The organism is Draconibacterium mangrovi (assembly GCF_010586825.1).
GTDB classification, from domain to species: domain Bacteria; phylum Bacteroidota; class Bacteroidia; order Bacteroidales; family Prolixibacteraceae; genus Draconibacterium; species Draconibacterium mangrovi.
Genome location: NZ_JAAAGB010000005.1, coordinates 230,687 through 288,357, shown reverse-complemented (window position 1 = coordinate 288,357; position 57,671 = coordinate 230,687). Strand labels below are relative to the sequence as shown.

Genomic DNA, 57,671 nt, shown 5'->3' with positions numbered 1-57,671 from the left:
TGTATCAATTCCCTGCTGAGCATACAGAACAGTACCCCTTGCATCAATAATCCTAACTTCTTTTTTATCAAATATTTGATCTCCAAACTCAATCTTTAACACATCACTGCTATCTATCGGATTTGGATAAACAATTGATGAACTTTCTTTTTCACCAACAGAAAAATCTATTGCGCCGGTAGTTACATTTGAACCATAAAGCGGGCCTTCAGTTGGAAATGGTTCTACTGGATCAGGAACGTTTATAATAGAAGTAGAGTAATCGTACCATTTTTGATACACACTGGCTTTCCCTTCAATTCCGTCTACCAATTGTAAACGATAATCAAAATGCGCCTTACGTGTTTCTTCGCCTTCGTAAACATAGTCGGTGTTACAAATTACAGCAATTACAACACCATTTGCAGGTGCTTTGTCTAACTTTAATTTACACGATCCGCTTGATACCGGCTTACTGTAAACAGGCGTACCATCGGTGGCACGATAAGCTAACTGGCAGGTCATATTTTTACCCTTTGGTATAAAGTTCACTTCAACTTCGGCTCCCGAAACCAAAAGTGGAATCTGGTTGGCTCCCGACCATCCCGGCGTGGTTCGAGGTTCAGGAGTTAATATTCTATTTTCAGTATCCAACATCCATGTTTTTGTGTATGGACTAACTTTCCATGGGGTGCAATCAATCCAGTTTGGTTCCCACTCTGCACCAATTGTCCCGTTGAAATTATCATCAATCAGTTTCTTAACCGCTCCACTCCATTCTTTCATATCCAGCAATGCTTGTTTGGCACGGTATTCCATAATCAGTCGTCGGATTTGAGTTTCACCGAGACCTGCTTCCATTCCTTCCAAAACACGTTCCGGACAGTTTTGCCATATCCATGCTATACTACCCGTACCTAAAACTTGGCCAAGAAAGGTTGGGAATGTATTTCCGTATTGAGTTCCGCCCAGCAAATTTCTCCAAGTACAAATCTGCTGTCCATCTTTACTCATGTTTACTCCTTCGGCGCTTGGACCGCCAAAACTTCCGTCCTGCAACCAACCTGTGTAGCATTCAATAGGCATAAAAGGAGCGATATATGGTCCGGCATTCAGAAATCCCATAGAGTTATAGCTTTGAGATTTCCGGGCTTCCATTTCCTGCTGCAGCCAGGTATTTCCTCCTTCATGAAACCATGCAGCTTGTTTACAACCGGGCAAATCGGCAAGAATTGCATGTATTCCTTCATGAATCATTGCACCTGTCTGGAACCCTTTTTCAGGATAAGGACAATCAGGATCGAAAGAATAAACAGGAAAATAAGATGCAAGCACCATTGGCCAGTTTTCATTCTGATAGTTTATGCTTCCCATCCAACCACCAAGAGCTGTGGTACCTGCATCGTCAGTACATAATCCTGATCCAAAAAGATAAATGGCACTGCGATATCCATTTCGTGCTCTTTTATCGGGAGGCCATCCCATTTCATCCCTGAAATAAGCAAAATCCTCATTGAAACGTTCCAACATAGGCGTGATAGCTGCCTCAGTTATTTCGCTGCGGGCATTAGGTCCCCATTTAAATGTCCACCATCCTGAAGACTGTGTTCCCACAACCTCCGGGCAGTCATCCAAATCTTTGGTTGGCATCTCCAAATCCGGATATTCATCTCTGAAGTTGTAATCCAGCGTAGGATCATAAGCAGGCCAGTTATATGGTTCAGCAGCAAACTGATCATCACCAACAAAGGTCCATATACCGCTGCTATTTCTCGAAATGTTGCCTGCAGCATCGGCAGCCTGAATAGTTACAAAGAAGTGAGTATTTGGGCTTAAATTATCTAAGGTTACCGTATTATCGGAGACAATTTTATAAACCGAATCGTTAACCAATACATTATATGCGGAAACAGCAAGATCGTCAGCCGATGGATCCCATTCGATACTAACCGACGATTCCGTTCTTTGAACTATTTGCGGAGTTCCCGGTGCTTCAGGAGCAATAATGTCCGTACTTCCCGAAAGATTTGTTCCCCACACGCGAAACTCAAGAATACCTGTCGACTCCGAATAGTTTTTCATCCTCACACGAATTCCTGAAGTAGTTATTTTACCTAAGTTTGCTTTATTAAATTGATCTTTTTCACAAGGCACATCAACAACTTTCTCCCATGTTGAATTTTCGGTATTATAATTTTCGGTGTAAGCTTCGTCGGGAATTAAAATGCCACCACCATCATCCAACCAATAGATTTCAACCGAATTAGCAATAAAAGACTGATCCCAGCTATACTGCACCCATTGGTATGAATCAGGGTTATTCCAGTTTCCGTATGCTGTGTTTGTCTTATCACCCGAGTTTGCAGGTGTAAATCCATCGTTTATTGCTCCAAGGTTTTCCCAACCCGAAACATATGATGTACTTGGTGTAGCTATTAATGCAATATTTATGCTATCGTCCTCCGATTCATTATTAGCACCAAAGGCGAAAGTATGAAGCTGAAAAACGCTTATTAGAAGCAACAGAAGGGGGAGTCTTAAACGGTTGATTCTTTTCATAATGATTGTTTATTTTTCAATAGAGAAGAAATTTTTGTGCTTCCGTCTCACTTACCATCTGATGAAATACCAACAGAAAGGTTATCTGCATCCCGGTATTCCATCAAATGGTTTTGTTTTAATTACTTCGTTTGTTCGATCAAGATTGTGGTTACCAATGATAACTACATCTTATCGTTTTATTCATCTTCAATAAATATTAATTCATCACCAATTTTACCACTTCATTTTTAAGTGGAATTACATACTGTCCACGCTCATTTTTCTCAAGGCCGTCAACTGTGCTTACCATCGCTTCCTCGTCGAATGATTTGATTCGCAAATAAGCTATAGGTGTATATTCGTTGGCTTCTTCTAATTCAACTTCAACTTTTCCTGTATTCTGATTGTAAGAAAAGGCTTTAAATTTCCCAGCATCAAGAGTTAACCACATTTTTAAGGGAGCTACATAAACACGTGACTTGGCAGCTGTTGTTAAATCAACTTTAATCACATCGCCATCTTCTGTAACATTCCCACCAAAAGCTAACCAACCAAATTCATCGTTGTGCATTAAATAAGTCGAAGTATTTACTGCATATCCATAGTAACCAGTTCCATAGTCACCCGAAATACCATCGTTTTTTAAAGTTGACGGGAACGAGTGAAATGCTGCAGGAGCGAAACCATCATGAGTAATATTAGCGATCGATCCCATTAAACCACCGTAACCAACACGTAGTAAGTACAGATCATCGGGATGTTCTTTGTATTCGTATAAAACAGGAATGGCATTGAGTGCCGAACCGTAGTGGTGAATCTGACGCTCAACACGCGACAGTTTACCTCCGTATAGGAAATCCCAATAACGACGCGCATTACCGTTGTATGCCCAGTGAGGGATAGTTGGCATGTAAGCCAAAATTGCTTTCAATGTAGTTTCAGCTTTTTCTCCGTAACCAAAGTATCGCGACCACATGTAAACTTCTTCCTGCCCGGTTGAATCCCATGGCATTTCACTTCCGAACGGATAATTTAACGAAGCCCAGTGATCGGCACGGCGTTTCATCATTCCTTCCAGTTTACGGGCGTATTCCCATAATCCTTCTGCTTTCAAATCATCCAAAATGTGCACGAAAACGCTACCTTCCATTTGGCCGAATTGAGCGTAATATGGAGCTAACTCCATCATTGCCATTGAAGTCTGGTAAGCACTCATCAGGTACCAATCCCAGGTTTGTTGCGATACCAGCCCTTCATAATTTCGGGCCAAACGATACATTACCCAGTGTGCAGCAGCAACGTGCGGATAATTGTACGAACGTTCAACAGTTTCGGCGTGTTTTTTATCCCAGGCAGCCCAGGTGTTGTAATTTACATCTTTGCTATATGTTCCGGCAGGCATTGAATCCGGCTCGTAGTAGTACATACTTTTACGAACACCATATTTTTCATGTCCTTCGTTGTATTGAATCCCACCCCAGATTGTTTTCTGTACGAAGTCTTCCAACATCGCCACCTCTCTTTTATCGGGTTGGATCAATTGTTTCATAATGGCATTTAACCAGGCTCCGGCACCCCCTTCGTCGCTTAGGCCACAAATCCAGGCACGGCTGTCTTCTGTTACCAGCTTTTGCTCTTCGTAATCATAAGTAATTACCGACGGACCGCGATCGAAAAGATCATTTTCGTCATCAAACCACTGTTTCGTCATCAGAAAGTTTCCGTTGTCGGCAACTACCTGCTCTTCAGGTTTAATAACTTTGTAGTTAATGGTTTGAGTCAAACCGTCTTTGTATGTGATGGTTAAACGTGCTCTTCCCCACTCTTTTGCGGCAACTGCATATTTTACCCAACCATTTTCTGTTGTTTCCAGTTTTTTCAGTTCCAGCGCACCTTCAGGTTCAACCTGTATGCTTTTAATTTTTTGGCTGTACTTTACAAACAAGTCGGCATTTACATCTTCCGGCACAACGTATCCCGGTACACCAAATGCAACCGGACGATCGTTTTCGATCAGTGCAGGTTCAATGTTTTTAATTGCATCAGTAAGTACAAACTGTACACCGTAACTAACCGATTTTCCTGGTTTTAATATTTTTGATGATGGGGTGTTCCATGGAGTAGCTTCTTTCCACTCGTTTTCAGCGTATGCTTTTGTTAACGGCATCCACTCGTGGAAACCTTCGAATGTAATTCCTCGTCGTGTTGGATCGTCCAACAGTGGATTCCACGCTTCAAAAGGAGTATTCTCCAAAGGCAATACCAGTAAAACCGGGCCACTACCTTTTAAACGAATTACCTGCAAATAACCGGCATCCATACCAATGTAAGGATCGTAGAAAACGTTTTCGGCATGTGCTTCGTCCAATGTTTTTCTGTCGTGGTTATTATTGAAAATCAACGGAATTCCCAGCGCACCAATCTCCACAGCTTCTGATGAAGTGTTTTTGATTTCGAAACGCAAGGCAAGATGTCCGTCTTTCTTTTCCCAGTAACGAAGCACTTGTACAGGGCTGTTTTCCAGAACTCCGCTAAGATCAGAAACAGCCAGTTGGCTATCGTCTTTTGGTTCTACGGTTGTAACACTTTTGCGTGATGCAGCAGATGAGAACGAAGTCCAGTCGCTGTCACCTTCCGATTTTACACGGAAGTTAATATCGCCTAGGTGATAAAAACCTGCTTTATTTCTTTTAGCTAAAAGTTCGCCCGGAGTAAAATCAAACTCAGGCTCCGATAACGGGTGTAAACCGGCAACAGTATGCGATGATTTTAATATTTCGATATTGAAATCGGGTGTAGAAAATTCGAGTGAACCTTCCTTTATGTCTATCGAATCAGAGGAAGCAACTAAAGATGATGCAAATGCTCCCGCATTCATCGTAAGGCTCCAACACAGCAGAAAGAAAAGAATATTCTTTGGTTTCATTTAATGTCTTTTTAATTAATTTTATAATCAACCTCAGGAAATTATTAATTGCATTTTTTGTTTGATTCCTTCGGTTTTTGAAAAAGCTTTATTTCTATCGGTTACAAACCATTCGCTTTTTCTACTCTAATATATTTACATTTTTACAATCAATGGGCTACAATAGCCTTATTATCTTTAGCTTGTACCAGCAGCGTAATTATTAATTAACTTACTAACTGATTCACTTTATCGCCTGTTCAAAACGTCATTTATTGAATCGTGGCTTATACTAATGCTTGTGCGATTTTTCAAAAAGTTCCCTGACGAATATTTCTCTATTACAATAATTCAAGGCTCTCTTAATATCTCCCCACACTTTTGATTATGCAATAATCGTTTTTCTTTTGATCTAAAAAAAATAACAGAGAGTAAGCAAGAAACTTACTCTCCGTCTTATTGTTCTAAATTATCTTCTCCATTCGTTTACACCATCACGCACTCTGTTTCTCCATACCAATTTTGAAGAAACATTTGTGTAATGCTCTTTACCTACATAATTTACACGGTAGTTGAGAGAAACTGTGCTGGTTTCAGGATCATAGCCGCTACCTTCCGTTATAGTAAGTGTTTCAATTGGTTCCTGTTCATATCCAGCCAGTTTACCTTTTGTACCCCAAACTTTCCATTCATGAATACCCTGTGATTCCACAGCAATAAAGTGTAAACGGATTTTGTTTGTAATTACAGTGGTAAATGTTGTTTCGTTGAATTGATCTTTTTCATTTCCGAAGCCAGGATTATCTCCTGAAAATAAGGTCCTGTTCCCGTAATCTGAGGCAGAAATACTTTCGCCGTTAACAACCGGATCAGGAAGCAAAGTCCATTCACCAGTTTCTGGATCCATATACTCAATGTATGAGTTATAAGGAATCAAGATACCACCATTATCAGTCCACCAGTACACTTCTGACTTTGTAATGTTGTAATACTGTGGAAAATCATACTGAACCCAGTTCCAGGTTTCGGCATTTGGCCAGTTACCATATGCACCGCCTTCACTTTTTGTTTCAGAATTTGCAGGATCCTGTCCATCGTTAATACCATTCAAATTCTCCCACGATGAAACAGAAGATGTTGATGGAGTACTTGCCAAAGCAACATTCTCTTCAACAACCTCTTCTTCCTCTTTTGGAAGGTACTCGATGTACAACGAGTTATCAGGATTGATTAACAATTTGGCCATGTAATCTTCTCCAACTCCATCAATAAGACCATTAATTACAATAGTATCAAGATTAAAGGTTGTGCCTGTAATTACATTCTCAACCTCACCAGAGTTCAACTCTTCGCCAGTTTCACCGGACGTAACAAATGTTCCGGTATTATCATAATACCCCTCGTAGTGATTTATATATTTTATCGCAACAATTTTGGTACTCTGAGTTTGCAGAATTGAATCTTCAGAAGTCTGAAGCAACCGGATTGGTAAAGCTAATTTATAATCCGTTGTTCTCGAATCGTTCAAAAAAGCAACAGAATCAAGCGTAATTGTAACTCTTCCTGTAAATTCGCCAGGTTTAATTACGAATTTGCTATTATCGCTTAACTGATAATACGAAGAAGGCAAAAGTTCGTAAGAGGTACCTTCTAAAAGGCTCTCATCTATTTCGTATTCTACCCATCTTTCCTGATCATTTTCAAGAACTCCGGCCAAATACACTCCCATTTCAAGACTTAATCCTTCGCCTTTTACAACAGTACGACCCAATACTCCGGGAACATCCACTCCTCCAGTAGCATCAGAAAAAGCAACCGTTGAATATGGATAATCAAGTCTGTAGTCGTCATAACATCCAGACAAGAGACCGACCAACATTAATATTAAAATTATATTTCTCATAGTAACTGATTTTACGTTATTAGATATAAAGCTAACTGCTACCATCCACTGTTTTGTTTAAGATTACTCATAATAAGCGTTTGAGTGTATGGCACAGGAATATACCTCATATAATCCTGGTAAGTGTGATTCTCAACAGTTCGGTATTCGTAATTGAAATTTGCAGGACTTGTTTGAACACCCAAAACCTGCCATTCGATTATACCACATGATTCGACATTATTTTTAAAGTTAATTCGAATACTACTTGTTGACACAGGATCGAAAGTGGTTTCGTTCCACTGGTCGAGTGCGTTCCCGTAAGCATCTACATTCTCAACTTCTTCCCAGGTTGATGTATTATCATCCCAGTACTGAATGTATATACTGTCAGGAGCCAAAAGACCACCTCCATCAGCAAACCAATAAATATTGGATTGATCGACGGTATGATTAGTGCTGGTTCCAGTTGCTGTAAGATATTCCGGGAAATTGTACTGTACATATCTCCATTCTCCTCCACTGTACCAGTTACCGTAAATACCACGGTCATGGTCAGTTGAAGAAGCCGGATTATCATATCCGTTGTTGATTGAATTTAAATCTTCCCAACCAGAAACATAGTCAGTTGAAGGAACTGAAGCCAAAGCTACATTAAATGGTTCCTGTTCTAACTGCTCGTTAGAAACTGTAATACGAACACCACTTACTGAATGGTTCAATGGTTCGTTCCATCTGCGAATATCCCAGAAACGGTGCCCTTCGAAACATAGTTCTATGCGTCGCTCGTTTTTAATCAACTCTCTAAATGCATCTTTACCAGCTGCCGCTTGTGCCTCAAGGTATGCATCATCATAACTTGCAGAAGACAGATCAGAATCGATTCCGGCACGCTCTCTGATTTTCTGCATTGCTTCCAAAGCAGAGAAACCAAGCGTTGCATCGGTTGGTCCGTAGGCCTCATTAGCTGCTTCAGCAAAGTTCAGATACAATTCAGTTTTGTTAAAGAAAACGTAGAAGTGAACATCAGAAGTAACATCACCTGGTGTAAGGCGAACGTTTCTACTCATTAACTTTTTCATGTAATAACCGGTGCGTGTACCATCCTGGCTTAATCCACCCGGAGCATCGGCACCACCTTCTACAGTTTTAATGTAGGTTGAGTTATACAGATCCTGATTAAAGAATATAAATCTTTCGAACCTACCGTCGCGATTCTTGTATGGAATCCCACTTTTGTATACACTACTTTCAGCAATCGGGTAACCGTCTTTTGCCGGAAAGGCATCAACAAGCTCCTGCGATGGATTACAAAGTCCTGTACCATAAAGCGATGGTGGATAAAAAGGACTTTCCCAAATACCATTAGCCGTTGGGGAAATCCAGATATTGTCGAAACTGGTGGCATTGTTAAAGTTACCATACTGAATCAAATCAGTTAATCCCCCTGCTGCTTCAATGGCTTCGGCAGCCGCATTTGCAGCGCGTTCCCATTTTGATTGTTCAGCGCCTGAATAAGCCGGACTAGCTGCATATAAAAACATGCGGGCTTTTAAAGCCTTTGCTGCTAATGCTGAAGCTCTTCCCCTGTTTACCAAACCTGTTAACTCATCATCTCCATTTAAATAATCATTAGGTAAAAGCGCTATCGCCTCATCGCAATCGCTCGTAATTTGTTCAACACATTCTTCGTAGGTATTACGAGGAATATCGAGTTCTTCGTCCTGCCCAAGGACATGAGTTACAATAGGAAAACCAAGTGCCTCGGTTTCACCATTTGCATAACCGCCATAGTCCCGTAATAATTTCCACTGGTACCATGCACGAAGGAAGTAAGCTTCTCCGGTACGTTGTATCGCAATAAGCGAATCCTTCTGTGGGTCAGAAATTTTATAAGGCATACCCTCAGCATTCTCGAGGAATAAATTCAGGTAACGAATGTTTTCGTAACATTCATCCCATTCACCAATCTGATTATTCTGTACCGTCCACGAACCAAGAGCCAGGGTATTCAATCCTGTTCTGTTGGGCACCGCATTATCGGTATAGAAATCATTTGCTATGGGATAACCCGCTTCCAGATCGTAGTATGCTTTGGTTAAAATACCCTCTCCATAGGTAGCATGGCTCCACAAGTCTTCTGTAGTTTGATCCTGGATTGGTCTTGGATCAAGAAAATCACAAGATGTAAAGCCAAAGACTACAATTAATAATATAATAAATTCTGTTCGTTTCATACGTGAAATTTTAACAATTAAAACTTACATGCTAACCCAAAGGCAATGGTCCTCATCATCGGATAAGTGTATGATCCTGCCAGGGTATTTTCCGGATTAATGCCATATTTACTATACTCTGATAGTGTAAACAGGTTTTTTCCTTGTGCGAACACTTTCAGATTACTCATCAGGAATTTCTGAGAAATTCTACGAGGCAGGGTATAACTTAGCTCTACATTTTTCATGGTGAAATAAGCTCCGTTTCTTAACCAGAAAGATGACATTTGATTGCTGTTATCTGATTGAAATGATAAACGTGGATAGTCATTTGTTTCCGGCCAGCGATCCATCATTGGTTCTGTAAAGTTTGCAGTAGATGAAAGCATCATCTCATAATTGGAAACTGTATACTTTCCATCGGCTCTACCTGTTCCAATTATGCTTACCCCTATTCCTTTGTATTTCAGGTTCAAATTAAGTCCGTAGTAAATGCGTGGAGTATGTTCTCCCAAGTCGTGAACATCTTTCTCGTCAACTACCTTGTCGTTGTTATAATCAACATATCTGATATCTCCCGGTTGAAGAGCTCCCCAACTTTGAGAAATTCCACGTTCTGCAATTTCAGCTTCCGATTGAAACAAACCATCAGCCTGGTAACCAAAAATGTTATCGATTTGTGTTCCGGCTCTTTTACGGTATTCTTCCAATGCAACAGGTTCATCGATTGTAATAACTTTTCCTCTGTTGTATGTGGCATTAGCACCAATGGAATATTCCAGCTCTCCAACTTTATTGGTATACTGTACAAGTCCGTCCAATCCCCAATATTGATTCTCGCCGTAATTTGTAGCAGGTAAGAAATCATATCCACCGTATAACGAAGGTGTTTCGTATTGTTTCAAAGAGAAAAGATCGCTTTCGTTACGGTTGTAGTAATTTAACTCAACTGCCAGGGAGTTGTTAAACAAGCTACTCTGAACTCCCACATTAATGAATCGTAATGTAGGAAGTTCGAAACTCTCGCTACCGGCCTGCATAATGTTATAAACATTAACCGAACCACCTTTATTACCATCAATACCAGGTTGCCAATCGCTAACGTCCTGCCACAAAGTTTCGAATAAGTAGTACGAGTTAAATCCGGCCAAACCAACATACTCAATTCCAGTGTATCCGGCCGATGCATATAGTTTCAAATAATTTAAAGCTTTACTGTCGGCCATAAAATCTTCGTTACTAATAACCCATCCGGCACCAACTGTAGGATAAAGATTAAAGCGGTCGTTCTTTTGCAGGAACATACTTCCCGAGTAACTCATATCTACTTGAGCAACATATTTATTATCGTAAGCATAATTTGCTCTGAACGACAGATCTTGTCTTTTTAATGGCTGGTAATTTGGATTTACATTCCTTACTTCTTCCATTAATTGCAAGTAAGAAGTATTAACAGTTAAGGCATGTTTATCGAATGTTCTGTCGTAGGTAACAAGCCCATTACCGGTAGTTCTTCGCATGTAACTGTTATCACCACTCCATAAACTCGGAACAACTTCACGCTCAACAATTCTTTCAGTTGCAATTTCATCGCCATTAAAATTAAGACGATAAAGAGCTTCTGTTCCTCCTTTGTTGTTTGTAATTGAGTTATAAACATCAAATGCAGCAGAACCTTTAAATGTTAATCCTTCAAGAACACTACCAAGATCGATAATCAGGTCAGCACCGTTCTGAGTATTTAGCGATACATTTTCGGCATAACCACCGTAAACCAACTCGTTGGTTAAGTTTACCGGATAATTATCGCTGATAATGTATTTGTCATCGTACATAATTGGATGTGCATTCGACGGATAGGTTGCAGTATAACCAATTAAATCAAAAGGATCAGAACCATCATAGGCATTGGCATATTTGTTTTTGCCGTATACAGCCGACAGGTGAACGTTCATTTTCATCCAATCATTCAACTTAATATCAACATTCCCCCTGATTTTGTAGCGGTTGTATTTCATATCCTGACCAACAGCTTCCAATCCATCAGTACCAACATAGTCTAACATCGAGTAGTAGCTTACTTTCTGGTCGCCACCACTAAAGTTAACGTTCGCCTTTCGGTACATTGTTTGTTTTTTAAGGTACTCGTCCTGGTAATCAATGTTTGGATATCTGACAGGATCAGAGTTATTCTGGTATGCATTAAGCGCTTCCTGCGAATAAAGTGGATTTAATCCGTCGTTTTGGCGCGCCTCATTATGCAATGTTGCATAATCGTATGCATCAAGATAATGAGGTAAACTTTCAGGAGAGCTCACACCAAAACTAGCCATGGCATTAATCTCTCTTTTGTAAGACTTACCTGTTTTAGTGGTAATATAAATTACCGGGTTGGTAGCACTTATTCCTAACATGGCACGGCCACTTAAATCGCGAATAATATGCACTTTGTCTACCTCTTCAATTGCCAAATCAGTTGCATCGCGCAAAATACCATCGATATAAGTTACAGCGCTTACTCCGCGGATACTAACTCCCACTGATTCATATCCCGGCATAGAATTGCCAGTCGAAACGATCATTCCGGGAACTCTACCGCTTAAAGCTTCAAGAAAGTTTGCTGTTGGGTATGCTTTCAGTTCTTCGCCGGTAATAACAGTTGTTGCCGATACCGAACGATTGGATAACATGTCCTGATAAGGAAAATTAAGCACCTTATCTCCCGAATAAATATTCTCTTTTGTAAGTACCAAAGAACTATTTTCAAGCTCTCCGTTTTCAATTTCTGTGGTTAATGGTTTATAGCCACTTTCAGTTACAGTCAGATGCTCTTGTGTAGCAGCTGCAATATTGATTGTAAAACTACCATCTTCGTTAGTAACAGCCTTATCCCTTGCAATAAACGAAGACACCACTGCATCGGCAACCGGTACATTATCGCTATCAACAAGAATTGCTGTAATTTCTTTTGTAGGCACCTTTTCCTCCTGTGCATTTGTGTTTAAACCAATCAGGATGATGGTGACCAAGATCAAAAGTCTATTTATATATTTTTCTTTCATATCAAATACTCTTTTTTAACTGAATCCTGTATCTCTTTCGTAATGATTTTGTACACAATTCAGATTGTTTCTACCATCCGGGATTTTGTTTAAACTCATCAAACATTAAAGCATCTTCCAGCGGAATAGGCCACTTATAATGTTTTTGTGCAAAAGTTAAGCTGAAGAATGGTTCTGAAGAACGAGTAATTTTATACCCTGTAGGACTTCCGCCATCTTCTTCAAAATTGTCAGCATACAGGTTGCGGTGTTCTGCTTTATGTGCATCTCCCCATCTTGAAAGATCAAAAAATCTCTTTCCTTCAAGGTAAAGTTCAACAGCACGTTCGTTCTTAATACGTTCGCGGAAGGCTTCCTTGCTTGTTAGGTATTGTGCATTAATAGGAGGCATTCCTACCCTTGCACGAACAATATTTACCGCTTCAACTGCTGAAATATCGGCTCCTGAAATAGAATGGTTTGGACCACCAATTTCGTTAGCTGCCTCAGCATATTGTAAATACATTTCTGCTAAACGGAAATAAATTACGTGAGTAAAAGGAGAAGAAGTTCCCGACCACTGGTCAACGTTTTTAGCCCAGAATTTACGTGCCAGATAACCAGAGAATGAGTTGTGCTCAGCATTTTTACGCTCGGCACCACCGTTAAACAATTCCATGTAACGATCGGTTTGACTTGTCCATCGCTCTCCGTTAAACAAGATAGAATGGTAAAAGCGGGGATCACGTTTTACATAAGGGTCCTGATCGTCGAAATCAGGATCATCTTCAATGGCCAACCCTTTATCGGTTTCAAACTTATCTACAATATTGGCCGACGGGCTGAATCCCTGTATTACACCACCACCACTAAGGCTAGGCACTGTAAATACAGTCCACATTCCGTTACCACTCCAACTTGCACCATAGAATTCCCAAATAATCTCGTCGTTAAAAGGCTGATACATAAAAATGCTATCGAAACCACTTACGTATTCTATAGTTTTAATTCCTGATGGAGTTGTGTATGATACCTGATCTTGTCCGTTGCAAGGCAACAGGTTATAGCGCCCTGTTGATTGTGCCATATTAATTACATCCCATGCACTACTTGCGGCGGCTTCCCATTTTGAATTATCATTTTCAGGATTGTTGCTTGGGCTGGCGTCAAACAAATATGTTGACGCTTTTAATGCCATTGCCGCTCCCACTGTTGGGCGTCCAGTATTGGCATCGTCCCATCTTGATGGTAATAACATTACAGCAGTATCACAATCGGCAGCAATTTCCAAAGCCGTTTCGTGATACGATAAACGCTCCAACGCAAAGTTATCGCTACCACTAAAAACATTCTTAATGTAAGGCATGCCTCCCTGGCGTTTCAAAAACTCGTAATAATACCAGGCTCTCATAAAATGTGCCTGACCTTTTAGTTGATTGATCTGATTCTGAGTAGCATTTCCCTCAAGCATATGAAGGTTTTGCAGTACTATATTTGCAATTCGTACACTTTGCCATGCATTCCAAACACCGTAAAACTGTAGTGCTTGTCCGGTTTTGTACGAGCGAATCCAGTCACCGCTTTGAGCAACCGGCATTGTTTCCCAACCAGGTCCTAAGTGTCCTTCGTCGCACAATGCCGCGATATAGGTGTAATCACCGTCTGACAAATAATTATTCAAATCTTTGTACATACGGTCTTCAAAGTTTCTGAACTTCAAGTAGTCTGTAAAAACATCTTCTTCCTGCAGTCCATCCGAATCTTCAACCTTGTCAAGATATTCCTCGCAGCCAAACAAGGCTATTGCAGTAAATAATATTAATAATATCTTTTTCATATGTTTCTATTTTCACAATTAAAATGTCACATTCAACTCCAGCGTATATCTTCTCGTTTGCGGATATGCACCAAAATCTACTCCGTAGTTATAGCCTTCCGGATCTCCCCCCCAACTTCTTTTCTTCCAGGTTAAAAGGTTTGTTCCGATAAGCGACAGACTCATTCGTTGTACACCGATTTCTTTTAATGCCGGAATATCAAGGTTATAGCCTAAACGGGCATTTCTTAAACGAAGATACTGACCATCAATCATAGAGAAGTTACTGATTTGGTAGTTGTACTGGTCAGCAGCAGCGTAGTGCACTGCAGGGAATTCAGGATTGGTATTCGTAGGTGTCCAGTGATTTTCGTGAGCGGTGTAAGCGTTGCTTTCGTTATCCGAGAAAGGATATAAGTAGAACATACCCCCCTGACGCATTGGACTCTGTACCGGACCAATTCCATATATGGTAGCATCGACATACCATTTTTTAAATGTTGCTCCAAGTTTTACATTAAAGGTCAGGTTTGGAACTGTAGGATCCTTTGCAACAACGTAATCCTGTGCATCAATAGCACCATCTCCATTAAAATCGAGGAACTTGAAGTCCCCAACAATTGGAGAACCTCCTGTTGCTGTTGGAAATAAAAACAATTCGTCGAAATTTTGGTAAAAACCGGCATCAACTAAACCAGATCCCGGAGTATAAGTACCCAGACGACGCGCTATATCAACAGGTTTTCCTTCGGCTTTTATGTTGAATGGGTTTTTATCCGGCTCATCGTAGAATACTACACGGTTTTCAGACATTGCAACATTTGCATCAAGATAAAGCCCCAAACCATTTCCTAACTGTTTGTTAACTGATAGATCGATCTCGATACCGTGGCTCTTTGTTTCACCAAGGTTACCTCTAATTTCAGTTACCCCTACATAGGTTGGAACCGACATACGTTGTTGCAACATATTTTTACGTTGCTCATTAAAGAGGTCTACATTTAATGTGATTTGGCTATTAAACATTCCCAGTTCGAAACCAAGGTTTTGTTTGATTGCCTCTTCCCATGTTGCATTGGTTACAGGAATATTCCCTTCCTGAATGTATGGATAACCCTGCATTGGGTAACCAAATCCAATACTTCCGTCGGCATCAGAATACTCTGAGATATATAACCATCGGCCAATACCGGCATCGCTACCAACTTTACCCCAGGAATACTTCAGCTTTAAGGTATTAAATATATGAGTAATTGGTGTAAAGAATTCTTCTTTCGAAATCATCCAACCTCCTGCAAACGCAGGAAAAGTTCCGAAACGTAAACCCGGTGCAAATTTTTCTGATCCGGTATGAGCAACACTTGCTTCAAAAAAGTATCTTTCGTCGTAGTTATAAGTACCACGACCAACCCAGTTTTCTTCGTAATGCGGGAAGTCGGCAATTCCTCGTGACTGACGGCGGCTAAAAACACCAACTGCACCTACATTATGTTTTTCAAACTGACGGCCATACATCAGCTGAGCTTCATAATAGTGTGCACGCCCAACTTGCCACAAATCATCGTTGTTAGTTACCGTTAAAGGTGGCTGCGGTGTATCGAAATCTTCTGCCCCCCAGGCATCGTAACGTCCCCACTGGGTTGTCTCCGGATCGAGATAATATCCATAATATGGTTCATAAAAGTAGGTCTTACTGTATATCGCCTGACTGTTGTACGAATACATTCCAGAAAACGAAAGTCCTTCAGTAATAAAATCAAGCTTCTGTGTTAATCGAAGATCCGAATTAATTTCGTTTGCTTTTCTACGTAAAAAACCACGTCCACCCAGCCAGTGTAGTTTTACTTCACCTTTTGAAGGATTTATAAAAGGCCTGTCGCCTGTTTGATTGTATGGAATAACATTGTCAGGATACTGATCGAGAATACCATCAGGATAAAATGGCAAGTTGGTAGGGCTCTCATACCAGATCATTTGGGTAAATGTATCTTCTGGTTTATTCCAAACTTTAATGTTACCACCTAAATTAACAGAAAGTTTTGTTGTTCTTGTTATATTAAAATCAAGGTTGTTTCTGAAATTATAACGTCGGTGCCAGTAGTGTGCATTTTTCTTGTCGTAATCGTAAGGGAACTTATTTCCGACTGAGAAAATATCTCCTTCTTCCAGATAACCTAACGATACAAAATACTGGACGAAGTTGTTACCTCCCCTTGCGTTCAGGTTATAGCTTTGGTCGTAACCTGGCTCAAACAAGTAATCCATCCAGTCGAAATCAGGATAAAGGTAAGGTAGGTCCTGATTTTTATAATGTTGAAGTGCTTCATCAGAAATTAACATATCCCACATTCCATCATTTCGGTAGGCTTCATTTCTGAGCATCATCGTTTCGTAAGAGTTCATGTACTCTGGCAAAATTGCTGCCGTTTTCATTGTCCAGTTGGCACTAAAGTCGAGTTCAACTGCACCGGCTCTACCTCTTTTAGTGTTAACAATAATTACTCCGTTAGCTCCTTTTACCCCATAAACAGCGGTTGCCGAAGCATCTTTCAAAATAGAAATCGAAGCAATCTCGTTTGGATCAATATTCGAGAAACTACGCTCAACACCATCCACAATTACCAGAGGATTGTTATTTCCCATTGAGGCAGTACCACGAATCGCCATTTGAATAGGCGATGCAGCGTAATATCCACCAATAGCTTCCTCTCCGGGAGTTGGATCGGTCATAATAACAGTTAAACCAGGTAAGCTTCCCTGCAGCGTATTCTCAATACTACCTCCCATTTTAATAGATTTCAACTTTTCTCCTGAAACCTGGGAGATGGCACCTACTACCGATTCTTTTTTCTGGACACCATAGGCAACTACCATTACCTCATCCAGGCTCTTAACATCGGAACTCAATGCCACTTTTAAAGATTCCTGATCTTCTATTTCAATCTCCTGAGGAGTAAAACCGATAAAAGAAAAACGTAAAACGTCTCCCTTACTTACACTGATGGTGAATTTCCCATCAAAATCGGTAGTAGTTCCTTCAGTTGTTCCTACTTTTAAAATGGTTACGCCGGGAATTGGCTCTCCCTGCTCGTCGTAAACCATTCCTGTTATACCCCTTTCCTGTGCTTCTGCCAGAAAAGGTATGAAAGTCATACATATAACATAAAACAGTAATCGAATTTTCACAATAGATTTGGATTTCATTTACATCACTTTTTAAATTCGTTTTAGTGTTAGAATTAATTTACCTCTCTTTAATCGTCTTATTGAATTTGGAATAAGACTTTGTTTTTTCGAGGAAGTCTTCCAGAGGTCTCGGGATTATCATTATTCTACAGTTTGGTTTTTCCCATAAGCACATATTTTTGGTCTATTTAAGTATTAAATCCGGAACTGATAAATGCCGGATCGGTTGAATTCTGATAATGTTGCTGCGTTCTTTTGGCAATTTGCTCTGTAATTAATTTCTCCGTTGAAACAGATATTAAAAACAGGTCTAAAGAACAATCTGAATTAGAATTAATTTTTTCATAAGCATTTTTATTTAGCGTTTTAGTTTACCCTTTTCCATTTCCTGCACAATAGTACTTTCCGGGAAAAGAGATCATACGCAATTAAACAGCAATTGACAATTATCACCATAACAGATGTCCTCAAAACTATCACAAATGTAAATATCGCCCATACAGCGCTGATTACCTACAACTTACATACACATCTAATGTATTCTGCAAGAATTAATAAGTACAGTTAATGGCTTAAAAAAGACAATAAGAATAGTTACGATTGATTAATCAATCCAAATTGTGTCGGTTTAACCTAAAATAAAAAGTCAAATTGAAATTTTAATGCCGAATATCTTAGCAGTCTTCTATTTATCGAAATAAGCTTTTGGTGTTACACCAAAATATTCTTTAAATCTTCGGCTAAAATAGGCCGGGCTTGAGAAGCCGGTTTTGTAGGCAGCTTCGGAAATGTTACATTTTCCATCAGCAATTAGCTTTACAGCCTCACGCAAACGTATAGAACGGATAAACTCGGTTGCCGAACAATCGGTTAATTTTTTCAGTTTTACATGCAACAACGAACGGCTTATACCAATTTCGTTAACAAGAAACGTTACATCAAGATTTGGCCTGTCGATGTTTTCCTTAATAAGGCTGCTGATCTTCTCAATCAGATCCTTATCCGACTCGGAAAAAGCCACATCTGTAGGCAACATTTGCACATCCGATTTAAACCGTTCGATTAAACTTTTACGTGTTGCCATCACATTTTCTATTAACTTCACAAGAATATGAGGTAAAAATGGTTTCTCAATATAGTAATCAGCTCCGGTTTGTAAACCTTCGTATTCGTTTTCCTCGCCACTTTTTGCCGTTAACAGAATTATTGGAATGTGCGAGGTGCGAATATCTGATTTTAGTTTACGGGTTAATTCAAAACCATCAATCCCCGGCATCATTACATCACTGATAATAAGATCAGGTAGTAACTCTTCAACTTTCTCCATTCCCTGTGTACCATCAATGGCAGTTTTCACCTTGTAATCATTGGTCAGCGTTTCTGAGATAAATTCCAGTAACTCACGATTATCATCAATAACCAAAATTGTTGGATTAGTGCTGAGCCGTTCTACTTCATCACGCAGTACCGGAACCTGTTTCAAATCGTCAGCCAGGGTTACATGCGGAATATACTGATCAGCTCCTATCAAAACTTCATCGTCGTTATAAGCTTTTCGCGACACAGGAAACTCAACGGTAAAAACAGCTCCCTTGCCAACGGAACTCTCCACTCCGATTGTTCCTTTGTGCAGTTTTACCAAACTGTGAACCAATGCCAACCCGATTCCCGATCCGGCAACCTGAGTTTCGTTTACTCCGTCGACATGATAAAACCGATCAAAAATCCTTTTCAACTTCGAAGGGTCAATTCCTATTCCATTATCGGCTACCGTAATTTTCAGTGTTTTATAACTTAGTTCCTCATCCATTAACTCCACCTTTACATTTACTTCCCCTCCTTCTTTCGTAAACTTCAATGCATTCGATATCAGATTGATAAGAACATTTTCCAGTTTTTGGTAATCTACCCAGATACTTGAATCCAGATTAATGGTTTCAAAGGAGAATGCAATGGATTTCGATTCAGCCGACTCAATAAAAGCTTCTTCCATATCCTTTAACATGGTGGTAATATCCTGGTGACTTACCCTGAGTTTCTCCTTTCCGTTCTCAATCTTTCTAAATTCAAGAAGCTGGTTAATAAGCATAAGCAAGCGATGGGCATTATTCATTATGCCTTTCATCTTCTTTTTTAGTGCCGGCGTAAGTTTATCATCATCGAGTATTCGTGTTAGCGGCCCTACGATTAAGGTTAATGGTGTACGAAGCTCGTGTGAAACATTGGTGAAAAACTCCAGTTTAAAGTTATTTAACTCGGTATGATATTCACGTTCCCTTCGTTCCATCTCGGCCAGGGCTTTAGATTTCTGAATACGGCTTGCCACCACAAAAAAACCGACCAACACCAATATCAAGAGTAGAAAGTAAATAAAGAATCCCCATTTTGATAACCACAAGGGAGGCTCGATAATAATTTTCAAGGTATTTGCCTTGTCTCCCCATGCCGTATTATCTGTTGAAGCTTTCACATGAAAAAAGTACTCGCCAGGACCAAGGTTGGTGTAGGTTGCAAAATCACGATTTCCAACATAATTCCATGATGTTTCAAAATTTTCAAGGTAATAGGCATACTCACAGTTTCCCTTATTCCGAAAATGTAATCCGGCATATTCAATGGTAAATACGTTTTGCTTGTACTTTAAATGAATCTCAGGGTGGAGATTGAGCGATTTTTCCAGTGCCTGTTTCTCGCCCGGCACCAGCGGCTGATTAAACAATTGCATGCCCCGGAATACCACATCAAGTTCCTTTTTTACATCCTGCTTATCTTTTTCATTAAAGGAGATCATTCCCCTGTTTGCTCCAAAATAAATTTCACCACCTTTGCTTTTGTATGACGCCCGATAGTTAAATTGCTCAAATGGTAGTCCCGATTCGCGATTATACCAAACAAGCTCTTCGGTTTCGGGTTTAAATTTTACGAGACCTTTATCTCCACTTACCCACAAATAACCGTCACGACCTTCTTCAAGACTAAAGATCCAGGAAAAAGGAAAACCATTCGATTCATTGTACTCGCATACAGAGTCGGTTTTCAGATCGTAACTATACAAACCACGCAAACAGTCGCCAATCCAAAGACGGTTTTTCGAATCGGTTTTTGCAAAGTTTATATTTCTCAGGAAACCGAATTTGTCAATCTTCCCGATCTCGTGTTTCTTTTTATCGAAATAATACGTTCCGCTATACGATGAGAACCAGATACGTTCTTCACTGTCGAACATATATTCTACCTGTACCATATCAAAAATATCGGGCCGATAGCGGGCAAATTTGCGTGTAGTGGTATTGTAAACGGCCACTCCTGCGGATGTTGAAATAAATATACTATCGCCAACATGCAACATACTGTAGATATCGTTCGACGGAAGTTCAGGATGATTTCCTGTATTAATGTATTCAAACCTGTTATTTTGAAGGTTCAAAATATTTACGCCTCCGGTATAGGTTGCAATCCATAAACGATCGGGCGTTTCAAATAGTAGATCATGTACATTATTAAACGACAGGCCATTGTTTTCGTTAATCACACTAATAATCTCATCTTTTTCAAGATCAATCCGGTTGATTCCCATATCTTCCATTCCAACCCAAATTGTACCGGTTTCATCTTCGGTAATACAACTTACTGCACTCCCTGACAGGTGCTGGTCTCCGGTGCCGGCTTGCCACACACGAAAAAACTCGGGTGTGTTGTTCCAAAAGTTTATACCTCCAAAATAAGTTCCCAACCACATGTTACCATCCCGGTCGCACAAAATATCATAAATAGGATTTGTATTAATACCCTGCGGATTTCTAATATCATGCTGATAATAGTCAAAAGACTCGCTATAAGGCGACCAAACACACAAACCATCCTCGGTTCCAATCCAAACACGGCCCTGCTGATCCTCGTTTATAACATGAACAAGATTGTGTAACAAATGCGTGTTTCCCCTATGTGTTGCAGAGAATTTGCGAGACTGACCATTGGTGAGGTTAATTTGATACAAACCATTGGCATAATTTCCAATCCACACATAATTGTTGTTATCAATATAAAAATGCGTAAGAGTAGGAACATAAATATCTTCCGACAGCTGAAAATACCTTTGTTGGTTTCTTTGCAGATCGAAAATTAGTAGCCTGTTTTTGTCGGTTACTGCCATTAACCGGTCATCTTTTTCACGAACATTAAATATTCTTTCTTCTTTTGGCAGATCTGCAAAATCAACTTTATCCCTAAAACTTTTTTCCTGATGATTTTTTGTATCAAAAAAAGAAATCGAATCCGACCTGAATATCCAAAACCCGTCTCGTGATTCTCTTATCTCCGTTACCCCTCCCAAATCATTTATATGGTCGTAGGGTTCAAAAACTTCTTTTTTTAAGTTGAAGGAATAAAAAATATTGTTGGTGTTTTGTACCAACAATATTGAGTCGGTTGTAAAATAATTCCATTTACTCCAGATATCAAATGGATTTCCCTGCTCATCAATTGCTTGAAAAGTTTTAAAGTACCTCCCATCAAAACGACAAACCGAACTACGGGTTGCTGCCCAAATAAAACCAAACTGATCCTGACAAATACTTTTAATGTATGACGAAGGCAATCCATCTTCATTAGTATAATGCGTAAAACTAAGTCTTCCCGCATTTGCACAGGCAATTCCCGAAGAAAACAGAAGTATATAAATCAGAATTATTTTAAGCCGGTTTTTCATACTATTTTAAGTGAACCTCGAATCTACAAAAGTAATAGCAGTACGTACTCTTACTATCACAAATGTCTTAAAAACTTATACAAAAAGAAAAGCTGATCATTATGATCAGCTTCTTAAATGCTTATAAATAAACAATTTTATTATTAAGGCTTTTCTTTCAATTCTTCGATTCGCTTTTTTCTATTTCTCAATTTTTACACGGCATACATAAAATGCATTTCCCTGAACTTTCAGTTTAAATCCACTTTCATTAGCCAATATCGATGAATGTGCAGGCACTAAATTATTTGGTGTCTCGCGTGTATTAATTGCGCCGGGTACGTTACTGTGTAAACAGGTAATTTTCACTTCAGCTTTTTCAATCGAGCGTTTCAGTCCTTTCAAATCAATGTCAATATCCTGGACTTCATCCGAAGCATTTACCACTTTCACGATCACTTCTGAGGTGTTTTCGTCGATTACAGCGCTGGCGTACAGACTGTCCTGCCCGGTAATATTTGCACCGTCGTCAGTAATGCTTAACACATTTGTTCCAGTGTTGTGCGCATACATTTGCTGCACGTAATAATTAGGTGTGCGCACCACCTGCAGGTTGTCGAACCAGATCATATCGGGTTTCCACTGCCATGCATCGTAATGCGCAAACAGCGGCGCGTAAGTTGCCAAATGTACAATATCAGCGTTGCGCTCCAAACCGGTCATAAAAGCAGCTTCAGAGATTGCAGCGCGCAGGTTATTATCGCGTGTTTCGTGGTGGGATGCAAATTCGCCAGCAAATACTTTTGGTCCGTTGCGGTCGTAGCTGTCGTAACGCTCGGCGTTTGCCAAAAACCACTCCGGACTGCGGTAATAATGTTCGTCCACCAAATCAACTTTAAGTTCGGTCATTTTTGGCCACAGGTAATCGAAATTCTCTCCGTCAGGTGTCGGTCCTGAAGTACCTATGATTTTTATCTCCGGATGCTTATCACGCAACACTTCCATAAATGGAATCAAACGTTCCACATAACCTTCACCCCACTGTTCGTTTCCGATGGCGAGGTATTTCAGGTTAAAAGGCTCCGGGTGCCCCATTTCGGCACGTACTTTTCCCCATTTCGAATCAACCGATCCGTTGGCAAATTCTATCAAATCAACAGCATCTTCAATATAAGGTTCCAAATCGTCAACATGCACACATTCTTCGCTTTCGTACTGACATGCCAATCCACAACTAATTACAGGAAGTGGCTCAGCCCCCAAGTCTTCGCTCAGCAAAAAGTACTCGTAAAATCCTAAACCATAAGTTTGGTAGTAATCTGGGAAAAATCGGTGTTTAAAGGTGTAATTCCAGCGGTTTTCGTTCAACGGTCTGTTTTCTACAGGGCCAACACTGTTTTTCCACTGGTAGCGGGTTTCCAGCGTATTTCCTTCGATGATACATCCGCCGGGAAAACGAAATACTCCGGGATTCAGTTCATAAAGTGCTTCAACAAGGTCTTTACGCAAACCATTTTCGCGGTTTTTCCAGGTTTCAGTTGGGAACATCGAAATATGATCCAGGTCAACTTCTCCGGCCGTTTTCAAAAACAAACGTACTTTTCCTTTTGCGTCGGTAGCATTCGATTTGATAATACATTCGTATTTCTCCCAGCTATTGCCCGTTACAAGCAATTCCCCTTTTCCAATCACTTCATCGCCGGAACTAACCAACTCTATTCCGAATTTCTTTTCGTCACCATCCAACGAGCGGGCATAAAACGAAAACCGGTAAGAATCGTTCTTTTTAAAACCAATTCCTCTGAAACCATTATTTTCAAGGCCGGTGCCACGTCGCAAACCAGTTTCATTTAAACGAACGTAATTTGGATTTCGATCGAAACATGGATTTTCACTCTTCACGTCCACATTTCCAAAAGGCAACCACCCCACAAAAGGCTGATCGAACTCGAACGAACGGTTTTTAATTAGCTCGGCATAAAGGCCACCATCGGCACCAAAATTAATATCCTCGAAAAACACACCGTACATATCCGGCTGAACGGTTGCTCCGGTTTTAGCCACATCAACTTCAAAATTCTTTTGGGCAAATAAACTCTGGCTCCAAATGGCCATCAAAAAAATAATCGCTCTAAACTTCATCTATTATTGGTTTTAATATTTCTTTCTACTATTATGACGCAAAAAGGCTTTAAACGGACTACGATAAACCATTCAATTTTTAAGGTCGCAACGAAATTACAAATATTCGATAGTTGGAGCTGATAGTTTTTCAGCAAAAAGGATCACAAATTCAACTGAAACTATTTTTTGTATGATAAAAAAGAGGAAATAGTAAAACACGATAACCCCGCAATAGCCATAAACCGCCATACGTAAACTTTCCCAATCCGTCGATAAAATCGTCCGGTTCTTCTATTCTGTTCTTTTAAGCGATTCATCTCCAGTATCTTTATTCCCGGAAATAATAACGTAAAGCTATGAATAGAATAAAAACAATCTTCTTCGTAATCGCAATAAGTCTACCGACTTTATTGTTTGCACAAAACGATACAGCAACCAAGACGTGGAGCCTTAACGATTGTATCGATTACGCATTAACGCAAAACGTTTCGGTGCGCCAGAGCATTTTGGCCAATGCGTCGAATGAACTCAACAAAAATCAGGCGGAAGCCAACAAACTTCCCTCGTTAAGTGCTTCTGCACGCCAGAATTTTAGCTGGTCGAAATCAGAAGATCTGCTTACCGATGATTCTGATTTTACAGGAAACAACAACACCAGCTATGGTGTGAATTCAAACATTACCATTTACAATGCAAAACGTTTGAACAACCTGATTAAACAGGCCGAACTGGATATGCAAAGTGGAATTTACGACTCGGAAACGATTAAAGAGTCTATCTCGCTGAGCATTTTAAATGCTTTTTTGCAGGTTGTATTTTTAGATGAGAATGTAAAAAATGCACAAAACCAGTTGAATGCCACCACCGAGCAACTCAACCTGTCGGAAGCACGTTTACAGGCCGGTGTTATTTCGCGTTCCGATTATTTGCAGGTAAAATCGCAACTGGCAAACGAGAAACTGAGTTTGGCAAACGCAAAAAGCAACTATGCCATTTCGAAAGTTAGCCTGATGCAATTGATGGAGCTACCTGTTGACGACAACTTTGAGGTACTTCGCCCGAACCTGGAGGAATTAACCAATGAAAATCTTACTCCGGTTGCCTCTGAGGTTTACGCTACGGCACTGACTATTAAACCACAAATTAAAAGTGCCGGATACCAAAAAGAAAGCGCTGCCTTGAATGAAAAAATTGCTGCTGCCGGTTTTTACCCAACCATCAGTGCCGATGCAGGCTTATCGACCGGTTATTCGAGCTACAATACATCTAATTATTTCGGACAATTGGGAGATCAGTTCACTCCTTCGGTTGGCGTTTCAGTGTCCATCCCAATTTTCCAGAAAAAGCAAATTAAAACGAGCGTAGCACTGGCAAAAATTGGTTACAGCAATGCAGAACTAAGGGAAATCGATACCAAAAACCAATTACGTAAAGAGATTGAACAAGCTTGTGTTGATGTGCTTTCGGCACAAATAGAATTTGAAGCCAACAAGGAAAGTTATTCGTCATACCTGGAATCGTACGAACTGGCGCAGGAAAAATTCAATAACGGACTGATCAACTCGGTTGATTTCCTTTTCGAGCGAAACAACCTGATCACCTCTGAAAGTCAGCTGTTACAATCCAAATTCAACCTGATATTCAGCTACAAAATCCTTGATTTCTATCAGGGCAATCCAATCACTTTATAAACCGAAAAAATTAAAACGAAATATCATGAAGAAAAAAACAATTATCATTATCGCATTACTGCTTATCGTTCTGGTATCGGCCGCATTAGTTTTAAAACCTAATAAGGTTGATGTAAGTCAGATCGATATTCAAACCGCAAAAGCAGGACAAGGAAACATTAGCAATGTTGTGGAATCAACCGGAACATTGGAAGCCATTACAACAGTTGAAGTGGGTACACAGGTATCGGGAATTGTAGATGAACTCTATGTCGATTACAACTCGTATGTAAAAAAAGGCCAGTTGCTGGCAAAAATCGACACCACTAACCTGGCAGCACAACTGGAGCAAAGCCAGGCAACTTTAGACAATGCTAAAGCCGAGCTCGATTACCAGCAGGCTACCTACAACCGTATGGCGCCACTGAACGATAAACAATTGATTTCGCAAACTGATTTCGACCAGTTGGTTTATAATTTAAACAAAGCGAAAGCCAGTTACAACAACGCTATGGCGCAGCACAAACGCAACAAGATTAATCTGGATTATGCGTTGATCTACTCACCTATTGATGGAGTTGTTTTGAATAAAGAAGTGGAAGAAGGACAGACTGTTGCTGCAAGTTTTAACACGCCTACCCTTTTCACCATTGCCAACGACCTTACACAAATGCAGGTTGAGGCCGACATTGATGAAGCGGATATAGGCCATATTAAAGAAGGACAACGTGTTGAATTTACTGTGGATGCCTATCCGGAAACCGTGTTTGAAGGAAAAGTTACTCAATTGCGTTGGGAGCCAACAGTTACAAACAATGTGGTTACCTATACCATTATTATTGATGCGCCAAACCCGGATTACAAGCTTATGCCGGGAATGACAGCCACTATTCAGGTTTATGTGTTGGAGAAAAACGATATTCTGGTAGTTCCAAGTAAAGCGCTTCGTTTTAATCCCGACCAAAAATTACTGATGAGCTACATGAGCCAGCAAACCAAACCGGAAATACCGGAAGGACAAGTTCCTCCTGCAATGGGAAGTATGCCACCACAGGCTGCTAACGGAGCAACAATGGTTTGGGTAAAAGAAGGAACCAACATTCATCCTGTTCCGGTAAAAATTGGAATGAACGACGACATTAACGCTGAAATTCTTTCGGGAATAAAAAGCGGACAAGAGGTAATACTCAGCATGGAACAAAAAGGAGCAAATGAAACCGCAGCCAGAGCAGGTGGCAATCCATTTATGCCTGGCCCTCCGGGAAGAAGGTAGGAATCGAGAGTGGAGGAATAGTGGAATCGGGAATGAAGAATAGAAATCCAGGATCAAGTATCCAGAATCCAGTATCCAGAATCAAAAAAAAGAAAAAAATGAGTAAAGCAATTATAAAAGTATCAGATCTGCGAAAAGACTATCATGTTGGTGAAATGACCGTACATGCGCTTCGCGGAGTTGATATGGAAATTCACGAAGGAGACTTTGCCGCCATTATGGGAGCCAGTGGCTCGGGCAAATCCACCATGCTTAACATCCTGGGTTGCCTCGACAAACCAAGTTATGGCGAATATCAGCTCGATGGAGTGAACATGGGAACAATGAACAAAAATCAGCTGGCAGGATTGCGCAACAACAAACTGGGGTTTATATTTCAGTCGTACAACCTGCTGCCTCGCACAACAGCGTTAGAAAATGTAGAACTACCGCTTTTCTATAATTCAAAAGTAAAGACCAAAGAAAGAAAAGAACGTGCCAAACACGCGTTGGAACAGGTAGGATTGGCCGACAGGATGGATCACATGCCCAATCAGTTATCCGGTGGACAACAGCAACGTGTGGCCATTGCCCGCTCGCTGGTGAACGACCCGGTGGTTATTCTGGCCGACGAGGCAACCGGTAACCTCGACACCCGCACTTCTTACGAAATCATGGAACTGTTTCAGCGGTTGAACGACAACGGAAAAACCATTGTATTTGTAACGCACGAACCGGATATTGCCCGTTTTATGAAACGCAACATTGTTTTTAGGGATGGCAGAATACAAAAGGAATCGTTGGTTACCGATCGATTTAATGCAACACAACTGATCGAAGCACTTCCGGTAGAAGAGGATTATGAATCTTAAAAACAACGAGAAATGAACTATATAAATCTCACAAAAATAGCAACCACTGCCCTGAAAAGAAACAAGTTCAGAGCCATACTTACTATGCTTGGTATTATTATCGGTGTTGGTTCGGTAATCGCGATGCTTTCCATTGGTGAATCATCAAAACAAAGTATCCGCGAGGAGATGTCGGACATGGGAACCAACATGATCTTTGTAATGCCTGGTCAGCAACGTCGTGGCGGTGTTATGATGGGTAATTCAAATACAAAAACGCTGACACTAAACGACATTGAAGCACTGCGAAAAGAAGCAAAGAACATTACCGAAGTATCGCCACAGGTAAGCACCAGTGGACAGGCGGTTAACGGCAACAACAACTGGCCAACAACCATTTACGGCGTTGATATCCCGTATCTCGATATCCGCAAATATGAGTTGGAAGACGGCCGTGTTTTTACCGAAAAAGAAATAAAGTCGCTGGCAAAAGTCTGCATTGTTGGACAAACTGTAATCGAAAATGTTTTTAATGAAAATGTTGATCCGATCGGGCAAACCATTCGTTTTGGAGGCATTCCGCTAAAGGTAATTGGCGTTTTGAAAGAAAAAGGCGAAAACGGCATGGGAATGGACCAGGATGATATGATCATTGCACCGTACACATCAGTTCAGCGACGCATGTTGGCGATTACACATATTCAATCGATATATGCCTCCGCAATAAGCGAAGAACAGTCGGATGCAGCCATCGAAGAAATTGAAACGATTTTACGCCAGCAGCACAAATTAAAAGAAGGAGACGAGGATGATTTCCAGGTACGTTCGCAAGCCGAAATGGTGGAAATGGTTTCGTCGGTTACCGATATGCTCACTTTGCTTTTAGGGGCTGTAGCAGGAATATCGTTGTTGGTTGGCGGTATCGGAATTATGAATATCATGTTTGTGTCGGTTACCGAACGCACCAAAGAAATCGGGCTGCGCATGTCGGTTGGCGGACGCGGATTTGACATCATGATGCAATTCCTGTTCGAAGCGGTTATGCTAAGTATACTGGGAGGTATTATCGGAATAATTTTCGGCACAGCGCTCTCCTACCTGGCGTCATTTGCATTAAACATGCCTTTTGTTGTCGACACTCAGGCAGTTGGATTATCGTTCCTTGTTTGTAGCGTAATCGGTATATTTTTCGGATGGTACCCTGCACGCAAAGCAGCGAACCTCGACCCGATTGATGCAGTACGACATGAGTAAACATAAAAGCCAAAATTCGCAAACTACTAGTGGGTTTTGGTTTTAATTATAATACCGATGAAACAACAAAATGTCGCAAAATTTCACTTCGTTCCTTTACTCCTTTGTTGTAATATCGGCATTAACCATTGTAAATATAAAATTTGCTTTCGCGGCATTTTATATAACAATTGATTTAACTTTGTTAAAAACCACTAAGAATGAACAAACTTCAGGCAAAACGACACAGTCTTCCAATTATAATGCATCTGCTGGTGTGGCTGGTCTTGATTATTTTACCCCAAATTATAATAAGCCGTTATTCAGGAAACAACAATTTTATTGCCTGGGGATTTTATTTAAATGCCTTTATTATAGGCGTCATTTTTTACATCAATTATTTCTGGTTGGTTCCAAAGTTTTACATGAACAACAAAAAGGCATTGTTCTTTCTTTTGGCAATTGTAGTTGTTATTTGCTTTTATTTTATTCTCGATTACTCCAACCATATTTTTCATAGTCCGGATCGCGACCGGCGAATAGCAGAGTCAATTGAAGAACAAGCACGCAGCGAGCAACGGTTTCAGCGCCCTCCATTTAAGTTGATGCAAATTTATGGCTACAGCCTGCTATCGATTGTTATTGTAGGTTTTTCGATTGGTTTGCGAGCCATTGAACAATACACGGCCAGCGAAAAACGCCAGAAAGAACTGGAAAAAGAAAAGCTGAACTCAGAGCTTGCATTTCTGAAAAACCAGGTAAGCCCGCATTTCTTTTTTAATACGCTGAATAATATTTATTCGATGGTAGCCATAAATACCGACGATGCGCAGGCCGCCATCTTAAAACTTTCGAAACTGATGCGCTACCTTTTATACGAGTCGGAACACGGAGAAACCATGCTTTCGGCAGAGGTAGAATTTATGCATCACTACATTGATTTAATGCAGCTACGTGTTTCGCAAAAAGTGGACATTCAGATTGATTTGCCCGACAACCAGAACGACCTTAAAATACCACCTTTGCTATTTATTCCGTTTATTGAAAACGCTTTTAAACACGGCATCAGCTACCGCGACAAATCGTTTATAAAGGTGGAAATGAAAACTGAGGCTGAAAAGGTATTTTTCATGTGCAAGAACAGCGTGGCTAAAGAAAAAGTAGAAAAACGCGATGAAAATCATTCGGGCATCGGACTTGAGAATGTGAAAAAAAGACTGAACTTGCTGTTTGCCGGAAAATACGATTTGAACATCGAATCGACACCGGAGATCTTTAGTGTAAATCTTGAAATTGATACTGCCAAATGATACGAACCATTGCCATCGACGACGAACCTCTTGCACTTCAGTTGGTAACTTCATATGTAGAGAAAACGCCAATACTGGAATTTAAAGGTGCTTTTGATAACCCGATCGATGCAATGGAATTTATGGATCAGAACGAGGTGGATCTCATTTTTCTGGATATTGAAATGCCCGACCTAAATGGGCTTGAATTCACACGAATTCTGACCAACAAACCCAAGATTATTTTTACAACAGCCTACGAAAAATATGCACTGCAGGGTTTTAAACTCGATGCCATCGATTACCTGTTAAAACCTTTCAGTTACGAAGAGTTTTACAAAGCCACCGAAAAAGCAAAAAAACAAATTGCATACGAACGTGCAGAGAAAAAAGGCGACGAAGTGGATTCGAATCACGAATTTCTTTTCCTGAAATCGGAGTACAAAATACGCCGCATTAACTTTAACGAAATTATTTACATTGAAGGATTAAAAGATTACGTGAAGGTTTTTCTAAAAGACGAGCCAAAACCGGTCATGTCGTTAAGTTCGCTTAAAGCACTTGAGGCCAAACTACCGGAGGAGAAATTTATGCGTGTCCACCGTTCTTTTATCGTTAACCTCGAAAAAATTGGGACCATCGAACGCAGCCGGATTGTTTTTGGCAAAGTTTACATTCCGGTAAGCGAGCAGTACAAAGACAACTTCAACAATTTTATAAAGAACAATTTCCTTTAGGATTAATAATCATCTCAATTATCAATTTTCTTCGAAAAAAAGACCTGTCAAACCACCTATATTGATTTTGTCTAAATAAAAATTATAATTTTACCCTCAAATTATTTTGCATGGGATCAAAGCAGGAACAAATTCAGAAAAACATAAAAATGTCGAAACTGCTTTTCAGCCACCCACAGTTAATACTTGTGCTTGAGCGGTTTGGAATAAAGTTAGGCGTACGGGAAAAAACAGTTGAGGAGATTTGCTTGGAAAATAATATCAGCCCCAAAGTATTTTTAATGGTGGCCAACCTCAACATCAACAGCTCGTATCATCAGGATTTGAATTTTAGTGCTCATGAAATTAAGCAGATAGTAAATTACCTGATGAAATCTCATGCCTACTACTCCGTCGAGGTTTTCCCTGAAATTATTGAGAACATTCACCTGATGAGTGAATTCAGTCAGAAGCCGGAAATGCAGTTGGTTGAACGTTTTTTTAATGATTATAAACATGAAGTTGACCAGCATTTTGATTACGAAAACAACACGGTTTTCCCGTACATTCTGAAACTGATTGACACCAATGCCGCCGAAAATTATTCGGTGATTGATTACCGGGAGCATCACGACGATATTCAGGAAAAACTCGATGATGTAAAAAAACTACTGATCGAGCATCTTCCGCAAAAGGCAGACAATAACCTGAGGCGCAAAATATTATTTGCGCTTTTCGATTTAGATGCGGATCTGCAAACGCATTCAAAAATTGAAAATGAGATTTTAATTCCACAGGTGGAACAATTTGAAAAACAAGGCTTCGAATAATTGGGAACGCGCTGTAAAATACTGATCATTGAACCTTCCGTGATTATTCGCGAAGGAATTGCTGCCATTTTGCAACAAATGAAAGACAGCGTAGAACTGTCGTTTGCCGAAACGGTTGAAGAGGCCTTCAAGTTTGGACAATCCGATCAGTTTAAGATTGTAATCATTAATCCGGTTACGCTAAACAATTCGAAAAAGAATTTGAACAACCTGCTCACACTTTATAATAAAACCAATATTGTGGGTTTGATTTCCAATCATTACGACCGAACGCTTTACGATAATTTTGCCGATAATATTTTTATTACCGACAGGTACGAAACCATTACGCAGATTATTTCGAAACATTTTAAAACAACACCTGCCGTAAACAACGACATCGATAATACCTTAAGCGAAAGAGAAATTGACGTACTAAAGTTGCTGGCAACCGGAAAATCGAATAAAGAAATAGCCGAGCAACTCTTTATCAGTATCCACACGGTTATTTCGCACCGCAAAAACATCAGTAATAAAATTGGTGTGAAATCTACAGCCGCACTGGTTATTTATGCTGTTGCCAATGGTTTAATTGATGTTGATGGCTTTACGGAATAAATTGATCACCAACTTCCGAGTTTAATCATAAGAAACAGTAAAGGAGCTACAATCATTAAGGTGATTAAGGCTTTGCTAATGAATTTCCCTTTTTCTTTTCGGAACAAAACCCACCCAATCAATCCTGCGATAATGAGATAAAATGAAAAGTCGATAAAAACCGACGACACCAGCTCGTTTTGCGATGAGTTAACCGTGAGTGATGATATAAATGAAAAAATCATACGCTTGTCGTTTAAAAATTACCAGTGTAAAATTCAGTTTTTTTTAGCTGGCTGACAATCGCGTAAAATGATGATTCTGATTGCAGATCATTCCCTTAAAAAGGGGAATTAAGACAAATAAGTCTTAATGTGCGAGCAGTTCAGTATTGTTGTTGCAACAGTCGTAACCGGCCTGCAACGTTATGTGTTCAATACCAAACTTATCGTGAAGTAGTTTCTCCGCTTTTGCGCGAACTTCCATTAACTCCAACATACTAATGTTACCTTCCATATTAATATGTGCCTCCAAATGAATCTGTGTATCATCGAGCTTCCAAACATGAATATGATGAATGTTATCGATCTCCGGAATCTTCTCAACTTCCTCTTTTATACTTCCCAAATCAATATTTGTGGGTGTCGACTGCATTAAAATATCAACCGTTTCTTTTACCACATCCCAGGTATGATAAATAATGTAAATACCCACCAAAACAGTAATCAGCGGATCGATCCAGAAAACCTCGAATTTCCAAATGGCAATACCACCAATAATTACCGCCACCGACGAAAATGTATCGCCCAGTAAATGCAGGTAGGCAGCTCGTACGTTCAGGTTGTGGTTTTTGTCCTTATTCAGCACAAAAACCGAAATCAGATTGGCCAGCAAACCAAATGTAGCCACAATAAACATGATCTTTCCTTTAATCGGCTCCGGATTTACAAAACGTTCGTAGGCTTCAAAAAACAGGTACAAACAAATCCCAATCAGCACCACTCCGTTAAAAAGAGCCGCCAGTATTTCAACGCGTTTATAACCAAAAGTCTTTTGTTCATCCGAAGGTTTCCGGCTTCGTTTACCTGCCAAAAAAGCAATAAAAATAGCCGACGAATCGCCCAGATTATGCAATGCATCAGACAGTAACGACAAACTGTTCGAGATAATTCCACCGATTACCTGTACCACTGTAATAGAAAGATTTAAAACCGTTACCCACAGTAATTTTTTCCCACTTACTTCGTGATGATGATGGTGATGATGCCCATGATCGTGATGATGATCTGCCATTTCTATTCAGTTTTCAATAAATACAAATATGAGCGATTATAGTTTAACCTCAACTATTATTCGCTCGATATTTCCGGGTCCATTTCAAAAGAAAAAAATTCAAACCAATTGCAATATTACCGGAATTTTAGGCAAAGATTAAGACATTAACAAGAAAGCAAAATCCCCACAAATAGGGATATTACAAGAAGTTTTTTAGCAGTACTTTTGCGAACAAATTGGTTTAGTAAGAGTTTATTTTAGAAAAAGGTAAAAGTTTATGGATTTAGAAAACACTTTCAAAACAGGACGATGGTGCAAAGCCATTGAAGTGAAAGATTTTGTAACTTTAAATATCACCCCGTACACCGGCGATCACAAATTTCTGGAAGGCCCCACAGCACGCACCAGCAAATTATGGGACATTTGTAAAGATGCCCTTAAAGAAGAGCGCCAGAACAATGGTTTACGCGATGTGGATGTAAATATAGTTTCGGGATTGACGGCTTTCGAGGCCGGATACATCGACAAAGAAAGCGAAGTAATTGTTGGCCTGCAAACCGACAAATTGCTAAAACGTGCCATGAAACCTTACGGAGGTTACAACGTGGTAAAAAAGGCTTTATCGGAACACGGTTTAAAACCAAATCCTGTCGTTCACGAGAGTTTTAGCAAGTACACCAAAACTCACAACGATGGAGTTTTTGATGCCTACACCGATGAGATCCGGAAATTCCGCTCGCTGGGATTCCTGACAGGTTTACCTGATAATTATGCCCGCGGACGAATTATTGGCGACTACCGCCGTGTTGCGTTATACGGTATCAACCGTTTGATTGAAGGCAAAAAGGAAGACCTGGAAAAAATCACCGGTCCGATGACTGATGCTACCATTCGTTTGCGTGAAGAAGTTTCGGAGCAACTCCGCGCTTTGAGCGACATGATCGAAATGGGTAAAATTTACGGTTTAGATCTTTCGCGCCCGGCACAAAATGGACAGGAAGCCGTTCAGTGGACTTACATGGCTTACCTTGCTGCGGTTAAAGAACAAGACGGTGCTGCCATGTCGTTAGGTAGTGTTTCGTCTTTCCTCGATATTTTTATCGAAAAGGATATCCAAGACGGAAAAATTACCGAAACCGATGCGCAGGAATACATCGACCAGTTTGTAATGAAACTGCGTATGGTTCGTCACCTTCGTATGGAAGCATACGACCAGATCTTTGCCGGCGACCCAACCTGGGTAACCGAAAGTATTGGTGGGTTGCTGATCGACGGACGAAGCAAAGTGACCAAAACTTCGTTCCGTTTCCTGAATACACTTTACAATCTGGGGCCTTCGCCGGAGCCAAATATTACTATTCTTTGGTCGAAAAACCTGCCAAAAGGTTTTAAAGATTATTGCGCCAAAGTATCTATTGAAACCTCATCAATTCAGTACGAAAACGATGATTTGATGCGTACCAGCTCAAATTGCGACGACTACGGAATTGCTTGTTGTGTATCGATGCAGGAGCTTGGTAAACACATTCAGTTTTTTGGCGCACGTACCAACCTGGCAAAAACACTGCTTTTAGCCATAAACAGCGGACGCTGCGAGAATACAGGAACACAAATGGTGGATGGAATTCCATTTATTGAAGAGGAATACCTGGATTATGCCAAAGTAATCGACAACTTTAAAATAGCCATGAAAGAAGTGGCGCGTGTATACAACGAAGCGATGAACATCATCCACTATATGCACGACAAATATTACTACGAAAAAGCTCAAATGGCGCTGATCGATACCAATCCGAAAATTAATATCGCTTACGGTATTGCAGGATTATCGATTGTTGCCGATTCGCTTTCGGCCATTAAACATGCCAAAGTAAAACCAATTCGCGATGAAAACGGCCTAACAGTGGATTTCCAGATCGAAGGCGATTTCCCGAAATATGGTAACGACGACGACCGTGTTGACCACATTGCACGTGATGTGGTGGAGCATTTTAACCTGGAGCTTGAAAAACTTCCGGTTTACAAAAATGCTATGCCAACCATGTCGGTACTAACCATTACATCGAATGTGGTGTACGGAAAGAAAACCGGTGCTACACCTGACGGACGTGCCAAAGGAGTTGCCTTTGCGCCTGGTGCCAACCCAATGCACGGACGCGATACACACGGAGTAATTGCGTCGCTAAATTCGGTGGCTAAAATCGATTATAAAGATTCGAAAGACGGTATTTCAAATACGCTTTCAGTAGTTCCAAAATCGTTGGGATCAACACCTGAAATGCGTATTGAAAACCTGGTTCGCACGCTCGACGGATATTTTGGGTGCAATGCACAGCACTTAAATGTAAATGTGCTCGACCGCGACACGCTGCTTCATGCCATGGAGCATCCTGAAGACCACCCGCAGTTAACGATTCGGGTATCGGGCTACGCTGTAAACTTTGTTCGTTTAACACGCGAACAGCAGCAGGAAGTGCTTACGCGTTCGTTCCACGAAACAATGTAATTATTCATTAAATACTACACAAGCATGCCGACCGGATAAACTGGTTGGCATGTTTTTGTGTTAAATAGTATGTCTCCAACTGAAAATAAATTAATCGTCCATTCCATCGAATCGTTTGGTACACACGATGGCCCGGGAATTCGTTTGGTCGTGTTTCTACAGGGCTGCAACCTGCAGTGTAAATACTGTCAGAATGCAGATACCATTGCCTTAAAAGGCGGAACATCAACCGAAATCGAGAGCCTGGTAAAACGTGCCATAAATATGAAAACTTACTTTGGCGATGATGGCGGAGTTACCGTTTCGGGAGGAGAACCCATGTTGCAGAGTAAGGCACTGATTCCCTTTTTTGAGGGCTTGAAAAAAGAAGGTATCCATACAAATATTGATACCAACGGTTTGATACGAACAGCTGAGGCAAAACATCTGATTTCGGAACTGGCCGACCTCGTAATGTTTGATGTGAAAGCAACCACAGAAGAGGGATTCAAAACGATTACAGGTGCCAAAGGACTTGATCGATTGTTGGAGAACATTCAACTTCGCGAGCAAAGTAAAAAACCATACTGGCTTCGTTATGTGCTGGTTCCGGGTTACACGGATAGCGAGGAATCGTTACGTTGGTTAATCGAAACTTTCTCCGAAAACAATCACCTGGAAAAATTTGAAATACTCCCCTACCACAAACTGGGAATTTACAAATGGGAGTCGTTGGGAATGGACTACCAGTTTAAGGAGGTAGAAGAGAACACGCCCGAACAAATCGAGCGGGCTTTTGAAATGCTAAAACCGCATTTTAAGGATGTAATTGTGAAATAACAAGCTTCGAGTATCGAGCAACGAGTATCTAGAATCAAGTATCTAGCATCAAGTATCTAGCATCAAGTATCTAGCATCAAGTATCTAGCATCAAGTATCAAAAAAGAAAAAACAATGAGTTTATATTCACCAAAAGAAATTATTAATGAGGCCGGGAAACTGGCCATTGCAAAAGACAGCTACTCGGCCAAAAAAATACTGACACTGGCATTTTTAGCCGGCGCCTATATCGCTTTTGGAGGTTTGCTAGCCATTTTGGTTGGCGGCGGAGTGCCCGGTATTGGTGCTGAAAACCCGGGAATCCCGAAGTTTCTTTTGGGAGCCATGTTCCCTGTTGGGCTGATGATTGTAGTTATGGCCGGTGCAGAACTTTTTACCGGTAACAATGCCTATTTTATGCCTAATGTATTGGGTGGCAAACAACGCTGGACGGCTCCGCTTCGCAACTGGTCGTTGGTTTATCTCGGCAATTTTGTTGGGGCTGTGTTCGTAGCTTATTTTTTGGTTCACCTTACCCATTTGGTAAATGCCGAGCCCTGGATAAATATGGTAGAAAAGATTGCAATCGGGAAAATTTCCAATCCTTTTTTCACCACCTTTTTAAAAGGTATCGGTGCCAACTGGCTGGTTTGTCTGGCGCTGTGGATGGGTATGTCGGCACAACATACCAGCGGGAAGATCTTAGGCATCTGGTGGCCCGTTATGGCATTTGTAACTATGGGTTTTGAGCACAGTATTGCCAACATGTTTTTTATTCCTCTGGCAATTTTCGAGGGTGCTGATATTAGCTGGGCAACATTTGTGATAAAAAATCTGATTCCGGCAACACTTGGAAATATTGTCGGAGGCGGCTTTTTTGTAGGTACCTTATACTGGTATGCTTATGCTAAAGAGAAATAGCAAAAGCCAATGCATAATTCACTCGTTATAATACGTATTTTAATTTTCAGAATCTGCAGAATTAGTTGCTGAACAATACGGTTTTACTAGTCACTCAAATTTCCACCCGTTGTAACTCGCTGATTACAGGCTTCCTGCAGCCGTGCAATTAGCCAGCAAACTTGTTGGCTCGCTTGTCGCACAACTGCGGCGAGCAAAAAAACTTGTTGGCTCGCTTGTCGCACGGCTGCGGCAAGTAAAAAAATAGTGTGGCGACCTTCCCGCACTGCTGCAACAAACAAGAAATTTTTGTGGCTTTAGTGTTTCAAAGCTGCGAGAAGGTGGAAATCAAAATTTTCACGAAGAATCATATGAGTGTATCCATAATTCCCCCTTCAGGTTGTTGAAGCATACGCGCCGGAATACTGCTTTTTATTACCTCCTGCAAAGCATTAACCTGCCTTTCTTTCGCAAAACGTTTGGCAGTTATCAGGCTGATTTCGCGAACGGGTTCATTTGGCACAATTTCTTTGATCAGCTCTTCCTGCTCGGCCGGAATATTTATAGTGGCCAACTCGGGAATAAATGTCAGACCGCTTTTGTTCTCCACAATACGCCGTAACGATTCGATAGAATTACTGTGATACACCAATGATTGTTTGTTTTTCTTTTGCGGGTTGATCTGACAAATCGAGTTGACCTGGTTCTGAAAACAGTTCCCCTCTTCAAGGTACCAGATATCTTCCCGGTTGATTGATTTAATATCAATGGAATCCTGTTCAAACAAGGGATGATCTTCGGACAAGTAGGCATAAAAACGTTCGTAAAACAGTGGCGTTATCGAGATATTTGTTGCCGAAACCGGGGTAGAAATAATACCACAATCGATATCACCCATTTTGATATTATCAATAATTTCTTCTGTTTTTAGCTCGTAAATTTCCAGTTGCAAAGCCGGATAATCTTTACCTAATTGATGAATAAAAAGCGGAACCAGGTAAGGAGCCAGTGTTGGAATTATACCAACTTTCAGGTTACCACTTACTTCTTCGCTGATATTAATTGAGATTTGTTTTAACGCCTCGATCTGCTTTAAAATCTCCAGCGACTTCTCGTAAAACACCTTCCCCTCATCGGTAAATTGAAATGGCCGTTTTGTGCGGTCGATCAATTTAAATTCCAGTTCCTCTTCCAGTTTCTGTATTTGCAGACTTAATGCGGGCTGTGTAACTCCCAGCCGGTCGGCGGCCAAAGAAAACGATCCGAACACATATAACTCTTTCAGATACTCAAGTTGTGCAATATTCATAGCATAAGTATTACTAATAATGCCATAAATATAATAAATACTACTAATAGTATCTTTGAAGTGTTGAAAGAAACAAAACAACGAATTAAAACAACAAAGTTTAATAAATTAAAAATTACATATTATGAAAGCAAAAAATCAAATTACAGTAGAGAAATTGAATCAGTTACTAGCAGATTATCAAATTCATTATCAAAACCTTCGCGGATTACACTGGAACATTAAAGGACAATTGTTCTTCGCATTACACGCCCGTTTTGAAGAGTATTACAACCAGGCTTCTGATGTTGTAGATGAAATTGCAGAACGTATTTTAATGTTGGGTGGTCAGCCGTTGCACACTTTCGAAGACTACTTAAAAACCGCGAAACTGGATGTAGTAGCCAACGTTTCGGAAGCAAAACCAGCTGTAAACAGTGTTTTGGAAAGCCAGAAATACTTCCTGAATAGCTTTACCGAAATTCTTGAAGTTGCCGGAGAAAACAACGACGAAGGTACCGCCTCATTGATGAGCGACTGGATCGGACATACTGAAAAAGAAATTTGGATGCTGGAATCATTCCTGGCATAATACATCAAGATAGAAAAAACAAAAAGCCTCGCAGAATTGCGAGGCTTTTTTATTATCAATTGTCATGGTTCTTATTATAATCCTACACAGTAGATCTTTTCTACACCTTTAAAAACATAAGCATCTGAAGTTGGTACTACCGATGCCCAGAATTTATCGTCCAGCTTGTTTTCGCCTAAAACTTCAAACTCGCTTCCGGTTTTTACAACGCGTGTTATTCCGCGTTCATCGTAAAAATATAAATTGTCGTTATTAATCCATGGTGAAGCCCAACACGCACCAACTTTTTCCACTTTTTTCTGGTACAAAACTTCACCGGTTGCTGCATTAACACAACTTATATCACCACCTCTGCTTGATAAAACGTAAATCATTCCGTTATAAAGAACCGGCGATGGATTTGAAATACCGGTGTTCGCATTCGACCAAGCTACCCATTCATTTGATGTTTCTCCATCCTGCAAAGAAATATCGCCTTTTGCTCCGGCCTTAACGGCAAATAAAGATGTTGTTTGTTGTGGTCCTCCGGCATTTCCGAAATAAATAAATTCCTCATCAAAAACGGGAGTAGGAATTGCAAAATTACCACCGGCATTGATCTGCCAGATCAGGTCGCCGGTTTCAGGATTGTACGAACGAGCTGTTTTACCCATTACAACCAGCTCGGTACCAGTTACATTTTTCCAGATCACTGGTGTTGAGTAGTTGGTTGTTTCGTCGCGGTTTATCTTCCATTTTTCTTCGCCGTTTGCCGCATCAAGTGCCACTAAAAACGAGCTTTCTTCGTTATCAACCAAAACATAAAGCAGTCCGTTATAAACTACCGGCGAAGCTCCTGTTCCCCATCCGTTTAAAGTAGGATAAGCTCCAAGATCTTTTGTCCAGATCAGGTTTCCACTTAAATCGTAACAATACACTCCAACCATTCCGTAGTAAGCGTAAACATATTTTCCATTAGTTACCGGCGTTTCGCAGGCATAGGTACTTCCAACATGCTTGTTAATTCGCGGATTGCCTTCAAAAGAAACCTGTTTCCAAAGTTGTTTTCCGGTTTTCGCATCCAAACAACTGAGTTGCCAGCGATAAATGGCTGTCTCGTAGCTCTTATCTACCGGAGCCGGTTGCCCGTCTTGTGGTTGGGCCTCCTCTTTAGGTTCGGGTTTTTCAGCTTCTTTTATCAATACCGATGATGAAATAAAAATTTTATCCCCCAGTACAATTGGCGACGACCAGCCTTCACCTTCCAGATCGGCAGTCCACTTTACGTTTAAACTATCATTCCACTCAGTTGGTAACCCATCCGTTTGGATCACCATATTCGAGTTTGGGCCATATAACTGAGGCCACTCGTTTGTGGAACAGGCCGACAGCATAAAGAAGAATAGAAAGAAAGGAGAAATACCCCTTAAAATTTTGAACATTTGTTTCATAAGGAATTGAATTACAGTTAATTTCGGTTGTTTTGCTTATAAATGTACAAATTTAAATGAACAATATGTACAACGAAAGAAGTGTTAACACGCACTTAACAAGTTGTTTAATAATCGAAAAACGGATGTTATACCCATAAAAAAAGCAGTAAAAAGACCTTTCAAGAGATCTGTTTACTGCTTTTCAAATTTATATTTTCGGCTTTCTTTTAAGCGCTAATCATCAATGGTTTGAAATACCAACTGGCGAAATTTCCAACCGGTAACATCGTTAACCGGACCTTGTGTTTGTTTCATAATTATACCAATTACGTTTTCTTCAGGATCGGCAAAATACTGGGTATTAAAGTAACCACCCCAGTTAAAAGTTCCCATGCTTCCCATACCGCCTTTATGCTGTCCTTTTGCTGTTAACAGCTCAAAAGCCAACCCGAATTTAGTATCGGAATCACCCCAAACTTCACCAATCTGATTCGAAAGAATAAGATCGACTGTGGTCCGGCTCAACAAACGCACTCCGTTATATTCTCCACCGTTTAGGTACATCTGCAGAAAAATGGCATAGTCTTTTGCAGTGCTGGACAAACCGGCTCCTCCCGAGAAAAATGTTTTGGCTCCTTTTACGGGGTAATCGGTATCGTAAAAAGTTACCGGATATTTTTCCCATCCACCGTTAACCGGGTGCTGAACATCAACTACACGATCGATATTGTTTTTGGGCTGGTAAAACCAGGTGTCTTCCATTTCCAGCGGATCGAAAATATGTGTTTTCAGGTACTTATCGAATGGCATTCCCGAAACGATCTCGATGAAATATCCCAACACATCCAATCCTTCGCTGTAAGTAAACTGCGCACCAGGTTCGTGATGCAAAGGCATTTTCGCCAGTTTTTTCACACTCTCTTCAATCGTAATATTTTCCGTGGTAAACAGGTCGGTCACTCCGGCTTTTTTGTATAACATCTGAAAACGTTCATCGCTATCTATTACGCCATAACCAATCCCCGAAGTATGCGATAACAAATGACGAATGGTAATTTCATTTTTTACAGGTACTCCTGTCCAGGTAGTGTCGATGTATCTGAAATTGGTAAGAACCTGCTGACCTTTAAACTCAGGAATGTATTTCGAAATCGGATCATCAAGTTGAAATTTGCCTTCCTCCCACAGCATCATTACTGCTGTTGATGTAATGGCTTTTGTTTGCGAAGCGATACGGAAAATAGCATCGCGTTCCATTTTATCTCCGGCAGCGTTGGCAACTCCGTATGCTTTCCAGTGAACGATCTTTCCGTTACGTGCAACCAACGACACAATTCCCGGGAGATTACCATTGGCAACTTCCTCTTCACACATTTTATCGATTCGTGCTAAACGCTCAACAGAAATACCGGCGCTTTCCGGAGGCATTTGTTCCAGTTTGTGCGACTTTAAGATAGAGCTGGTTTGTGCATTTGACAAACCAAAAATGAATAGTAGTAAAGTAAAAAGTAGTGTGACCTTTTTCATCGGTTTAAATTTTTTATAGCCCGTTTTGCGATTAGGCTCAGGACTCGTATTACCTGGTTTTTATTTTATTCAGCCAAATATACAAATACTTCGAGCAAATGAGACAGCTTATTGTAATAAAAACAAAAAGGAGCTTTAGCTCCTTTCATGTTTTCATTTATGTCATTAAATTCCAGTGAATTTTATTTATTCCAAACAAAAGATGATGTCTTAACATCAGCCGATGATGTTCCAATGAATAGCTTAAATTCGCCAGATTCCCAATCATAATTCAGATCAGAATTATAGAATTTTAAATCTTCTGTGGTAACTTCAAAAGTTACATCTTTTTTCTCACCCGGCTGAAGCATCACTTTCTGAAAGTTTTTCAGTTCTTTTACCGGGCGCGAAATGCTGGCCACCGGATCGCCAATATACAATTGAACAACTTCCTCGCCTGCTTTGTCGCCGGTATTGGTTAACGTTACTGTTGCGAGCAATTTTTCCTCACCATTAAGCGCTGTTTTGTTCAAACGAATATCACCGTACTCAAAGGTTGTATAACTTAAACCATAACCGAAAGGAAAGAGTGGATCATTTGGAATATCGAGGTATTTCGATGTAAACTTATTAACCGCATCGAAAGGGCGGCCTGTATTTAAAGAATTGTAATAAACCGGAATTTGTCCTACACTGCGCGGGAAGGTCATGGTCAGTTTTCCTGCAGGATTGTAGTCGCCAAACAATACATCTGCAATGGCATTTCCGCCCGCTGAGCCCGGTGCCCAGGCTTCCAGAATTGCAGGTACATTTTCGCTTTCCCACTGAATGGTAAGCGGACGACCATTTACCAAAACCAAAACCACCGGCTTTTCTGTTTTTAATAGCGCCTTTAACAAATCGCGCTGACTTTCGGGAATGCTAATATCGGCACGGCTTGAAGCTTCTCCTGACATGGCAGCCGACTCGCCCAAAACCGCAACAATTACATCTGCGTCCGACGAAACTTCCAGTGCCTCATCAATCATTTCCTGCGCAGTGCGGGTTTCTTCTTCCATTTTTACTCCCATGTAAGCTGCGTACGGCGATACCAAACCTTGTTTCAAATAAGGATCATCGGTTATATTAGCTCCTTTTGCGGTAACCACTTCCACGTTCTCGCCACCAACATTTTTAATTCCTTCAACAACTGAAGAGATCACACTTTCTTCGCGAACCATCACCCAGGCGCCCAACAAATCAGCTTTGGCAGTAGCCAGTGGCCCTACAACTGCTATTTTTCCTTCCTTTCTCAGTGGTAAAGTTTGGTTCTCGTTTTTCAACAGAACCATTGAATGAGCTGCAATTTCGCGAGCAGCAGCCAAATGTTCCGGCGCTAACAATTCTTTTGCGGCACGACTTTCATCCAAATAGTTGTAAGGATTATCAAACAATCCCAGTTTGTATTTGGCTTCCAAAACCAATTTACAAGCCCTGTCAATATCAGCCATTGTAACCGAACCATCATTTAATGATTCTTCCAATGTTCCGATAAAGCCATCACCTTGCATATCCATGTCGATTCCGGCTTTTAATGCAAGAGCGGAAACCGCTTTTAAATCTCCCAAACCATGGTTAGTCATTTCGTTTATAGCGGTATAATCAGTAACTACAAAACCATCAAATTCCCACTGATTTCGAAGTACCTCTGTCATTAACCACTTGTTTCCTGTTGCCGGCACATTGTCGATTACATTAAATGACGACATCGCACTACCTGCTCCTTCATCGAAAGCGGCTTTGTAAGGCGGCAAATAATGATTGAACATGGTCAAATGTCCCATGTCAACCGTGTTATAATCGCGACCGGCTTCGGCAGCACCATATAACGCAAAGTGTTTCACACAAGCCATTATCGTATTACTTTTTGAAAGGTCGTCGCCCTGGTAACCACGAATCATGGCTTTTGCTACCTGCGCCCCCCACCATGGATCTTCGCCCGATCCTTCAGAAACGCGTCCCCAACGTGGATCACGTGAAATGTCAACCATTGGCGAGTAGGTCCAGCAAACTCCTGAAGCACTGGCTTCGGTAGCGGCAATACGCGCACTTTTTTCGATCAGCTGTGTATTCCAGGTACACGACAAACCCAGCGGGATTGGAAAAATTGTTGTGTGACCATGAATCACGTCTAAACCAATAAGTAAGGGGATTTTTAAACGCGATTCCTGAGCAGCCTCCTGCGAACCTTTTATGGCTCCAAACGTAAAACCGCCGGTTGCACCGATTTCGCCTTTCTTTATGGATTCCTCCAGACCTCCGCCGCCAGCAAGAATAGCACCGACATTTCCGGATGATAAATTGATCTGTCCCAGTTTTTCCTGCAAGGTCATTTTCGACATCAGGTCGTCAACAAATTTATCCATTTCCGTATCCTGGGCCGCCCCAGTCAGAAACGATAGGAGAAGTACAGAGAAAAGTACTGTTTTTAAAATGTGAGCAACACGCTTTTGTGCTATTTTTCTCATAAGTTTCAGTGTTCTATATTATTTATCGAATTGAAACAACTAGTCCAATTTTCTTTCGCCGGTTGCATCAAACATGCCCAATAAACTTCCTTTCAGGTTATTCTCATCAACCTTTTTCAGGTTTATACTTATATCGTATCCCATCGCGAAATAAGAAACTGTAATTTCCGTTTCTTTTTCCGTAACATCACGAAACTTCGATGGATCAAGACCTTCCACCCGCATTTCGCCAACAAGTTTTCCATCAACCCGCTCCAGATGCATCACCATTTCCGCATCACCGTTTGGAGTACCTTTCACCATAACGTTCCAGTCGCCGGCAAAATAATCAGTAGTTGTATCCTGTGCCATTGTTGCGAATGTAACGGCAAGAAAAAATAAAGACGTCAAAAGAATTTTCATCGTTTTCATAAGTTTAGTTTTAAAATTTATAATTCAATTTGATGTTATCGAACTCTGGTTATTAGCAAAAATTGATTGATTATATTTTTCGAAATCATCAAGACCTTTGGCAGTGCAAATTCCGCGAATAAGAACAGCCAGGGTATTCTGAAAAATGATTTTAGGAGACAATCCAAACTTCCCGAATTGTTCGGTTTTTACAGCAACGGAGTACAGCACAGAAATGGCTTCCAATACCACATCCGGCTGGCTGTTTTTCAGAAATAGATCATTTTCAATTCCCCTGTTTATCAGCTGCCGAAACTCTGTCCAGAAATCCTCTCCCACCTTTCTTTCAACTCTGCTTTCAACTTCAGGATAGTAGTACTGCAAATCGTTGTAGAATTGATAATTCACATTATTCTCGCGCAGAAAAGCCGTCGACCAGATTTGCAATAACAGATGAATCGGATTCTCGGTGTTCGAGTCTTCTTTTAATACCTTAAACTGCTGAATGTAAAGCGATGTCAAAACCTCCTCAAGTAGTTCCTCTTTATTCTTGAAATACTTGTAAAATGTTTTTGTTGAAATTCCGAGTGGCTCCACAAGCTTTTGCACCGACATACATTTTATGCCATTTTTTAAAAACTCTTCTGTTGCCGTTGACAATATTTTTTCTCTTACATCCATTGAGCAGGAAAATATTCTAATGAATATATTTTCCAGTAAAGCAAGTGGAAAATATTTTTATATCCAAATTTTCCAAGCCTTTAATTTATATGTTAGAGAAGATATTTTGAGAATATTCTTTAAATGATAAGTAGCAATATTGATCCACCTATTCCTAATCTGAATTTGAATATCGTTCGGCTGCCTCCTTATTCCATGTAATTGTAGCTGTTCCGTACTTAAAATTAGTATCCAGAAATTTGAGGAATGAAGAAGACATGGGTTCTGTTTTCACCTGTCCTTTTGCCATTTCCTGCATTAGCGTTTGCATATCGTAAATATACTGAGAAGTGAGTTGGCCCAGTTCTGCACTTTGCCAGGCATGTCCTCCGTGAATGCGTAATTTTTCCAGATCGATATGATTAGCCGGATTTTCGATGTAAGCAATCAGTTTATTAATCGCAGCTTTATAAGTATAAAAACTTTCTTCGTTGAAAAGCCAAACTCCGGTTCCGGATCCATTTGCATCTCCCGAAAAAACAAGGTCTTTATCTTTCAGAAAAAATAGCGTTGAATGGGCTGTGTGTCCCGGTACTTCAGTTGTGTTAATCACAAATCCTCCTCCCAGATCAATAGATGCATTTTCAGGGAAAAAAGTAGTTCTGCCTACAGGGAAAATGTCCTTTCCTTTAAATTCTTCTTTTGGTATCCAGAAACTGGCATTCTCATCATCAACAAAAGCCGGTAGCATTCCTAAATGATCACCATGGTTATGCGTAATTGTGATATAAAACTTTTTGTCACCAACTCGCTCATATACCAGCAACCGTAGCGATTCGGTGGCAGTACTGTCCCATTTCACAGTATTGGAAAGATCAATCAGCAGTGCTTTTTCGGTCCCAACAATTAAATACATATCAGAGCAATTGTTCATGCTCTTCATTTGTCCATCGTCATTCAAAACAAGTCCGGGAGGATTACTGTCGTTACCATCTTCAAAGTGGTAAACGCTTTTTGCTATTTCCGTAACCGTGTAAGGCCCTTTTTGAATCGATTGTGCAAATACAGAAGAACTCAACAAAATAAAAATCAAGAGTACAAGTCTGCTCATTGTAAGTTGTTTATAATTAAAATACAGGGAGAAAAATTCCCCCTGCATTAACAGAAATAAAATAATTGGTTAAACTCAATATTCGTTTACAATAATTCTCTTGCTTCGCGATCCGGATCGTTTTTCGCTTCACATACATCATCAAGGATCATAAGCTCCCCGTTTTCAACAGTGAATGTTGGCCACTCCGGCAACGTATTACAATTCGGGTCGCCGGTTTTCATAAATGCAAGCAAGGCATCCGACATTTTTTCTGACAATTTTCTTGGTCGTGCGCCACCGCCTGTGTGCGTTAACATCAGGTCGGTGTTGTAGAACCAGAAACAAATATCGAGACAGTGGAAGGCCCGCATGCGGTTGTTAAACAACGGTGGTTCCCATCCAAACCAGGCCATGTAAACCGGGGCTTGCTGATTACTTTTAGCTGTTGCTGTTTCTACCGCACCCTTCCGGTTACTGGCTACCAGCGTCATAATTTCAATTGGTTTGGCATCTGGAAATACTTTTGCATATGCATCGTACACTTCCGGTGCTTTGTCGCCCAAGCCCCCTCTGAAACCTGCACGGTCCTTCAACATTTCTTTAGCTTCATCAGCTGTTATTTTTTCCATTTCGGGCATTGTCCGTGCCATTCCCCACTCGTGGAAAGTTGTACAGATCAGCATTGGTACATCGGAAGAAACACCATTAGCTTCGGAATAAAATGTTCCTTTTGGAATGTTTACTCCGTCAGCCACCGGGGCAAATCCTATACGCATCAATCCGCTTCCACCTTCCTCTTCCCGCATTTTCTGACTGGCTCTGTTGGCAATAAGAATATATTCCTTCCAGGGAATTTCCTGTAGTTTATCAATTTCCGAAGCTTGTAAACCGGCTTCTTTTAATACGTATTCTCCAAGTTTTTGTGCATAACCCTGATTCATGCCCTCGGTAGTTGAACCACTCAGCGGAACAGCTTTATGCACCAATCCTTTTGCTGCAGGCATGGCGGCAACGGTACATACTTTTGCTCCTCCTCCCGACTGGCCCATAATGGTAACATTGACCGGGTCGCCACCAAAATTGGCGATATTCTGGTTCACCCATTCCAGTGCGGCTACCATATCGAGTGCACCAACGTTTCCTGAGTCTTTGTATTTTTCGCCACCTACTCCCGAGAGGTCAGAAAAACCGATCGGTCCCAGGCGGTGGTTGATCGAAACAAAAACAATATCGCCTTTTCGGCTAAGGTTTTCGCCCATGTATCCATCCTGCTCAATACCATTTCCGTTGGTATAACCGCCACCATGCAACCACACAATAACAGGGCGTTTGTTGGCATCAAGAGCCGGTGTCCACACATTTAGTTTCAAACAATCTTCGCTTACATCATCGTAATTCCAGTGGTCAACAAACGAAGAATAAGCGTTGCCATAACGGCCGTCCATTAACTGCGGCGCTGTATTTCCCCACCACACTGCAGGTTTAATGTCATCCCATGGTTCCGGTTTTTGCGGAGGCATAAAACGGTTTTTGCCACCGGTATCAGCGCCGTAAGGAATACCGCGAAACTGTGTTATTCCGCGAAGTATAAAACCTTTTACTTTTCCGTAAGCGGTATTGGCAATGGCAATATCGTCGCCAATAAAAAGTATTTGCTCGTCATCGTCAGCAGCTTCCGATTCAGCCGGGACTGCACATGAAGCAAGCGGAAGTGCTGAAACCAGGCCAAATCCGGCAGCTCCCGCTCCCATGGTTTGAAAAAAGTTTCTTCTGTTAGTCTTCATAATTTTATGGTTTTGGTTAGTATTTTATTTGAACAGCAGTGGTGCAAAAGTATTCAGGTAAATCCGCCAGTTCGACCAGGTATGTCCGCCCGGAGTTACATAAAATGTATGCTCGCATCCGGTATCGGTAAGCATTTTATCCAGTGTTTTTGCTGATTCGAAAAGGAAATCGGTGTCTCCACAAGCCAAAAAGTACAATTTGTAACCTTCTTTTTTAAGTGCTTTAAACTGCGTTTCGTAATTTTTCATGATCTCCTCCTGATCAGTATTATCATTTCCGAATCGCATACCAATCCCCATACTTAAAGGGCAGATATAATCGAAAAAACCGGGATACATTAAAGAGGTGGTAATTGTATGTCCTCCACCCATTGAAAGACCGGCAATGGCTCTTGATTTTGGACGAGCATCTACCTTGTATGTTTTTTCAATAAACGGAACGATATCTTCCACAATACTTTTCGGATAAAGATTCCCCATCATTCCCATTTCCGGATTATTGCGATCAACCGGTTTTTCATCGATCATTAAGGTACGGGCAGCATACTGAGTTGGGTTACCATTCGGCATCACACAGATCATTGGTTTTGCCAATCCTTTTTCAATCAGGTTATCCAAAATTTGACAGGTACGCCCCATGGTACTCCATGCATCTTCGTCGCCACCGGCACCATGCAACAGGTAAAGCACCGGGTATTTGTCTTTGCTGTCGGCATATCCGTAAGGTGTATAAACAAACAAACGGCGTGTCATTCCCAAAGTTGGCGAATCGTACCAAACCTGGTTAAGATTACCACGTTCGTTGGCTTCAAAGTAATTTTCAGTTAGTTCTCCCGGAACCAGCAGAACACTGAGGTAACGAGTGCCATCGCGTTGCATAAAAATGTTGTTGGGATCGTTTACACTCACTCCGTCAACAATAAAACTGTAGGTATAAAGTTCGGGTTCGGGCATTGGAACGGTAACCGACCACAAACTGTTTTCGCCTTTTACCATATCAATATTTCCCGGCATATCCATGGTACCAAACGAAGTTTCTACTTTTTGTAAAGGCGCAAAACCACCAGTAAGTTTAACATCGTCGGCATAAGGAGCGGAAAAGCGGAAAGTGATAGTCTCTTTTCCAATTTCGGGCGAAACAATAGGTTCGCGGCCCATAAAGTTGCCTATTTCCTGGGCAAAAGCACCTACACAAACAAACAGTGCTATGATTAAAATTGTATATTTTTTCATTTTTTTAGAATTGTAATTTGTTGATTAATATTATTTATCTGAATAAAAGTGGAGCAAAGGTATTCAGGTACTTTCTCCAGTTTGCCCATGTATGGCCACCATCGGTAACATAAAAAGTATGTTCCAGCCCGTTTCGGGTTAAGGCAGCATCCATTTCTTTAGCCATTTCCCAAAGGAAATCGCTTTCGCCACATGCAAACCAGTATAATTTATAGCCACCTTGTTTTACTGCCTGGAATTGTTTGTCGATATCAGCTGCATCTCCCCGCACACCAATACTCAGCGGGCAGATGTAATCGAATGTACCCGGAAATAAACGAGTAACCGCAAGCGTATGTCCACCTCCCATCGACAGTCCGGAAACTGCGCGGGCTTCAGGTTTTCCAATAACCCGGTAATGACTCTCGATATAAGGAATGATATCGGTTACAATACTTTTAACATACAGGTCGGCATTCTCGGGATCTCTCCTGTCGAATGGCTTTTCTTCGAGTAGCTGAGTTTTTGCAGCCTGCTGCCCGGGGTTTCCGTTTGGCATTACACAAATCATTGGTTTTGCCAGCCCTTTATCAATCAGGTTATCCAAAATCTGACGGGCACGTCCCATAGTACTCCACGCGTCTTCGTCGCCACCACCACCGTGCAGCAAGTATAACACCGGATAATCTTCGCCACTTGTTTCGTAACCGTATGGCGTATAAACAAACATTCGGCGCTTTGTGCCAATTGTTGGCGAATCGTACCAAACTTTTGAAAGATTTCCGTGTTCATTGGCCTCAAAGTAGTTCTCAGTGTGTTCGCCCGGAACAAGCAACACACTTAAGTAACGGGTTCCATCGCGCTGCATAAACACGTTGCGGGAATCGTTAACCACCAAACCGTCAACTATAAAGTTGTAGGTATACAGTTCGGACGATGGAGTTGGAACACTTACCGACCAAACACCGGCGGTATCTTTCATCATGTTAACAGATGAATTTCGGGCTTCCATCCACGAGCCATAGAGGCGTACTAACTTGGCATCGGGCGCTGCTATTCGGAAAGTAACAGTCTTTTCTCCAAACTCAGGAGAAAGTACTGGCGTGCGTCCCATAAAATTTGCCAATTCCTGGGCATTGGATCCCAGAACTACAAAAAAGCAAAATAGTGCAAGGAAAAGTTTTTTCTTCATTTTTTTAGTTTATTGGTTTAATATCTTTGGAAGATCCGGCCAAAACCGGATCTTCTATCTAACTAACCTGACCATGGCGTTTATAAACGCGGTCGGATTTATAATTTTTCAGGCCAATCGAAATCGCTGTTATCCATTCTGAAAAAGCGGGCTGCATTGTTAAAGAGAATATCTCTTTTCTGGTCATCTGATAAAAATTGTGCGTGTTCAATCACTCCCATCGACGTTTCTATCATGCGTGGCCAGGTCATAAAATCGGTTCCGTACATAATACGTTTACCAAATCCGGCCTGTACCAGCCTTCTGATATATTCCTTTACATCGTCGAGCGGGTAACTCCATATCATTCCCGAAATATCAACATATACATACGCATTGGCTCCCATCAAAGCAAGCATGTTGTCGATCATGGGGTAACCGGCGTGCTGAACACAAACCTTCAGTTTAGGATGACGTGCCAGCAGGTCTTCCAAAAGGAAAGGATCTCCAAGAGATGCACGATATTTAGGGTTATTAATGTTTGTCATTCCATTGCCTCCGGTTCCCATATGAATTCCGGCAGGAATACCCAGTTCTTCAGCAACGGCAAAATAAGGGTCGAGCGACATATCGCTTGGCGACATTCCCTGATACTGAGGTGCAACCTCAGACATATATTTATAAAAACCACTTTCCAGTGAATCGCGGAATTGCTCAACGGTCAATTGTCCCGGGCTTATTCCGGGAATGATTCTGCCTTCAGGTACTTCGGCCATCCAGCTACGTATAACTCCGGGATCGCCAAAACAAACCATGGTCATGTTCATTTCTTTTATCCGACCGGTAATCTCATTCTTCATCTCTTCGTCGGTGGCTGCTGCGGGAAGCGGATCCAGGCAATCAGAATTCATAACTTGTCCGAAGCCAAATTCTTCTTGCGGATCGGCGCCGGGCATATCGCTTAAAAACCAGGGGCACAAAGGACCTGAACCAGGCCTCACCTTTGAAACATGAACATGCATATCGATAACAGGTTGGCGGGTTACTTTATCAGCATTTTGACCGAAAGAAAAAGCAGACACTCCAAATAGAAAAATAGTCAACAAGATCAGGTTTTTCATTTTTTAGTTTTTATAAATTTAATTAATCGAAATTTCGCATTAAAGCCTCCTGAGTATGAAAACATCAATTTAACTGTGATTACAAAATCAGGATGCGGCTTAGACTACAAATATCTCAATACGTTTAAATGACACAATGGAAAAAAACAGATTTTTTTTTGATCATCTGCATTTCTCCTATAAAACAACTTATTACACTCTAGGGTACAATACATATTAAACAGGTTTAGCATAAACCTCCTTCTTTGGGAGCTTTATGTTGGTTTGGATAAAAGGAGTTCTTAAAGCAATTATATCTTTTGCCAATATTCATATCCGGATCAAAATCAGAAGTACAATAATGAGGATTGTCAAATATTTGTCAGAGACTAAAAACTCTTCGTTAATTTTAGTATTGCCACTTGTCGTTTGTTATCGAACCATTTCTAATACTCAGGTTTGTCAAAATACTAAATTCGGGTTTCACAACCAAATTACACGAATTCAGATTCTACCTCATTATTCAACCATCAGGCAAGTAAATAAGCCGGATACTTACTTCCCCAATACATTAAAAACTCTTCAAATAACGACACAAACCAACAAGCCCTAACAACACACATACCAGCCCATTAACAGCTATTTCCAAAATACCCAATTTACAAAACAATCACCTATTTTTAACATTCTGCACAGTAGCTATGTATAAATTGAACACACAACCAAAACATTTTTGCAGGCTTTACCTTCTCTTCCATTCTACTTTTACGCCATACTAAATTTTAATCGGCAGGAAGATGAAAATCAGAAAAGCTGATCGCAAACAATAAACTTTAATAAATTAAATCTATTCGTATGAACAAGACATGCAGTTGCTGGAGTTTTTCGTTAAACTCCGTAGCAAAATTAGCAAAAGTGCTATTCAGTACTATCTTGTTGGTTTTGACTATTTTATTTGCAAATCAAGCGCTGGCCCAATCCAATGAGAAACAAATCTCAGGGACAGTTACCGAAGCTGAAACCGGTGAAACTCTTCCCGGTGTTTCAATTTTCGTACAGGGAACTACAAGCGGAACGGTTACTTCAATCGACGGAACTTTTAATCTGACAGTTAACGAAGAAGATGTCCTGCTGGTATCTTTTGTAGGATTTGTTGCTCAACAAATTCCGGTTGTCGGAAAAACCAATTTCACCATTGCTTTAGAGCCCGACGTTGTTGGTTTGGAAGAAGTTGTAGTGGTGGGTTACGGTGTACAGAAAAAGAAATTATTGACCGGTGCCACCGTTCAGGTAAACGGTGAAGATCTTCAGAAAAGAAATACCACCAGTGCTTTACAAGCATTACAGGGACAAACTCCTGGGGTACAAATTACGTCTACCTCGGGCCAGCCGGGTGCCGGTTTAAAAGTTACCATTCGTGGTTTGGGTACCATCGGGAATTCAGGACCGCTTTATGTAGTTGACGGTGTTCAAACCGGAGACATTTCGTATTTGAACAACGCCGACATCGAAAGTATCGACGTATTAAAAGATGCCGCCTCGGCAGCCATTTACGGTTCGCAGGCAGCAAACGGTGTTGTACTTATTACTACCAAATCGGGTTCAAAAGGGAAAGCACAAATTTCGTTCGATGCTTATTATGGAATTCAAAATCCGGCTCGTAAAGTTGATCTGCTGAATTCGAAAGAATATGCAGTTATCATGAACGAAACAGCCATCAATTCGGGTAAAGTTCCCTATTTCACTGCCGACGAGATAGCTGCTATGGGTGAAGGTACCGACTGGATGGATGAAATGTTTTACGAAAATGCAGTTACGCAAAACTACAACCTGGGGATAAATGGTGGAAATGATAATTCTACCTACTCTGTTTCAATGTCGTACACTGAACAGGAAGGAATTGTAGGCGGACCTGATGTTTCGGATTACGAACGTTACAATTTACGTATCAATTCAGAACATAAATTGTACGAAGGTTTTCTGAAAGTTGGTCAGCATCTTACCATGAGTTATGTTGAAAGCAACGGAATCGGTGTTGGAAACCAGTACAATAATACACTGCGCGGCGCATTTGGTGTTAGTCCTTTCCTGCCTATGTACGACGACGATGGCAACTACCTTAACAATACCGAAGGTGCCAATGTAATGTATAATGGCGAAGTGTGGGAACCATGGGCAATTGGAGAAAGCAACCCGTACGCAGAAATGATGTTGAATAACCAAAGCAAAAACAATAACCAAAAAGTTTTTGGTGATATTTATTTTGAATTTCAGCCACTCAAAAATCTGAAATATAAAACCACATTAGGTTTTGATTATTACGTTAGCGAAGGTCGTTCTTACCGACCTGCTTATGAACTATCGGTTTACGCATTCCGCTTACACGACGGCTCCAGCCAAAGTATGAGTAAAGGTTTAGCCTTAACCTGGGATAACATTTTAACTTACGATTACAGCATTAACGATCATTCATTCTCGGCAATGGTTGGTACTTCTGCTTACCGCAACCGCGGTTCGTGGGTAAATGCCAGTAACTCCGACCTGATTATTTCAGATCTTGATCATGCTTATATCGATAATACTACCAATACCGACCTTACTTTATTAGGATACGGCGGCGGGCCATTCGATGAATCAATGCTACTTTCGTATTTTGGCCGCTTAAGTTACAACTACCAGGAAAAATACCTATTCAACGCTACATTCCGTCGCGATGGTTCTTCGAAATTCGAAGAAAGCAATCGCTGGGGTAACTTCCCGTCGGTATCGTTAGGATGGGTAATGTCGAACGAAGACTTTATGGAATCAACCAGTAATGTGCTCGATTTCTTTAAACTACGAGCCAGCTGGGGACAGGTTGGTAACCAAAGCATTGGTGCATGGCAATATTTGGCACCTATTACTACATCAAATACCAACTATTACTTTGGTACGGCCGATTTCGATGCCTCCGGAAATACTCCGGGAGCTTACCCAAGTCGTTTGGCTAACCCAAGCTTAATCTGGGAAACATCAGAACAAACCAACCTTGGTTTCGATGCCCGAATGATCGACAGCAAACTGGGTATTAATTTCGACTGGTACAACAAAAGCACAAAAGACTGGTTGCTTGAAGCACCGATTTTGGCTACTGCCGGTGCCAATGCTCCATACATTAACGGAGGTAACGTAAAAAACACCGGTGTTGAACTTGCACTGTCGTGGAACAGCAACATCGGCGATTTCAGATACTACGTAAGCGGTAACATTGCTTATAACAAAAACGAAGTGACCGATGTACCAACTTCCGACGGAATCGTGCACGGTTTAACAAATATGTTATACGATAACTCCCTCGAATTCTACCACCGCGCCGAAACCGGTTATCCTATCGGATATTTCTGGGGATGGGAAACCGATGGTATTTTCCAGAATGTTGAAGAAGTAAGCTCGAACACCAGTTCAAGCGGAGCAGTTATTCAACCATCTGCACAACCTGGCGACCTGCGTTATATCGACCAGAATGGCGACGGTACTATTAATGACGCTGATAAAGTAATGATCGGTGATCCGAATCCGGATTACACTTTTGGATTTAATTTAGGCTTCGATTATAAAGAATTTGATTTCTCATTGTCGGCCAACGGTGTTGTCGGTAACCAACTGGTTCAGTCGTACCGCAACCACACCAATGCCAAAAGCAATTATACCACCGAAATTCTGAATCGCTGGCACGGAGAAGGAACATCAACTACAATTCCTCGTGTAACTGAAACCAACATTAACTACCTGTTCTCTGATATTTTTATCAAAGACGGCGACTTTTTGCGTATCAGTAACATCACGATGGGTTACGACTTCTCAAAACTGATTAATAGCAATTACCTGAGCCAGTTCAGGGTTTACGGTTCTGTTCAAAACGCTTTCACTTTTACCAAGTACAACGGAATGGACCCGGAAATTGGTTACGGAGTTGAAAACGGTTCGGCAGGTGTCGACCTTGGGTATTACCCACGTCCGAGAACCTTCCTTGTTGGTGTAAACGTAAAATTTTAAAAACGGAGGGAAAGAATTATGAATAAACTTAAAATATATATAGCGGCTTTTGCAGCCATTTTACTGGCTTCGTGTTCTGAAAGCTTTTTAGATAGCGAGCCAATTACTTCGCTTACTGATGCGAACTTTTATAAAACCAAAGCCGATGCCGATATGGCACTGGTAGGTTGCTACGACGGTGTTCAGGTTATTTATGCCAATGGTGTAGCCTTCCCGGTTGTTTCTGAGGTTTTGTCTGACAACTGTTTTGGAGGTACCGGTTATGTCGACAGCTATAACTATCAGTTACTCGATGAATCTGATATTTCCCGTTCACCCGGCGATGTTGACTTGTTTAACGATACATGGAAAGCGTATTACAAAGCGATTTACCGTACCAATGTTCTGATTCAGAAAATGGATCAGATTGAATGGGATGGTGACGAAGCTGCCCGTAACGCCGTAGAATCTGAAGCCAGATTCCTGAGAGCTTACTCTTATTTCGATATGGTTCGTTTGTTTGAGCGTATTCCGCTTTTAACCGAGCCTTCGAACGATAATATTCCGCAGTCTGATCCTGCAGCAACTTACCAGGTAATTGCCGAAGATTTACAGTTTGCTGCTGCCAATGGTGCCGAAACTGTTAGTCCGGGCCGTGTCAACAAATGG

Annotated in this window: 36 protein-coding genes (2 of these 36 running past the window's edge); 14 read left to right on the top strand and 22 right to left on the bottom strand. The window is 40.9% G+C overall.

Annotated features, from left to right (window positions below; all coding sequences use genetic code 11):
* The 9 genes from G4420_RS14615 to G4420_RS14575 all read right to left on the bottom strand — a co-directional run.
* A protein-coding gene (locus G4420_RS14615; RefSeq protein ID WP_163324675.1) for a fibronectin type III domain-containing protein crosses the window boundary here: on the bottom strand, positions 1-2,538 show its 5' portion. Its footprint begins 105 nt before the window's first position; 2,538 of the gene's 2,643 nt are visible here — the first part of the coding sequence; the start codon lies at positions 2,536-2,538; the stop codon falls past the left edge of the window.
* 199 nt (positions 2,539-2,737) lie between these two features.
* Positions 2,738-5,446: a DUF5695 domain-containing protein gene (locus G4420_RS14610; protein WP_163324674.1), complete on the bottom strand. Its 2,709-nt coding sequence runs from the start codon at positions 5,444-5,446 to the stop codon at positions 2,738-2,740.
* A gap of 448 nt (positions 5,447-5,894) precedes the next feature.
* On the bottom strand, positions 5,895-7,328 hold the full coding sequence (locus G4420_RS14605) for a DUF1735 domain-containing protein (RefSeq protein WP_163324673.1): 1,434 nt from the start codon (positions 7,326-7,328) through the stop codon (positions 5,895-5,897).
* A 38-nt stretch (positions 7,329-7,366) separates the two neighbouring features.
* Positions 7,367-9,544 (bottom strand): RagB/SusD family nutrient uptake outer membrane protein, encoded by a 2,178-nt coding sequence (locus G4420_RS14600; protein ID WP_163324672.1) that lies wholly within the window; start codon positions 9,542-9,544, stop codon positions 7,367-7,369.
* A 17-nt stretch (positions 9,545-9,561) separates the two neighbouring features.
* Entirely contained in the window at positions 9,562-12,585 is a 3,024-nt protein-coding gene (locus tag G4420_RS14595) for a SusC/RagA family TonB-linked outer membrane protein (RefSeq protein ID WP_163324671.1), read from the bottom strand.
* Positions 12,586-12,655: 70 nt separating this feature from the next.
* Positions 12,656-14,401, bottom strand: a complete 1,746-nt coding sequence (locus G4420_RS14590; RefSeq protein WP_163324670.1) for a RagB/SusD family nutrient uptake outer membrane protein — start codon at positions 14,399-14,401, stop codon at positions 12,656-12,658.
* Between the two features lie 18 nt (positions 14,402-14,419).
* Positions 14,420-17,584: a SusC/RagA family TonB-linked outer membrane protein gene (locus tag G4420_RS14585; RefSeq protein ID WP_163324668.1), complete on the bottom strand. Its 3,165-nt coding sequence runs from the start codon at positions 17,582-17,584 to the stop codon at positions 14,420-14,422.
* 667 nt (positions 17,585-18,251) lie between these two features.
* Positions 18,252-22,274, bottom strand: a complete 4,023-nt coding sequence (locus G4420_RS14580) for a hybrid sensor histidine kinase/response regulator transcription factor (RefSeq protein WP_163324666.1) — start codon at positions 22,272-22,274, stop codon at positions 18,252-18,254.
* 180 nt (positions 22,275-22,454) lie between these two features.
* The gene (locus G4420_RS14575; protein ID WP_163324664.1) at positions 22,455-24,395 is read right to left on the bottom strand and encodes an alpha-L-arabinofuranosidase C-terminal domain-containing protein; all 1,941 of its coding nucleotides are present in this window, start codon (positions 24,393-24,395) and stop codon (positions 22,455-22,457) included.
* 338 nt (positions 24,396-24,733) lie between these two features.
* Between G4420_RS14575 and G4420_RS14570 the strand changes: the two genes are divergently transcribed.
* The 8 genes from G4420_RS14570 (at position 24,734) to G4420_RS14535 (ending at position 32,815) form a co-directional block, all read left to right on the top strand.
* Positions 24,734-26,068, top strand: coding sequence for a TolC family protein (locus tag G4420_RS14570; protein WP_163324662.1), 1,335 nt, complete (start codon positions 24,734-24,736; stop codon positions 26,066-26,068).
* 25 nt (positions 26,069-26,093) lie between these two features.
* Positions 26,094-27,320, top strand: coding sequence for an efflux RND transporter periplasmic adaptor subunit (locus G4420_RS14565; RefSeq protein ID WP_163324660.1), 1,227 nt, complete (start codon positions 26,094-26,096; stop codon positions 27,318-27,320).
* Between the two features lie 98 nt (positions 27,321-27,418).
* Positions 27,419-28,171 (top strand): ABC transporter ATP-binding protein, encoded by a 753-nt coding sequence (locus G4420_RS14560; RefSeq protein WP_163324658.1) that lies wholly within the window; start codon positions 27,419-27,421, stop codon positions 28,169-28,171.
* A 12-nt stretch (positions 28,172-28,183) separates the two neighbouring features.
* Positions 28,184-29,404: an ABC transporter permease gene (locus G4420_RS14555; protein ID WP_163324656.1), complete on the top strand. Its 1,221-nt coding sequence runs from the start codon at positions 28,184-28,186 to the stop codon at positions 29,402-29,404.
* 200 nt (positions 29,405-29,604) lie between these two features.
* Entirely contained in the window at positions 29,605-30,693 is a 1,089-nt protein-coding gene (locus G4420_RS14550) for a sensor histidine kinase (RefSeq protein ID WP_163324654.1), read from the top strand.
* The gene (locus tag G4420_RS14545) at positions 30,690-31,409 is read left to right on the top strand and encodes a LytR/AlgR family response regulator transcription factor (protein ID WP_163324652.1); all 720 of its coding nucleotides are present in this window, start codon (positions 30,690-30,692) and stop codon (positions 31,407-31,409) included. The genes G4420_RS14550 and G4420_RS14545 overlap by 4 nt, the downstream gene beginning before the upstream one ends.
* Positions 31,410-31,519: 110 nt before the next feature.
* Complete coding sequence (locus G4420_RS14540) at positions 31,520-32,218, top strand: hemerythrin domain-containing protein (RefSeq protein WP_163324650.1); 699 nt, start codon at positions 31,520-31,522, stop codon at positions 32,216-32,218.
* Positions 32,219-32,815 carry a response regulator transcription factor gene (locus G4420_RS14535; protein WP_163324648.1) on the top strand — a complete coding sequence of 199 codons (597 nt, stop codon included), beginning with the start codon at positions 32,219-32,221 and terminating at the stop codon, positions 32,813-32,815. It begins immediately after the preceding gene.
* Positions 32,816-32,820: 5 nt separating this feature from the next.
* On the opposite strand, the gene G4420_RS14530 is transcribed toward G4420_RS14535, so the two are convergent.
* Together G4420_RS14530 and G4420_RS14525 are read right to left on the bottom strand one after the other, a co-directional pair.
* Positions 32,821-33,039 carry a hypothetical protein gene (locus G4420_RS14530; protein ID WP_163324646.1) on the bottom strand — a complete coding sequence of 73 codons (219 nt, stop codon included), beginning with the start codon at positions 33,037-33,039 and terminating at the stop codon, positions 32,821-32,823.
* Positions 33,040-33,163: 124 nt separating this feature from the next.
* On the bottom strand, positions 33,164-34,087 hold the full coding sequence (locus G4420_RS14525) for a cation diffusion facilitator family transporter (RefSeq protein WP_163324644.1): 924 nt from the start codon (positions 34,085-34,087) through the stop codon (positions 33,164-33,166).
* A gap of 259 nt (positions 34,088-34,346) precedes the next feature.
* On the opposite strand from G4420_RS14525, the gene pflB reads away from it, so the two are divergent.
* From pflB to G4420_RS14510, 3 genes are all read left to right on the top strand, one after another.
* The gene (gene pflB, locus G4420_RS14520) at positions 34,347-36,575 is read left to right on the top strand and encodes a formate C-acetyltransferase (RefSeq protein WP_163324642.1); all 2,229 of its coding nucleotides are present in this window, start codon (positions 34,347-34,349) and stop codon (positions 36,573-36,575) included.
* A 69-nt stretch (positions 36,576-36,644) separates the two neighbouring features.
* Entirely contained in the window at positions 36,645-37,394 is a 750-nt protein-coding gene (gene pflA / locus G4420_RS14515) for a pyruvate formate-lyase-activating protein (protein WP_163324640.1), read from the top strand.
* Between the two features lie 114 nt (positions 37,395-37,508).
* Positions 37,509-38,294 (top strand): formate/nitrite transporter family protein, encoded by a 786-nt coding sequence (locus tag G4420_RS14510; RefSeq protein ID WP_163324638.1) that lies wholly within the window; start codon positions 37,509-37,511, stop codon positions 38,292-38,294.
* Positions 38,295-38,640: 346 nt separating this feature from the next.
* Here G4420_RS14510 and G4420_RS14505 read toward each other — a convergent pair whose 3' ends face one another.
* On the bottom strand, positions 38,641-39,582 hold the full coding sequence (locus G4420_RS14505) for a hydrogen peroxide-inducible genes activator (RefSeq protein ID WP_163324637.1): 942 nt from the start codon (positions 39,580-39,582) through the stop codon (positions 38,641-38,643).
* A 124-nt stretch (positions 39,583-39,706) separates the two neighbouring features.
* On the opposite strand from G4420_RS14505, the gene G4420_RS14500 reads away from it, so the two are divergent.
* A complete protein-coding gene (locus tag G4420_RS14500) occupies positions 39,707-40,153 on the top strand; it encodes a Dps family protein (RefSeq protein ID WP_163324635.1) in 447 nt (148 codons plus the stop codon).
* Positions 40,154-40,227: 74 nt separating this feature from the next.
* Here the strand turns inward: G4420_RS14500 and G4420_RS14495 are convergent, their stop codons facing one another.
* The 10 genes from G4420_RS14495 to G4420_RS14450 all read right to left on the bottom strand — a co-directional run bounded on the left by G4420_RS14495 (position 40,228) and on the right by G4420_RS14450 (position 53,009).
* Positions 40,228-41,583 (bottom strand): outer membrane protein assembly factor BamB family protein, encoded by a 1,356-nt coding sequence (locus G4420_RS14495; RefSeq protein WP_163324633.1) that lies wholly within the window; start codon positions 41,581-41,583, stop codon positions 40,228-40,230.
* A gap of 216 nt (positions 41,584-41,799) precedes the next feature.
* On the bottom strand, positions 41,800-43,092 hold the full coding sequence (locus G4420_RS14490) for a serine hydrolase domain-containing protein (protein ID WP_163324631.1): 1,293 nt from the start codon (positions 43,090-43,092) through the stop codon (positions 41,800-41,802).
* A gap of 182 nt (positions 43,093-43,274) precedes the next feature.
* The gene (gene bglX / locus G4420_RS14485) at positions 43,275-45,578 is read right to left on the bottom strand and encodes a beta-glucosidase BglX (protein ID WP_163324629.1); all 2,304 of its coding nucleotides are present in this window, start codon (positions 45,576-45,578) and stop codon (positions 43,275-43,277) included.
* A 39-nt stretch (positions 45,579-45,617) separates the two neighbouring features.
* On the bottom strand, positions 45,618-45,989 hold the full coding sequence (locus G4420_RS14480) for a hypothetical protein (RefSeq protein ID WP_163324628.1): 372 nt from the start codon (positions 45,987-45,989) through the stop codon (positions 45,618-45,620).
* A gap of 24 nt (positions 45,990-46,013) precedes the next feature.
* The gene (locus G4420_RS14475) at positions 46,014-46,649 is read right to left on the bottom strand and encodes a TetR/AcrR family transcriptional regulator (protein WP_163324626.1); all 636 of its coding nucleotides are present in this window, start codon (positions 46,647-46,649) and stop codon (positions 46,014-46,016) included.
* A 154-nt stretch (positions 46,650-46,803) separates the two neighbouring features.
* Complete coding sequence (locus G4420_RS14470) at positions 46,804-47,739, bottom strand: MBL fold metallo-hydrolase (protein ID WP_163324624.1); 936 nt, start codon at positions 47,737-47,739, stop codon at positions 46,804-46,806.
* An 86-nt stretch (positions 47,740-47,825) separates the two neighbouring features.
* The gene (locus G4420_RS14465) at positions 47,826-49,505 is read right to left on the bottom strand and encodes a carboxylesterase/lipase family protein (RefSeq protein WP_163324622.1); all 1,680 of its coding nucleotides are present in this window, start codon (positions 49,503-49,505) and stop codon (positions 47,826-47,828) included.
* Between the two features lie 24 nt (positions 49,506-49,529).
* On the bottom strand, positions 49,530-50,738 hold the full coding sequence (locus tag G4420_RS14460) for an esterase (RefSeq protein WP_163324620.1): 1,209 nt from the start codon (positions 50,736-50,738) through the stop codon (positions 49,530-49,532).
* A 34-nt stretch (positions 50,739-50,772) separates the two neighbouring features.
* Positions 50,773-51,909: an alpha/beta hydrolase-fold protein gene (locus G4420_RS14455; RefSeq protein WP_163324618.1), complete on the bottom strand. Its 1,137-nt coding sequence runs from the start codon at positions 51,907-51,909 to the stop codon at positions 50,773-50,775.
* Positions 51,910-52,007: 98 nt separating this feature from the next.
* Entirely contained in the window at positions 52,008-53,009 is a 1,002-nt protein-coding gene (locus tag G4420_RS14450; RefSeq protein ID WP_163324616.1) for an amidohydrolase family protein, read from the bottom strand.
* A gap of 834 nt (positions 53,010-53,843) precedes the next feature.
* Between G4420_RS14450 and G4420_RS14445 the strand changes: the two genes are divergently transcribed.
* Together G4420_RS14445 and G4420_RS14440 are read left to right on the top strand one after the other, a co-directional pair.
* A complete protein-coding gene (locus G4420_RS14445; protein WP_163324614.1) occupies positions 53,844-57,023 on the top strand; it encodes a SusC/RagA family TonB-linked outer membrane protein in 3,180 nt (1,059 codons plus the stop codon).
* An 18-nt stretch (positions 57,024-57,041) separates the two neighbouring features.
* Positions 57,042-57,671, top strand: partial view of a RagB/SusD family nutrient uptake outer membrane protein gene (locus tag G4420_RS14440; protein ID WP_163324612.1) — the 5' portion only. Its footprint extends 960 nt past the window's final position; 630 of the gene's 1,590 nt are visible here — the first part of the coding sequence; its start codon is at positions 57,042-57,044; its stop codon lies off the right edge, out of view.

Bases quoted from the DNA above. Each gene is read 5' to 3' on its own strand.
- G4420_RS14555 (WP_163324656.1), top strand. From the start codon at position 28,184: ATGAACTATATAAATCTCACAAAAATAGCAACCACTGCCCTGAAAAGA.
- bglX (WP_163324629.1), bottom strand. From the start codon at position 45,578: ATGAGAAAAATAGCACAAAAGCGTGTTGCTCACATTTTAAAAACAGTA.
- G4420_RS14460 (WP_163324620.1), bottom strand. From the start codon at position 50,738: ATGAAAAAATATACAATTTTAATCATAGCACTGTTTGTTTGTGTAGGT.
- G4420_RS14490 (WP_163324631.1), bottom strand. From the start codon at position 43,092: ATGAAAAAGGTCACACTACTTTTTACTTTACTACTATTCATTTTTGGT.
- pflB (WP_163324642.1), top strand. From the start codon at position 34,347: ATGGATTTAGAAAACACTTTCAAAACAGGACGATGGTGCAAAGCCATT.
- G4420_RS14565 (WP_163324660.1), top strand. From the start codon at position 26,094: ATGAAGAAAAAAACAATTATCATTATCGCATTACTGCTTATCGTTCTG.
- G4420_RS14580 (WP_163324666.1), bottom strand. From the start codon at position 22,274: ATGAAAAACCGGCTTAAAATAATTCTGATTTATATACTTCTGTTTTCT.
- pflA (WP_163324640.1), top strand. From the start codon at position 36,645: ATGTCTCCAACTGAAAATAAATTAATCGTCCATTCCATCGAATCGTTT.
- G4420_RS14575 (WP_163324664.1), bottom strand. From the start codon at position 24,395: ATGAAGTTTAGAGCGATTATTTTTTTGATGGCCATTTGGAGCCAGAGT.
- G4420_RS14530 (WP_163324646.1), bottom strand. From the start codon at position 33,039: ATGATTTTTTCATTTATATCATCACTCACGGTTAACTCATCGCAAAAC.
- G4420_RS14595 (WP_163324671.1), bottom strand. From the start codon at position 12,585: ATGAAAGAAAAATATATAAATAGACTTTTGATCTTGGTCACCATCATC.
- G4420_RS14510 (WP_163324638.1), top strand. From the start codon at position 37,509: ATGAGTTTATATTCACCAAAAGAAATTATTAATGAGGCCGGGAAACTG.
- G4420_RS14505 (WP_163324637.1), bottom strand. From the start codon at position 39,582: ATGAATATTGCACAACTTGAGTATCTGAAAGAGTTATATGTGTTCGGA.
- G4420_RS14445 (WP_163324614.1), top strand. From the start codon at position 53,844: ATGAACAAGACATGCAGTTGCTGGAGTTTTTCGTTAAACTCCGTAGCA.
- G4420_RS14550 (WP_163324654.1), top strand. From the start codon at position 29,605: ATGAACAAACTTCAGGCAAAACGACACAGTCTTCCAATTATAATGCAT.
- G4420_RS14475 (WP_163324626.1), bottom strand. From the start codon at position 46,649: ATGGATGTAAGAGAAAAAATATTGTCAACGGCAACAGAAGAGTTTTTA.
- G4420_RS14545 (WP_163324652.1), top strand. From the start codon at position 30,690: ATGATACGAACCATTGCCATCGACGACGAACCTCTTGCACTTCAGTTG.
- G4420_RS14470 (WP_163324624.1), bottom strand. From the start codon at position 47,739: ATGAGCAGACTTGTACTCTTGATTTTTATTTTGTTGAGTTCTTCTGTA.
- G4420_RS14600 (WP_163324672.1), bottom strand. From the start codon at position 9,544: ATGAAACGAACAGAATTTATTATATTATTAATTGTAGTCTTTGGCTTT.
- G4420_RS14560 (WP_163324658.1), top strand. From the start codon at position 27,419: ATGAGTAAAGCAATTATAAAAGTATCAGATCTGCGAAAAGACTATCAT.
- G4420_RS14610 (WP_163324674.1), bottom strand. From the start codon at position 5,446: ATGAAACCAAAGAATATTCTTTTCTTTCTGCTGTGTTGGAGCCTTACG.
- G4420_RS14450 (WP_163324616.1), bottom strand. From the start codon at position 53,009: ATGAAAAACCTGATCTTGTTGACTATTTTTCTATTTGGAGTGTCTGCT.
- G4420_RS14455 (WP_163324618.1), bottom strand. From the start codon at position 51,909: ATGAAGAAAAAACTTTTCCTTGCACTATTTTGCTTTTTTGTAGTTCTG.
- G4420_RS14480 (WP_163324628.1), bottom strand. From the start codon at position 45,989: ATGAAAACGATGAAAATTCTTTTGACGTCTTTATTTTTTCTTGCCGTT.
- G4420_RS14465 (WP_163324622.1), bottom strand. From the start codon at position 49,505: ATGAAGACTAACAGAAGAAACTTTTTTCAAACCATGGGAGCGGGAGCT.
- G4420_RS14585 (WP_163324668.1), bottom strand. From the start codon at position 17,584: ATGAAATCCAAATCTATTGTGAAAATTCGATTACTGTTTTATGTTATA.
- G4420_RS14540 (WP_163324650.1), top strand. From the start codon at position 31,520: ATGGGATCAAAGCAGGAACAAATTCAGAAAAACATAAAAATGTCGAAA.
- G4420_RS14525 (WP_163324644.1), bottom strand. From the start codon at position 34,087: ATGGCAGATCATCATCACGATCATGGGCATCATCACCATCATCATCAC.
- G4420_RS14500 (WP_163324635.1), top strand. From the start codon at position 39,707: ATGAAAGCAAAAAATCAAATTACAGTAGAGAAATTGAATCAGTTACTA.
- G4420_RS14570 (WP_163324662.1), top strand. From the start codon at position 24,734: ATGAATAGAATAAAAACAATCTTCTTCGTAATCGCAATAAGTCTACCG.
- G4420_RS14590 (WP_163324670.1), bottom strand. From the start codon at position 14,401: ATGAAAAAGATATTATTAATATTATTTACTGCAATAGCCTTGTTTGGC.
- G4420_RS14605 (WP_163324673.1), bottom strand. From the start codon at position 7,328: ATGAGAAATATAATTTTAATATTAATGTTGGTCGGTCTCTTGTCTGGA.
- G4420_RS14495 (WP_163324633.1), bottom strand. From the start codon at position 41,583: ATGAAACAAATGTTCAAAATTTTAAGGGGTATTTCTCCTTTCTTTCTA.